Consider the following 57,149-nt stretch of genomic DNA (forward strand, 5'->3'; position numbering starts at 1 on the left):
ACAGTAAGTATTGCCGTACTCTTTTGCCTCACCTGCAGTGATCTTGGGAGTGGACATATGAAGAGGAACGCGGTGCTGGTGGTCGCCACCGCCCTGGCCTGCGCCGCCGGGACGGTCGCCGTGGCCGCCCCTGCGCACGCCGCCGCCTGGAAGGACATCCCGGGCGCGGCGCTGAACTACAACGGCTCCCTCGACCGGGTCGACTTCGGCGCCAAGAACGCCGGATGGGCCGTCGGCGCGGCCGGCAACCTCTTCGGCCCGCAGGCCAAGATCGCGCGCTGGAACGGCTCGTCCTGGGTCGCCGACACCAGCCCGGCCGCGTTCACGCCGACCGACGTCGCCGTCGCCGGCGCCGACAAGGCGTGGATCATCGGCTACAGCCTCTTCGGCACCACGAGCCTGCACTGGAACGGCACCAAGTGGAACCAGGTGGCCTACCCCCTGGTGGGCTTCCCGACCGCCGTCTCCGCCGCTCCCGACGGCACCGCCTACTCCATCGCCGGCATCGACGCCGCCGCCGGCGGTCCCAGCGCCATCCTCCGCTGGACCGGCAGCGGCTGGGTCGACCCCCAGGTCCCGCTGCCCCCGTCGTCCTCGATCACGGCCGTGGACGTCCGCTCCAAGAACGACGTGTGGCTGGCCGGCACCACGTCGTCCGCCGGGACCTCCGTGACCGGGCTGGTCATGCACTGGAACGGGACGTCCTGGAAGCGGATCGACGTCCCGGGCAACATGGGCGTCCCCGCCTACCAGGGCACGCTGCACCGGATCGTCGTGAACTCGCCGACGAACGTCTACGTGCTGCGCGTCCGGCAGAACGCCCAGATCACGAACGCGATCCTGCGCTACGACGGCACGTCCTGGAAGACGATCAACACCCCGCTGAACGCCGCGGGCATCGGGCTGTCGTCCGACGGCGGCGACGGCGTCGTCATGCTCCCCATCACCACCGGGGACAAGTCGCAGTACATGCACTACAACGGCACGTCCTGGACGACGCTCAACGGCCCGGCCCGCTCCGGCACCGTCCAGGCCACCGACGCCGACCCCCGGCCCGGCACCACGGCCATCGTGAGCGTCGGCACCGCCTCCACGCCCGACAAGAAGAGCCCCTTCATCGAGTACTTCAGCTGACCACTTCGTTGACTTGCGGCGTGTTGTTGCTATCCGGCTTGCGATAACAACAACACGCCGCAAGTCAACGGGGTGTCGTCTCGGGGCGGGGCCTCAGCTGAGGACTGGGAAGTTGCTGCGGAAGACGCCGCGCGGGTCGCGGGTGCGCTTCAGTTCGCGCAGCCGGGCGAGCACGCCGGGTGTGAAGGCGTTCGCCGCACGCTCGCCCGGGGCAAGGAGTGTGAACGGCTTGCGGCCGGTCGTGTACGGGACGAGGGCGTCCGCCAGCTCCCGCCCGCGGTCTCCGACGGACGTCCCGCCGTCCTCGCCGGGGACGCCGAACATGTAGAGCGCGAACGGCTCGTCCAAGTGCCCGGCGGGAGTGCCGGACGGCCGCGCCAGGGCCCCGCCGAGATGCCGTAGCTGGACGGTGAGCAGCGGGTCGACCGGACGTTCCAGCAGCGCGTCGGCCACCTCGTCGGCCAGGTCCGTGAGCAGTTCCGCGCGGGACAGCCCCGGCCCGGGGTCGGTCGGCTCGGCGGTGATCGTGCCCAGCTCGGCCACCGGCAGCGCGGCGCGCGAGTCCGAGATCCTGCCGCCGACCTTGTCGAGGGGGCGGAGCAGCGCCTCGGCGGCGCCGCCGGCGCCGAGAAAAGTGCAGTCGACCGCCACCATCGGGGCCGCACCCGGATACTGCAGGAGTTCGTACCAGGTGGTCAGCTCGTCCGGCGCTCCGCCGGTGACCTCGCGGTAGGCGTCCAGGACGGCCGCCGCCCGCTCGGCCGGCCACAGCATCCGGCCGCCGTAGAGGCGCGGCGCGGGGTGCAGGTCGAACTCGACGGCGGTGACGATCGCGAAGTCGCCGCCACCGCCGCGCAGCGCCCAGAACAGGTCCGGGTCGGTTCCGGACGTCACCCGCGAGCGGGCGCCGTCCGCGTCCACGACGTCGAACGCGCGGACGCTTCCGGACGCCCACCCGTGCTTGCGGCCGAACCAGCTCAGCCCGCCGCCCAGCGTGTAGCCGGTGACCGTGACCACCGGGCTGCTGCCCGCGAGTCCGGTCAGGCCGTGCGGGCCGGCCTCCGCGAGGACGCGCCCCCAGGCGACGCCGGCGCCGGCCCGGGCGATCCGCTCGGCCGGGCGGACCTCCAGCTCGTCCAGCCGGGCGGTGCGCAGCAGGATCACCTCGCCGGTGTTGCCGCTCGCGCCGTGGCCGCTCGGCTGGGTCGCGACGGTCAGCCCGGCGAGCCGGGCATGCCGGACGAGGGCCGCCACGTCGTCGGCGTCGGCCGCCTCGACCACGGCGCGGACGGGCTGGTCCACCGCGAGGTTCCAGGGCCGCCGCGCCGTCTCGAACCCGTCGTCGCCCGCAGCGAGCACCCGGCCCCTGAGCACGCCGCGCAGTTCGTCCCCGATGTTCATGTTCTCTCCCCTTCGCTGCCGATGCGTCCACGGTGCTCCCCGCCGGCTGGGATCGGGCTGTGGTCGAGTTGGGGTGCCCGTAAGCTGGGGACTCAGCCGATTCGGGAGGGTGGATGGCGGCGGAACCGTCGTTCCGGCTGTTCGGCCCCCTGGAGGTCGCGGACGGGACGGGCCGCGCGCTCGACCCCGGCACCCGCAAGCAGCGCGCGCTGATCGCGATGCTGGCGCTGGAACCCGGCCGCGTCGTGTCGCTGGACCGGCTGATCGACGAGCTGTGGGCCGGTGAGCCGCCCGCCCGCGCCACCCGGACCCTGCAGGCGTACATCGCGCACCTCCGCAAGGCCCTGGAACCCGGCCGCGCACCGCGCACGCCCCCGGCGGTCCTGCTCACCCGCGAGCCCGGGTACCTGCTCGCCGTCCGGCCCGGGCGGATCGACCTGTGGCGGTTCACGGCCGGGGCGGAGGAGGGTCGCGCCGCCCTCGCCCGCGGGGCGCACGCGAAGGCCGTCGCGCACCTGGACGAGGCCCTCGGGCTGTGGCGCGGCGATCCGCTGGGGGAGTTCGCCGACCAGGAGTTCGCCCAGCCCGCGCTCGCCCGGCTCCACCAGGTGCGCATGACCGCCCTGGAGGACAGGTTCGACGCGAGGCTGGCCCTCGGCGAGGCCGCGTCCCTGATACCGGGCCTTGAGGCGCTCGTCGAGGACGGGCCTTACCGCGAACGCGCGTGGTCGCTGCTCGTCCTCGCCCTCTACCGCGCCGGGCGCCAGGCCGACGCCGTGGCGGCGCTGCGCCGCGTCCGGGCGCGCCTGTCGGACGACCTCGGCCTGCAGCCCGGCCCGGAATTGCAGGAGCTGGAACGGTCGGTGTTCGGCCAGTCGTCCAGCCTCCGCCCTCCACCGCGGAAGGCGTCGCGTGCAGCCGTGACCGCCCCGGCGGAACCGCGCGGCGACGACCTGGTCGCGCGGTCGGCGCAGCTGGCGCTGGTCGAAGGGCTCCTCGGCGAGGTGCGGCGCGGCCGGGGCGGGGTGGTCCTGGTGACGGGGGAGGCCGGGATCGGCAAGAGCCGGCTCGTCCGGGCGGCCGCCGAACTGGCCGCGGCCCGCGGTTTCCGGACCGCGTGGGGGAGCTGCGCGGACGGCACCGCCCCCGCCTTCTGGGCGTGGCGGCAGATCGTCCGGGATGCCGGGCACGAGTCCGGCCTGCTCTCGATGGAGTCCCTCCCTCCGCGGCACGACCCCGATACCGCGCTGTTCGCCCTGTACGAGCAGGTCCTGGACGTCCTGACGAGCGACGAGACCCCGCTGGCGATCGTCCTGGACGATCTGCACTGGGCGGACGTGTCGTCACTGCGCCTGCTCACCTTCATCGCGGACGCGGCCGCCCGGCACCGGCTGCTCGTCCTCGCCACCTGCCGTCCCGAACCCGGCGACGAACCCGGCGCCCTCCGCGACACCCTGGCCGCGCTGTCGCGGCTGGCAGAACGCGTCGAGCTGGAACCGTTCACCGCCGACGACGTGGCGTCCTACCTGCGGGCGAAAGGGGTCGGCGAGGAGCCCGGCCTCGCCGACGCCCTGCTCGCCAGGACGGGCGGCAACCCCTTCTACCTCGGCGAGGTCCTCCGGCTGCGCGGCAGCGAGGGGACCGTGCCGAGCGGCGCGCAGGACGTCATCGAACGCCGCGTCGCCCGGCTGCCCGAGGAGACGCGTGCGCTGCTGCGCGCCGCCGCGGTCGCCGGGCGCGATGTCGGCATCGACCTCCTGGAGGCGGTCACGGACACCACGCCGGAGCAGGTCATGTCCGCGATGGAGCCCGCCATCGCGACCGGCCTCATCGTCGAACCGCCCGCCGGTGCCGAGTACCGGTTCGCGCACGCCCTCGTCCGGGAGGCGCTGTATGCGCGCCTGGGCCGGCTGGAACGATCCCGGCTGCACCTGCGGGTCGGGGAGGCGCTCGAACCCGTCCTCCCCGAGGCGGAGTCGGCGACGCTCGCGCACCACTTCGCGCACGCGGCCAGGCTCGGCGGCGCGGACAAGGCGGTCAAGCACGCCTCCCGCGCGGCCAGGCACGCGACGGGCCAGCTCGCGCACACCGAGGCCGTCGACCTCTGGACGCTGGCGCTGTCCGTCCTCCCGCCCGGCGCGGACGCCGAACGGGCCCGCATCCTCACCGAGCTGGGGCAGGCGCGCCGCGCCGTCGGGCGCCCGGAGGAGGCCCGCCGCGACTGGGCGGAGGCCGTCCGGATCGCGCGGGGGATCGGCGACCGGGAGGCGCTGGTCCCCGCGGTCGCCGCCATCGGCGGCCCGTCGCTGTGGAACTGGCGCCCGTACGGCGTCGTCGACGGCGAGATGGTCGCGATCATCGAGGAGCTGCTGGCCGGCCCGCTCCCCGACGCCGACAGGGCGGCGCTGCTCGGCGCCCTCGCCCTCGAACTCCACTACGGCCCGCGCAGCGCGGAGGGCGAACGCCACGCCGCCGACGCCGTCGAACTGGCGAGGAAGACCGGCGACGTCCCGCTCCTCGCCCGCACCTTGAACAACTACCTGCTCGCGGCCTTCCGCCCCGGCCGCAACGCCGTGCGGCGAGCGGCGGCGCAGGAACTGGCGGACCTGCCCGGCCTCCCGGTCAGCGGCCAGGTGATGGCGCGCGTCTTCCTGATGTCGTGCCTGCTGCGCGACGGGGACCTGCCCGGCTGGGACCGCGAGCTGGCGCGCTGCGAGAGCCTGCTGGGCACCAACCCCAGCCCGGAGCTGGAGTCGATGGTCCGCGTCGCGCAGACCGCCCGCAGCACCCTGGACGGCCGGTGGGACGAGGCGGAGGAGCTCCTCGCCCACGACATGCGGTTCGGCTCGGCGCTCTGGGGCGGCCGCTTCCGGCGCCTGGTCACCACGTTCACCTGCCGCCGCGCGCAGGGCCGCGTGCCGGAGCTGCTGGACGAGCTGGTGGCCGCGGCGGGAGAGCCGGACCTCGTCCCGCTGCGTCCGGTCGCCGTCCTCGCGGCCGTCGAGGCGGACCGCCCCGGGCTGGCCCGCGAGCTGATCGGCTGCTGGGGATATGAGATGCCCGATAACTGGGTTAGTGACTTCCTTATCCCCGTATGGGGGTTGGTCGCCGCCCGCCTGGGCACTCCGGACCCTCGTGATCTCTATCGCCGCCTCGCTCCGTACGCGGACACGTTCGTCGTCGCCGGCATGGGCACCGCCTGCTGGGGCTCGACCGAGTACGTCCTGGCGGAACTGGCCCGCCGCCTGGGAGACCACGACGCCGCCCGAGCGCACGCACACCGTGGTGATGTAGCGCACAAGGTGACTTAGCGCACAAAACGAGCGACTTCCGCCACCCGACGGCGCGGAGCACGGGACACCCGTAGGCTCGTCCACCGAATCGACACCCGGGGGGAGGCTCATGGACATCATCAGCCGGGCGGAATGGGGCGCCCGGGCACCCCGATCTCGCAGCACGGTGAGCTGGTCCCAGCGGACCGAGTTCATCGTGCACTACTCCGAAGGCCCCACGAACCAGTCCATCCGCAGCATCCAGGACTTCCACATGGACGGCCGCGGCTGGGCGGACGTCGGCTACAACTTCCTGGTCGACATCACCGGGCGCATCTACGAGGGGCGCGGCTGGCTGGTCGTCGGGGCGCACGCCCCGGACCACAACACGTCCGGCATCGGCGTCTGCATGATCGGCCGCGACGGCGACTCCACCCCCGCGGCGAAGCGCGCCATCCGGTGGCTCTACGACGAGGCGGTCCGCCGGACGGGCCGGAACCTGGCCGAGCTCGGGCACCGCGACGTCTTCGCGACGAGCTGTCCCGGCGACGAGCTGTACGCCTGGGTGCGGGCCGGGATGCCCGCGGACATCGAGGAGGAGGACGACGACATGCCGGAGTACGTCTCCGTCGGTATGGACACCGCGCAGGATTTCCCCCCGAACACGTGGGTCACCGTCAACTGGGGACGGGAGCACTCCGACCGCGACCACCACCACTGGGACCGCGGCGGGCCGTCCTTCATCGTCGGCCCCGCCCGCTACGGCCTCACCGCCAACGTCCGGATCGACGGGCTCGCCCCCGGCACCGAGCTGCAGGCCCGCGCGATCGAGCAGGCCGAGTCGGGCGGCGACGTCGACCCCGGCCCGATCGCCGAGTACGTCGCGAGCAACGGCTCGACCTTCGTCCACTACAACCTCGCCGCGGACACCGTCGGCAACGGGTACCGGGTCCGGTTCCAGGTCATCCACTACGGCACCGAGACCGCCCGCATCTCCTCGGGCTCGGCCAAGGCGTTCGCCTGGCCCACGTGACGAGTCGCACACCCCGGTGGCTGTCCGAACGGTCAGATCTGACCGTTCGGACAGCTAACGTGGTCCCATGGCCCGATCGCCCACCGGTCTGCGGGAACGGCTCCTGACCTCGGCCCTCCGGCTGTTCGTCCGCCGCGGCTACCGCGGCACCTCGCTCGCCGACATCGCCGCCGACGTCGGCTGCTCGAAGGCCTCCCTGCTGTACCACTTCAGCACCAAGGAGGCGATCCTCGCCGAGCTGCTGCTGCCGATCGGCCGGGAGGCGGCGGCGCTGGACGCCCGGCTGGCCCCGCTGGACGACCGGGACGTCGCCGAGGCCGCGGTCGCCGGGTTCGTCGACCTCACCCTGCGGTTCCGCCGCGAGATGAAGCTCCTGTTCGACAACCTCGCCGACGCCACCTCGCTGCCCGACCTCGGCATCGAGAACTTAGACGGCATCGACGACCGGTTCGTCGAGGCGATGGCGGGCCGCTCCGCCGAGCCCGCCGACCGGGTCGCCGCGCACGTGGCGCTGGGCGGCGTCTTCGCGGCCGGCGCGGCGGCCGAGCGCCTGCCGTTCGACGACGCGATCCTGCGCGAATCGATGATCGGCAGCGCGCTGCGGGCCCTGGGGCGCGCTTCCGCCTGACCCGTTCCACGCCCCGCCGCACTCGCGGCCGTTCCGCGCCGCTCCCGCACAGCTCCTCTGGCCGCACTCGATCCCGCCCCACTCGATCCCGGCCGTACAGACCCCGGAAGGAAAGCTCCCCGATGGCGACCCTGCTCTACAGGCTGGGCCGATGGTGCTTCGGGCGCCGCGGCCTGGTCGTCCTCGTCTGGCTCGTCCTGCTCGGCGTCCTGGGCGGGGCCGCGGCCGCGTTCAGCGGCCCGACCTCCAACGAGTTCCGCATGCCCGGCACCGAGTCGCAGCGGGCGATGGACGCCCTGGAGACGCGGTTCCCCGCGGCGACCGGGGCGACCGGCACGGTCGCGATCGCGGCCCCGGAGAAGCAGAAGCTGACACCGGACCAGGTGGCGCCCATCGTGCGGCAGGCCGGTTCCGTGCCCGGCGTGACCGCGGCCGTCGACCCCTTCCAGGCCGGGTCGGTCTCGCCCGACGGCCGGTACGCCCTCGTCGAGGTCGTGTTCGACGGCGAGATCGCCGACATCACCGAGAGCCAGCGCGCCGCGTTCGTGGAGATCGCCGAGGACGACCACGGCGCCCTGCGCGTCGAGGCCGGGGGCGAGGTCGTCCAGGAGCAGCACGGCGCCAGCGCCACCGAGGCCATCGGCGTCGCCGTCGCCGCCATCGTGCTGATCATCACCTTCGGCTCGCTGGTGGCCGCCGGGATGACGCTGGTCAACGCCCTGGTCGGCGTCGGCGTCGGGATGGCCGCGCTGTACGCGCTGACCGGGGTCGTCAGCATGAACAACGCCACGCCGATGCTGGGGCTGATGCTGGGCCTGGCCGTCGGCATCGACTACTCGCTGTTCATCACGTCCCGCTACCGGCAGAACCTGCTGGACGGGCTGGACGCGCGGGAGGCGGCCGGGCGCGCCATCGGCACCGCCGGGTCCGCCGTGGTGTTCGCCGGGGCCACCGTGGTCATCGCCCTCGCCGGGCTGTCGGTCGTCGGCATCCCGTTCCTGACCGCCATGGGCCTCGCCGCCGCCGCCACGGTCGCGGTCGCGGTGCTCGTCGCCCTGACCCTGCTGCCCGCCGTGCTGGCCTTCACCGGTACCAGGATCCTCTCCCGGAAGCAGCGGGCGGCCGGGCGCTCCGCCAAGGAGGGCTTCGGCTTCCGCTGGGGACGCGTCCTCACCCGCCTGCGCCTCCCCGTCCTGCTGGCCGGGGTGCTCGCCCTGGGCGCGCTGGCCCTGCCCGTCCAGGACATGCGGCTCGCGCTGCCCGACGCGGGCACGGCGGCCGAGGACTCCCCGCAGCGGCAGGCGTACGACCTGACCAGCGAAGGGTTCGGCCCCGGTTTCAACGGGCGCCTCATCACCGTGGTCACCGGCGACGACCCCGGCGCCGCCGAGACCGCCGCGCAGCGGACGGCCCAGCTGATCGACGGGGTGGACGGCGTGCAGACCGTCGCGCCGCCGCGGTTCAACGAGGCGGGCACGACCGCGCTGGTCGCCGTGATCCCCGAGAGCGGACCCAGCGACGCGGCCACCGAGGAGACCGTGCACGACATCCGCGACAAGGTCGCCGGGGTCGAGGGCGCGCACATCGCGCTCACCGGCACGACCGCGCTCGGGATCGACATCTCCGAGAAGCTCGCCGACGCCCTGCCGGTCTACCTGCTCCTCGTGGTGGGCCTGTCGATCCTGCTGCTGATGCTGGTCTTCCGCTCCATCCTCGTGCCGGTCAAGGCGGCGGCCGGGTTCCTGCTGACGGTCGGCGCGACGTTCGGCCTCACGACCGCCGTCTTCCAGCAGGGGCACCTGGCGTCCCTGGTCGGGGTCGACTCACCGGGCCCGCTGATCAGCTTCCTGCCCATCATCCTGATCGGCATCCTGTTCGGCCTCGCCATGGACTACGAGGTCTTCCTGGTCTCCAAGATGCGCGAGGACTTCGTGCACGGCGACCCGCCGCGCCAGGCCACCATCAACGGGCTCGGCCAGAACGCCCGCGTGGTCACCGCCGCCGCCTTCATCATGTGCTCGGTGTTCGCGGGGTTCGTCCTCACCCCCGACCCGATCATCAAGTCCATCGGGTTCGCGCTGGCGGTCGGCGTGTTCATCGACGCCTTCATCGTCCGCATGACGCTCGTCCCGGCCGTGATGTCGCTGTTCGGGCGCGCCGCCTGGTGGCTGCCCCGATGGCTGGACCGCGCGCTCCCCAACCTGGACATCGAAGGAGAGAACCTCCGGCAGGCCCTGGACGAGACCGCCGTGGACCAGAAGGAGCACGCCACCGTCCGGCGCTAGAACGGCCGGCTCCGGCCGCTGGTCAGTCCCAGCGGCTGGAGCGCTGGCGCTTGACGGCGGAGCGGCGCTTCTTGTTCTCCAGCCGGCGTTCGTTGATGCCGCGCGGGACCTTCTTGGGGATGCGCCTCTTCGGCGGCGGGGCCGTCGCGTCGGCCAGCAGGGCGGCCAGCCGGGCGCGGGCCGCGTCGCGGTTGCGGAGCTGGGAGCGGTACTCCTCGGCGCGGACGGTCAGCACGCCGCGGACCAGCCGGCCGCCGAGGCGGTCCAGGGCGCGGGCCCGCAGGTGCTCCGGGAGGGACGGGGAGTTCGCGACGTCGAACGAGAGTTCGGCGGCGGTGGCGCTCGTGTTGACGTGCTGCCCGCCCGGCCCCGAGGAACGGGAGAAGCGCCAGTTCAGCTCGGACTCCGGGATGGAGACCGAGCCGCTGACCTGAATTTCGCCGGACATGCGTCCATTGTCGCAGGCCGCAGGTGATCTTGTCGTCCGAGTTTCACCCCGCATGACGACAACTGCAAGTACTTACTTACAATGATCGGTATGACCGAAGGCGAAGGACTGTTCCGAGACGGCGATCTCATCCGTGTCATCGGCCGCGAGGGGGTGCTCATCGCGGCGGGCGGTGCCGCGTCGCTGCTGCAGACCGCCCATCCCAAGGTCGGGCAGGGCGTCTACGACCACAGCTACACGGCGGACGACCCGTCCCGAAGGCTCCGCAACACCATGGGCTGGGTCTACACCGTGCAGTTCGGCACGCGGGAGGAGGCCGAAGCGCTCAGCGCCCTGGTCCGGAAGGGGCACGAGGCCGTCACCGGTCCCGACTACGAGGCGAACGACCCGGAGCTGCAGGTGTGGGTCGCGGCCACGCTGTTCGCCGTGGCCGCCCAGTTCTACCAGCTGCTCTTCCGGCGGACGCTGAGCCGGGCGGAGCTCGAGGAGTTCTACCGGCAGAGCAAGGTCTACGCGACGATCCTGGGCTGCCCCGAGGAGCGGATGCCGGGGACGTACACCGAGTTCCGCGAGTACTACGCGAACATGCTCCACACCCTGGAGGTCAACGACACGTCCCGCGCCGTCGCGGAGCAGGTGCTGCATCCGAAGCTGCCGGGCGGCCCGCTGGGCGCGCCGGGGCTCGCTGCGGTCCGGCTGCTCACCGCGGGGCTGATGCCGGCGCCGATCCGCGAGCAGTACGGGTGGAAGTGGAACGCCGGCCGGGAGTTCCGGTTCCGGCTCCTGATCAAGGCGCTGCAGGTGGTGTACCCGCGGCTGCCGCTGCGCGTCCGGACGATCCCGCGGGACGTCTACCTGACCTCGACGCGGCAGATGCTGGCCAAGACGAGGCGGCGGCCCGCCATCTCGATCAGCACGAACGGATACGGCAAGGACGCGGCCGCGTGACCCACAGGGTAGCCACGCGGCCGCTCTCCCTTACTCGGTCCCTCCCCACCCGGCCCGGTCGGAAGGGACCTCCTGGCCCGGTGTCGCCGTCCGTCCGCCCGCTCCCCCCAGAGCCTGGCCGAACGGCGTCCCGGGTCAGACCGGGGGTACCGGATCACCTTGCAGACTGCAGCGCCAGGCTGTAGCCCGCCTGGAACGAACCTGAAAGTGTCCTGAAAGCCGCAGTCGGCGGAACCCTCGACCGGAGGACGTGCGGCGCGCCGTCTCCCCGGCCGCGGGGGCCGTCGAAGCTGGCCAGGGCGCGGACTCCCGTTCCCTGTCGAGACCGGGGCGCGCCCTGTACGGGTACCTAAGCGCACTTACCTGAAAGTTGCCTGAATGCCGACACCGGGCCGCTAAGGCGTCAGTCCTCGTCGAGCGGCAGGACGACCCGGAACGTGGCGCCCTCGCCCGGGGCGGAGTCGGCCTCCACCAGTCCCTCGTGGGCCGCGACGAGCGCGGCGACGATGGCGAGGCCGAGGCCCGCTCCGCCGCCCTCCCGCGACCGGGCCTCGTCCGCCCGGTAGAACCGCTCGAAGACGCGTTCCGAATGCTCAGGGGCCAGGCCGGGGCCCTCGTCGGCGACCTCGACGACCGCCGCCGGGGCGTCGCGCAGCGTGCCCGGCCTGAGGCGGACCTCGACCGTCGTGCCCTCCGGGGTGTGCACGATCGCGTTGGTCAGCAGGTTCCCGAGCACCTGGCGCAGCCGCGGCTCGTCCCCGAGCACCTGGTACGCGAGACCTCCCTCGACCGTGAGATCGATCGTGCGGTCGGGTGCGAGAACTCTCGCCTCCTGGACAGAGTCGGCGGCGACGGCGAGCAGGTCCACCGGACGCCGCTCGATCGGGCGCTGCCGGTCCAGCCGGGCGAGCAGCAGCAGGTCCTCCACGAGGAGGCCCATCCGGGACGCGGTCTGCTCGATCCGGCCGATCAGCCTGTCCAGCTCGCCGGGGCTGCGGGCGGCGCCCTGCCGGTAGAACTCGGCGAACCCGCGGATCGCCGTCAGGGGGGTGCGCAGCTCGTGGCTGGCGTCCGCGACGAACCGCCGCATCCGCTCCTCCGAGCGCAGCGCCGTCCGCTCCGACCGCCGCGCCGCCGCCTCCGACTCGGCGCGGGCGCGGAAGGCCGTCTCGATCTGCGTGAGCATCGCGTTCAGCGACTGGCCGAGCCGCCCCATCTCGGTGCGCGGATCGGTCTGCGGGACGCGGCGGGCCAGGTCCCCGGCGGCGATCGCGCCCGCGGTCTCCTCGATCTCGGCGAGGGGGCGCAGGCTCGCCCGGACCAACCAGACCCCGAGGCCGACCAGGCCGACCAGCACCAGCAGCCCCACGATCGCGTCGATCACCACGAGCCGGCGGACGGTCCGGTCGACCTCCTCCAGGCTGAACGCGAGGACGAGGACCGCCCCGTCGCCGTCCGGGATCGGCTCGGCCAGGATCCGCCACGACGAGCCGGAACCGCCGGTCCCCGAGACGGTGAACGGCTCGTCGAGCCGCCCGGACAGGTCCTCCGGCAGACGCGGATGGCCGGACTCGCTCCACGCCGGGTTCTGCCCGACCGTGCGGCCGTCGTTGACGCGGATCTGGCCGTAGACCTCGCTCGGAATCCGGTAGGTGAACCGGGTCCGTCCCTCCTCCAGCTCCGGCAGGTGCTGGGCGACCTGGGCCATGGTCCGGCCGACGGAACCGCGCAGCTGGTCGTCGGCCCGCCCGACCAGGTACTGCCGCAGCACCGACGCGCTCGCCGCGGCCATCACCGTCATCCCGACGGTGGCGATGACGAGCATCCCCGCGACCAGCTTGACGCGGAGCGACGTCCGACCCCACAGGCGTTCCAGCCCGTTCCGCGGCCACTGGGACCGGTTGTCGCGACCCGGGCCTTCCGGGGACGACGGAGGAGCACCGGCGTCGGCCGCCGGAACCCGCGCGGGCATCAGCCCGGTCTCGTCGGCTCGCGCAGGACGTAGCCCACACCGCGCAGCGTGTGGATGAGCCGCGGCTCGGCGTTGTCGACCTTGCGCCGCAGCGCCGAGACGTACGATTCGACGATCCCGGCGTCGCCGCGGAAGTCGTAGTTCCAGACGTGGTCGAGGATCTGCGCCTTCGACACGACGCGGCCCGCGTTGGCCATGAAGTACCGCAGCAGCTTGAACTCGGTCGGCGACAGCTGGATCGCGCGCCCGCCGCGCCACACCTCGTGGCTGTCCTCGTCGAGCTCGACGTCCGCGAACACCATGCGCGGCGTCGGTTCGGCCACCCCGCCGCGGAACCGCCGCAGGACGGCGCGGATGCGGGCGATGACCTCCTCCAGGCTGAACGGCTTGGTGACGTAGTCGTCCCCGCCGATCGTCAGGCCCTTGACGCGGTCCTGGACGGCGTCCCGGGCGGTCAGGAAGAGGACCGGGGTGTGGTCGCCGCCGGACCGCAGCCTCCGCGCCACGTCGAACCCGTCTATGTCGGGCAGCATCACGTCGAGGACGATCAGGTCCGGCCGGTGCCGCCGCGCCGACTGGACGGCGTCGGCCCCGTTGGTGGCGGTGACCACGTCGAACCCGGTGAAGCGCAGGCTGCCGGCGAGCAGTTCCAGGATGTTCGGCTCGTCCTCGACGACGAGGAGCGTCGCCTCGGCCTTGCCGCCGCCGTTCGCCGTTCGATCAACCAATGGCACAGTCCTCCTCCACATCACCGCGAAGGCTCCCACCCGAACCTGAACGTCCCCTGAAAGCCCGCAGAGGATCCGGTGAGTGGTTCGTCCCCATCGTGCCCCGGGTGAAGCCGGTGCCGTCCCGCCTATCGGCGCAGGTCGCGGATGGCCCGCATCGCCTCGCGGCGCACGTCGCCGGACAGGACGTCGATGTAGAGGCCGCCGTCCAGATGCCCGCACTCGTGCTGGAGGCAGCGGGCGAAGTAGCCGGTGCCCTCGACGCGGGCGGGCCTGCCCTTCACGTCCACGCCCTCGACGGCGGCGTACGCGTGGCGCGGCGTGTCGAACCGCATGCCCGGGACGGAAAGGCAGCCCTCCGGCTCGACCAGCAGCTCGCCGCCGGTGGCCACGAGCCTCGGGTTGACGACGTGCCCGACGTGCCGGCGGCCCTTGTCGTCCTCGCAGTCGTACACGAAGACCCGCAGGCCGACCCCCACCTGGTTGGCCGCGACCCCGGCGCCGTCCTCCTCGTACATGGTGGCGAACATGTCGTCGACGAGGCGCTCCAGCGCGGTGTCGAACGTGCGGACGGGGTCGCACTCGGTGCGCAGGACCGGGTCTCCGAGGAGCCGGATCGGGCGGGTGGTGCCGCGGCGCGCGTGGGTCCTCTTGCTCACCCCGCGATCTTAGGACGCAGCGGTGCGCCCGGCCGGTGAGGGCCGGACGCACCGCGAGATCGCCTGACGTTTCCGAGCGGGCCGTGCGAGGCGTTGCCGGCCGTTACAGCTCGATGGGGCCGCGGGACTGCTGCTGCGGCAGGGGGCCGCCGGGCTCGTCGGCGGGCCGGGCGGGCTTGGGCTGCGGCGCGGGCGCGTCGCCGTCCCGCGCGGCCGCCGGCTCGGGCTTCTTCATCGACGGCGCCGACGGCGGACCCTGCTGGGCGGGCGCCGGGGGCGGCGGGGCCTGGGCCGGCTTGGGCGCGGGCGGGATCGGCTTCGGACCGGCCGCGGGCTGCGTGCCGGAGGAGGACCCCTGCGCGGGCTGCGCGGGCGCGGCCTGCGGGGCCGCGGGCTGGGCCGGTGCGGGCGGTGCCTGCGGCGGCTGGGCCTGCGCGGGCTGCTGCTTGCGGGGCGCGCTCTGCCGGACGGCGTCCTCGACCATCTTCTCCAGCGGGCCCGCCTCGTTCTCGGCGGTCAGCAGCCGGTGCAGCGTCTCGCTGATCTCGGTGAGGCGCTGCAGGGCCTGGGTGTGGTTCTTGGTGAGCGAGGTCAGGCGCTGCGTCGCACCCTCGTTGATCACGCTCGCGCGGCGCTCGGACGCGGTGAGGGTGCGCTCGGCCTCCAGCCGCGCGCTGCTCACCGTCTGCTCGGCCTCCTGCTTGGCGCCCGACAGGATGCTCTCGGACTCCTTCTTGGCGGAGGCCAGCACGGACTCGGCCTTGTCCTGCGCCTGCGTGAGGTTCTTCTCGGCGTGCGCGCGGGCGTCGTCGATGATGCGCTTGGACTCCTGCTCGGCGTCCTTGCGGATCTCCGATCCCTTGGCCTCCGCCTGGGCCACCTTGTCCTGGGCCTCGTCCTCGGCGAGGTTGATGATCTGGCGGAGCCGGTCGCTCAGGTCGTCGCCGGTGGGCTTGCGCGCCTCCCGCAGCTCGGCCATCTCGCGCCGGATGCGCTCGACGTCGTCCTGGGCCCGGGCGAGCCGCGCCTCCAGCTCGCGGTGCTTCTGCTGGGCGCGGGCGATGTAGTCGTCGACCTGGCGGCGGTTGTAGCCGCGCATGACGATCTCGAAGGACTCTTCTTGGAGGAGATTCGGCAGGATTTCGGCTTCGTTGCTCATGGTGCCTTGGGGGGTCGTTGGCGGGGCCATCACCCCGTCAGGGTCGGTCGCGATAACATCCTCACCCGCCTGTCAGCGGGTCCGCATGTGGAAACGTACGAATGACTCTCGTCCGGTCCACCCCATTCGCGCAACCGGAACGCGCTTCTCGCTGCCGTTTCTTCACCTGGATAGGCCCGACAAACTATCCAATCCGCCCAAACTTCGCGCGCCGGGGGTGCCGTCCGGTACCGGACGGGCCGCCGCCTAGCATCGGCCGCATGAGCTACGTGGGATCGTTGGGTGAGGAGCGGCCGGAGATCGACCCCGAGGCGTGGGTCGCGCCCGGCGCGGTCGTCGTCGGCCGGGTGACGCTGGGCCGCGCGTCGAGCGTCTGGTACGGCTCGGTGCTGCGCGGCGACGACGCGGAGATCATCGTCGGCGAAGAGTGCAACATCCAGGACCTCAGCTGCATGCACGCCGACCCGGGGGTGCCCGCCGTCCTGGAGGACCGGGTCAGCCTCGGCCACAAGGCGATGGTGCACGGCGCCCACGTGGAGACCGGCTCGCTGATCGGGATCGGCGCGATCGTCCTGAACGGCGCCCGGATCGGCTCCGGGACGCTGATCGCGGCGGGCGCGCTCGTGCCGCCCGGCAAGAAGATCCCCTCCGGCGTGCTCGTCGCCGGGACGCCGGGCCGGATCGTCCGGGAGCTGACCGACGACGACCGGCTCGTCCTGCGGCACACCCCGGAGGTGTACGTCGCGAAGGCCCGGCGGCACCGCACCGCCGAGTGGCAGTGACCGCCGAACGCGGGTGACCGCCGGATCCGGCCGGTCGTCCGGTTCAGATTGCTGCCGCGCCGACCTGCGGTCATGCGGCGAATGAGCCGGTGCGGGGCGCCCCGGCGGGCTCCGGCTGACTACGATGACGATCGTGGTGTGGGGACCGGGCTATGGCAGTGCTCCGCCGCCCAGCCCCCAGATGGGGCAGGATCCGTTCGCGGAGGCAGAGCGGGACACGAGGGCGATGGTGGCCGCCGTGTGGTGGCCGTCGGCGCCTCCTCAGCAACGCCATCACGCGATCGGCGGGCGCATGCTCGCCCTGCCCGACGGCACCTGGTGGCTGTTCGGCGCGTGGGCCCGCTGGTACCGGCTGCACCCCTCCGACGGGCAGTGGTACCTGTGCCCGCCGCCGCGCACGCCCGCCGTCCGGATGGCGGCCCGGCCCGCTCAGCAGGCCCCCGGCCAGGTGCCCAACCTGCCGCCGCACGTCGTCCCGGCCGGGCCCGACTTCTCCTACGACCCGCCGGGCGGCCTGACGTTCGTCGGGCACGGCTTCGCGACCGAGGTGTCCTCGCGCGTCCGCTCGACCGTCGAGTCGGCGGCGGCGCTGCCCGCGCCCGAGTACCCGCACTGGTGGCCGGAGTTCGCCAGTGGCGCCCCCTCCACCGTGGTCGCCGCCTGGGGCGTGATGCTGTGGTGCGCGTCCGCGCCGGTGTTCGACTCGCGGCTCGACCCGCAGATGCTCGACCTCTGGAAGCCGTACCGGGCCAAGCCCCTCCCGGAGGTGGACGGCCCACGCTGGCTCACCCCGCCCGCCCTGGAGACGCTGGTCGGGCTCTACGCGGAGCGCCTTCGGGCGAGCCGGGTGGACGCCGCGGTCGTCGTCCTGCGGACGATGTGGGCCGTCGCCAGCGCGCTGCGCGACGACGTCCGGTACCAGGCCCGCGCGGACGCGCTGCTCGCGATCCTCGGCACCACGCTCGCCAACCCGACCGTCGACTACGGGGCGCTGCCTTACGGTGACCAGGCGATCGTCCAGCAGTGGCTCACCCGCTGCCCGCCGAACCTGGTTCCCGCGCTGCGGAACGAGAGCTCGCCGGGGGACAACTTCCGGCACGCCTTCTACACGCTCAGCGAGCTGGTAGCCGACCTCTCCGGCGATCCCGTCGACCCCGCCTACATCGAGCCCCGCCTCGTCGCCGCCGCGCTGCTCGCCGCCGACCTGGACGTCGTCCGCAAGGACATGGTGGGCAACATCGTCCCCTGGCTGGACCCTGAGATCCGCTACACGGTGCAGGCGGTGTCGGAGCAGAAGGGCCATCCGCTCCGCCGGCTGTGGCCGCAGGACATGCGCCTCCCCGAACCGCTGCGCTCGGCGGCCGGCTCCGGCTCGGGCGCGGAGTCGCTGCTGGCGGCGATGTACGAGGTCGACCTGGCCTGGTGCCGGCTCGGCGGGATGCCCGCCCGGCCCCGCGGCTTCCCGGTCCCGACCGCGATCATCGCGGGGATCATCGGCCGCGGACGGGCCCGCGCGACGGCCGTCACCCCGACCGTGACGCCGCCGCCCAACCCGGCGCCCTCGCCCATGGTCGGCATGCAGAGCCAGCCCGGGGTCGCGCCCGGTGCGTCCCCGCAGCCGCACGGGGCGCCGTCCGAGCCCGACCGCCCGTTCGTCCAGCCGCCCGCGCAGCCCGGCCGGGAGGACGCGCCCGGTGCCGCCGCGCCGCCGTACGAGCCGCCGTCCCCTCCGTCGCCGCCGGGACCGGGGCAGGGGCAGGAGGCCGCGTTCGCCGCGTCCGCGCCGCCTCCGCCCGCCGGGGAGGACGGCGACGACCAGAACGCCGCGCCGCCCTACACAGAACTGGGTTTCCAGCGTCCGGCCCCCATGCAGCGCCCCGCACCGATGCAGAGCCCCGCACCGATGCAGAGCCCTGCCCCGATGCAGAGCCCTGCTCCGCCTCCGGTCCCGGCGCAGGAGCAGCAGCCCGCCTCGTCCCCGCAGCCCGCCGCCGGATACTCCCCTCCGGAGGAGCAGGACCAGGACGAGAACCCCATGCCGCCGTACACGCAACTCGGTTACCAGCCGGCCGGTGCCGCTCCTCCGCAGCAGGCGCCTCCTCCCCAGCAGGCTCCGCCGAGCCCGGTCCCGCCTGTTCCGCAGCCGGAGCCGGAGCCGCCCGTCCGCCAGCAGGTCCAGCCCGCGGCGCCCACGGCGTTCGACCCGTACTCCACGCGTGTCGAAGACGATGTGCCGCAGGGCCCGCCCGCCTCGCCCATGCGGCAGCCGCCTCCCGCTCAGGGGCCGCCCGGCACGCGCATCCTGGGCCCCGGCGACCTGGAGGACGACCTGCCGGAGGACACGCCCGTGGATCATCCGGCCCCACCCGGAGCCGCGCCGCCGGGCACGAAGATCATGTCCAAGACGATGGTCGGCGACTTCGACTTCCTGGACGACACGCCCTCGCCCGAACAGCCCGTCCACGAGATCCCGCCCCCGAGCGACCGCAGCACGCGCCGCGTCCTGGAGCGGTTCGGGTTCGGGTTCGTCTACGGCGATCACGACGCGGCCCCGCTCCTGGGCGACCTGCGGGCGCAGGCCCAGGAGTGGAACGCGCCCGCGGGCTCGGCCATCGAGGAGACCCGGGTGGACGGCGCGCCCAGCTCCATCGGCTCCGGGCTGCCGGGCGCGCTCCTGGTCGGCGGCCCGCACTCGGGGCAGCGCCGGCTGGCCAGGATGATCGCGCTGACGCTGGCGAACGCGGGCCTCGGCGACGGATCGATCCGCGCGCACGACGCCGAGGACGTCCGGGACGCCCCCGCCGAGCGCATCGGGCAGCTCCTGTCCCAGCCGGGGCCGGTGATCCTGTTCGAGCGGCTGGACGCGGCGATCAACGACGCGCCCGACCCGGCGGCGGTCGTCGGCGCGGTCCGCCGGGCCCGCCGCGACCCGGTGAACACGACGCCGGTGATCGCGACCTGCGAGCCGCACGCCTACCGGCGCCTCCTGCAGGAGCACCCGAAGCTCGTGCAGGCGTTCCGCGTCCACCGGCTGCCCGACTTCAGCGACCTCGACAACCGGATGACGCTGCTGCACCTGCTGGCCGACGAGCGGCGCGTCACCATCGGCGCGTCGGCGCTGGAGGTCGTCCGCGAGGACCTGAACCGGCTCCGCGGGCCGGGCGACCTGGTCAACGCGCGCCTGGTCGAGACGTACCTGGACCAGGCGGCGCAGCGGAACATGGAGCGCGCGGGCGCGTCCCACGACCGGCTCGTGCTGACCCCCGACGACCTCGCGGGCGTCGCCGAGGGCATCGAGCCGGCGCTGCGCCCGCCCGGCGACATCGGCGGCTACCTGCGGCAGCTCGACCAGCTCACCGGGCTGGAGGACGTCAAGGCCGCCGTGCACGAGCTGGCCGAGGAGGCGAGGCTCGCAGCGGACCGGGCCAGGTACGGGGTCGCCGGCGGCGAGACGCGGCACCTGATCTTCGTGGGGCCGTCCGGCACCGGCAAGACGACCGTGGCGGGCCTGGTCGGCGGCATCTACGCGGCGCTCGGGCTGCTCGGCTCCGGCCACGTGGTCGCCTGCCGACCCGTCCACCTGGCCGGACGGGACCGGATCGACACCGAGCGCCGGGTGGGGAGCATGGTCGAGCAGGCGCTCGGCGGGGTGCTGCTGATCCAGGAGGCGTACCGCCTCGACCGCAGCCCGGCCGTGGTGGACGAGCTGCTCCGCCGCATGAACCCGGGCGGCGGCCAAGGGCAGGGGATGGGCCGCTTCCTGGTGGTCTGCTCCAGCCCGGCGGCGGAGATGGAGGGCTTCCTCGCCGGCAATCCCGCCTTCCGCGCCGAGTTCGGCCGGATCCTGGAGTTCACCGGGATGGGCGACCGCGACATGGTCCGGCTCTTCCAGAGCTACGCCGAACGCGACCTCTACATGCTGGACGAGGAGCTGCGCGTCGAGCTGCTCAGCCGGTTCGAGCGGCTGCGCGACGACCCCCAGTTCGCCTACGCCCGCACCGTCCGGGCCCTGTTCGAGCAGACGGTGGCGCGGCAGGCCGCCCGGCTCGCGGGCGCCGACGTCAACGCCGCGACCGTGGCCCGGCTGACGGCCCGCGACCTGCCCGAGACGCCGCTGGAGCAGATGCTCGGGGACTTCCGCCCCGGAGGCTGAACCGCTCGTCCGCCCGTTCCGCCCGTCGGACGGAGGTATCAGACCGACACCGCCCGGGAAGGCTAGGAGGACGGCCGGCGCCGGCCCGGGGCGTTCCCCAGAGGGACCCGTGACCGGCCATCCGGAGGGCTGTGGGGGTCCCCCGGATTGACAGGGTCGGGGTGGCCCTCGAATGGCCCGCATGGGTCATGTGCCCGACAGGGCCGGACGCGTAGCCTCGACTTGGGTGTGGGGAACGAACGGAGGTGGACGCGGTGCGCCAGAACCTTGATTTGCGCGTCCACGACCGTGTTGCGCTGGACGAGATCGAACTCTATGCCGAGATGCTCAGCGCGGTGGCGGCGGCGGAACGGCCGCTCACCGTCGCGGAGATCGACATGGTGCTCGGGGTACGGTCCGACGAAGCCGGTCGTCGCGAGCTGACGCCACAGGACTAGGCGGCCCGGGGAGCATTCCCCCGGCCACCGAGCCGTTACGCGCAGTGCACCGGGGACGCCGATACGGCGTCCCCGGTTCGTCTTTTTGGCCCTACCGCGACGGGTGTCCCGGACGGAACGTTGTAATGAATCTCACGCATGAGGCATCTGACCGGCCGGGCAGCCCCCTCCGCGGGCGCCAGATGGCGCGACGCCTTGCAGATAGGGACCTGCACACTGGGTAGGTACCTGGTGATCTACGGCAATCTCGTAGGTGAGAGGATGGTGGGCACCAGCCAAAGCTGGGGCAAAGGTTCTTTTTACGGCTGGTTGCGCCTACGATCCTCTGCGGACTGTTCCGGCACTTCAGGAGAATGACGTGCGCTTGCGTCTCACGCCGCGTGAGGACAGCTTCTACGACATGTTCGCCGATTCGGCGAACAACCTGGTCACCGGCGCCAGGTTGCTCGTAGAGCTCATCAGCGACGGCGCCGACCGGCCGGCCATCGCCGAGAAGATGCGCGCCTGCGAGCACGCGGGCGACGAATGCACCCACGCGATCATGCGTCGGCTCAACGAAAGCTTCATCACCCCCTTCGACCGCGAGGACATCTACCGGCTGGCCTCGACGATCGACGACGTGATGGACGAGATGGAAGAGGCAGCCGATCTCGTCGTCCTCTACAAGATCGACGAGTTCCCCAAGGGCGTCGTCGCGATGGTGGAGGTGCTGGAGCGCGCCGCCGAGCTGACCGCCGAGGCGATGCCGCGGCTGCGCTCGATGAAGGAGCTCAACGAGTACTGGATCGAGATCAACCGGCTCGAGAACCAGGGCGACCAGGTCTACCGCAAGCTGCTCGCGCAGCTGTTCAACGGCGACTACGACACCCTGACCGTGCTGAAGCTGAAGCAGGTCATCGACCGGCTCGAGGACGCCGCCGACGCGTTCGAGCACGTCGCCAACACGGTCGAGACGATCTCGGTCAAGGAATCATGAGCGTCCGGGACGAACCACCCGGATCCCCGCGCCCTGCCGGCTCCACCGAAGGCGGGATGGTGGGCGCGGTCCTCACCAAGGAGGACCCGCCGGGGGCCGATCCGACGCTCGCCGAGCAGGTCCGCCGCGGCCCGGCCAGGTTCTGGCCGTTCCTGCTGGTGGGCATCCTGGCGGTGGTCGTCTCCGGGGCGCTCGGCCTGCGGCAGGACGCGCAGACCGCCGTCCTCATCCTGGTCGTCGTCATCGCCCTGGTCTTCGACTACACCAACGGGTTCCACGACGCCGCCAACGCCATCGCGACATCGGTGTCCACCCGGGCGCTGACACCCCGGGCCGCGCTGATCATGGCGGCCGTGATGAACCTCATCGGCGCGCTCCTCGGCGTCGAGGTCGCCAAGACCGTCAGCGAGGTCATCACCCCGCCCACCGGACTGCACGGCCTCACGGTGGTCGCCGCCGGCGTGCTCGGCGCGATCACCTGGAACATGATCACGTGGTACTTCGGGCTGCCCTCGTCGTCCTCGCACGCCCTGATCGGCGGCGTGGTCGGGGCCGGCGTCGCGTCGGCGTCCGCGGTGAGCTGGAGCACCGTCGTGGAGAAGGTCGCCATCCCGATGGTGATCTCGCCCATCGCCGGGTTCGGCCTCGCCTACATGGTGATGGTCGCCATCCTGTGGATCTTCCGCCGCGCCAACCCCGGGCGCGTAGGCCGCCGGTTCCGCATCGCGCAGTCGCTGTCGGCGGCGTCGATGGCGCTGGGGCACGGCCTCCAGGACGCGCAGAAGACGATGGGCATCATCGTCCTCGCCCTTGTGACCACCGGCCACGCCACCGGCGAGACCGTCCCCCTGTGGGTCATCCTCGCCTGTGCGACCGCCCTGGCCCTCGGCACCTACGCCGGCGGCTGGCGGATCATGCGGACGCTGGGCCGCAGGGTCATCGAACTCGATCCCCCGAAGGGGTTCGCCGCGGAATCGACGGCCTCCCTGATCCTGTACGCGACCGCGTACATCTGGCACGCTCCAATCTCCACCACGCACACGATCACGTCCTGCATCATGGGCGTCGGCGCCACCAAGCGCCTCTCCGCCGTCCGCTGGGGCGTCGCGGGCAACATCATCACCGCCTGGGTCCTCACCATGCCCATGGCGGCGGCAGTGGCGGCCCTCGTGTACTTCGTGGTGCACCTGTTCGGCGCGTAGCTAGCCCAGGGGGGCGACCACCTGGAACCCCCGGTCCGCACGGCGCACCGCTTCCCGATCCGCTCCGCGTCTCGTGAAACGGCGCCCCGTGCGGCGGGTCGTGCGACCTCCGGTCGCAGCACGACCTCCGGCCGCACGACCCGTGGGGTCGGCTGGGGTCGTCTCCACGGGGGTGTCGGTTCGAAACGTGAAACGGCCCGCCGTCTGGGGGACGGCGGGCCGTTGTCTGTGGTTTTACTGGCCGGAGATTCTGTTCAGGGGTGGTGGGGAGAGGGTGCCCTGGGCCTGGAAATAGGCCACGAAGGCGTCCAGGTCTATCGGGCCCAGGACCTGGTCGGTTCCCTCGGTGAAGACGGTGAAGCCGTCGCCGCCGCCCAGGAGGAAGTTGTTCGCCGCGACCTTGTAGGTGGCGGCCGGGTCGATCGGGGCCCCCCCGATGGTGATGGCGGAGACGCGGTCGCCGACCGGGTTCGCGCGGGTGATGGTGAAGTTCAGGTTGGCCGAGGGCTGGAGGATCTTCTCGCCCGCGTCGGTCCACTGCTGTTCGAGGAGCGCGTCGAGCTGCGCGCCGGTGAGCGAGACGACGCCCATCACGTTGCTGAACGGCTGCACGGCGAACGCCTCGCCGTAGGTGACGACGCCGTCGCCTTCCGCGCCGCTCGCCGCGTAGGTGAGGTCGGTGCGCACGCCTCCCGGGTTCATCAGGGCGACCTGCGCGCCGAGGTCCTGCATCGAGGCGAGCTGGGCGTCGGCGATGAGGTCGCCGAGCGCGGTCTCGCCGGAGGGGGACGGCGCGCGGGTGATGTCGGCGGTGATGTTGCCGATGGGCCGGTTCGCGATGTCGGCGACGCGGTCCTTCCAGGTCTGGACGAACCGCTCGGTCTTCGGGTCCGGCGGCACGTCGCGGGTCACGACGTGGTTGTCGCCGCGCAGCGAGGACCGGACGATGTCACCGGTGCGCCGGTTCACCTTGAGGTTCACCTCGGTGATCACCCGGCCGAAGGAGGAGCCGGACGAGAACAGCCGCGGCTGGCCCTTCGGGTCCTGGACCGAGCAGACGTACTGCTGGTGGGTGTGCCCGGACAGCACCACGTCGATCTCCGGGTCGGCCTCCTCGGCGATGCGCGACCCCGCGCCGGGGACGACACCGCACGCGTCGGGCCGCTGGCCCGCGTTCACCTGGTCGCCCTCGTGGACGAGCAGGACCATCGCGCGGACGTTGCGGCGCTTCAGCTCGCGGGCGGCGCGGTTCGCGGCCTCGACCTCGTCCTGGAACTCCAGGCCCTTGATGCCCTCCGCGGTGACGATGCTCGGCGTGGTCTTGGTGACGACGCCGATGAAGCCGACGCGGACGCCGTTGACGTGGCGGATCGTCCACGGCTTCAGGAGGGGGCGCTTCCAGTGGCCCTGCTTCTTCAGCACGTTGGCGGAGAGGTAGTCGAACTTCGCGCCGCGCCACTTGCCCTCGGGGGAGCAGCCGTCCTCGGGGTGGCACCCGCCGTGCTGGATGCGCAGCAGCTCCCGGTAGCCCTCGTCGAACTCGTGGTTCCCGACCGCGGACGCGGTGACGCCGATGTCGCCGAGGAACTGCACCGAGGGCTCGTCGTGGTACGCGGCGGAGATCAGCGGCGTGGCCCCGATGAGGTCGCCCTGGGCGACGGTGAGGGTGTGGCGGTCCCGCAGCCGCTTCATGTGGGCGGCGACGTAGGCGGCGCCGCCGGCGTCCACGGTCTCGCCGTTCTCGTTGATGGCGCGCCCTGAGCTGCCGGAGGGCGGTTCCAGGTTGCCGTGGAAGTCGTTCAGGGCCAGTAGTTTCACAGAGGCTGTTGCCGGGGGGCTTGGGGGGTCGCCCCCCCGGAAGTGAGAAGACGCTGTAGGTGCGGGCCGTGCGGCGGCGGGTTGCGCGGTCAGCGCGATGACCGTCAGCCCGGCCGCGGCGCACGCCAGGATGGTGCGTCGTCGAGTCATGCAGCGGACGGTAAGCGCGTCCGGCATACGGTTCCCGGCGGCCCGGTGACGTTTCTGTGACAACTTGATCAGGCTCGCGGTTAGGGTGTTGGTCGTGAGTGAGCTGCGAGCACGCGGGACGCTTGGGGACGCTGAGATCACCGAGGCGCTGGAGCTGGCCGGGGCGGCGGCGGAGGCCGACGGCGTCGGGCCGCTGTCGGAGCACTCGCTGCTCGCGCTGCGCGGCGGCCGCACCGGGATGGCGATCTCCGACGGCGGGATCGTCGCGTACGCGCATCTCGACCCGGCGGCCGACGGGGAGCCCGCGGCCGGGGAGCTCGTCGTCCATCCGGAGCACCGGCGCCGCGGCCACGGCCGGGCGCTGCTGCGGGCGCTGCGCGCCGAGGCGGGCGGCCCCCTCCGCGTCTGGGCGCACGGCGACCTGCCCGCCGCCGCCGCGCTGGCCGCCGCCGAGGGCATGACCCGCGTCCGGGTGCTCCTCCAGATGCGGCGCCCGGCGGCCGATCCGCTGCCGGAGCCCCGGGTCGCCCCAGGGGTCACCATTCGCACGTTCAAGCCGGGCGCGGACGAGCGGGCGTGGCTCGACGTCAACTCCCGCGCCTTCGCCGACCACCCCGAACAGGGCGCGTGGACGATCGAGGACGTCCACGACCGCGAGGGTGAGAGCTGGTTCGACCCGGCGGGCTTCTTCCTCGCCGAGCGGGACGGCCGCCTCGCCGGCTTCCACTGGACCAAGACCCACCCGGGCGGCATCGGCGAGGTCTACGTCGTCGGCGTCGACCCCGACGCGCAGGGCCTCGGGCTGGGGCGCGCCCTCACGCTGGTGGGGCTGCGTCATCTGCGCGACTCCGGTGTCGAACAGATCATGCTCTACGTGGACGAATCCAACACCGCAGCCGTCCGGCTCTACGAGTCGCTGGGCTTCACCCGCTACGCCGTGGACGTCATGTACAGCACTGCGTCCTGACCGAGCGCTCGTTGCCCCGCGGTCAGGTCTCCGTTTCCGCATGACCTCGAATCGACCTGGACTTTAACGGCCTGAGCTGCGCTGTTAACCCGGCGTACACGGCAAATCGGGGCATTCTTCGCGGGTCTGGTCATCCTCGTTCATCCTCCGTTCACCTGGATCAGGGCGGCTGGTCACCTCGCCTGCTTAGCGTCAAATCCGACGGCGAACCCCGGCGCTGGCGAGCGGGCCAGGACCGGGCCGGGGGACCCGCTGACGAACTAAGAGGAGACCCTCCGGTGAAGAACCGTTCCCGACTTGCCGCTCTGGGCGGCGTGGTCGTCGCGGGGGCGCTGGCCCTCACCGCCTGCGGAAGCGACGCCAACACCACGACGAGCCCGGGCAGCGCCCCCTCCGGCACCATCGACTGCGCGAAGGGCAGCATCAACGCGGCCGGGTCGAGCGCGCAGAAGAACGCCATCGAGGAGTGGACGAAGCTCTACGCGGCCGAATGCGCCGGCGCCAACCTCAACTACAACCCGAGCGGGTCGGGGGCGGGCATCCAGGCGTTCACCAGCGGCCAGGTCGCCTTCGCCGGCTCGGACTCGGCGCTCGACGAGGAAGAAGCGGGTACGGCGCGGCAGCGCTGCCAGGGCAGCCCGGCGCTGAACCTGCCGATGGTCGTCGGCCCCGTCGCCGTGGTCTACAACGTCCCGGGCGTGGACGGGCTGAAGCTGTCGCCCGAGACGATCGCGAAGATCTTCTCCGGCAAGGTCAAGACCTGGAACGATCCCGCGATCGCCGGGGAGAACGAGGGCGCGCAGCTCCCCTCGTCGGAGATCAAGCCGGTCTACCGGTCGGACGAGTCGGGCACCACCGACAACTTCACCGAGTACCTGAACAAGACCGTCCCGGACGTCTGGACGTGGGAGTCCGCCAAGAAGTGGCCGAACTCCACCGGCCAGGGCGCCGCGAAGTCCGACGGCGTCACCAGCCAGGTGAAGAGCACCGAGGGCGCCATCTCCTACGTGGAGATGTCGTACGCGACGAACAACAAGCTGCAGACCGCGCACGTGAAGAACGGCGCCGGCGAGTTCACCGAGCTGTCGCCGGACAGCGCGTCCAAGGCCGTCGCCGGGGCGAAGGTCACCGGCACCGGCAACGACGTCGCGCTGGAGATCGACTACACGACCAAGGAGCCGGGCGCCTACCCGATCGTCCTGGTCACGTACGAGATCGCGTGTGAGAAGGGACTGCCGGCCGAGCAGGCCGAGTTCGTCAAGTCCTTCCTGGCCTACACCTCCAGCGCGGACGGCCAGAAGATCCTCACCGAGCACGGCTACGCGCCCATCCCGCAGAGCGTGCTGACGAAGGTCCAGGCGTCCGTGAAGGCCCTGTCCTGACACCGGACGACACCACCCGCAGCCCCGCCGCCGGCGGCCCCAGGAAGGGGTCCCGCGGCGGGGCCGCCCCGGGTTCCGCGGACGTGATCGAAGGAGGCACCCCCATGACCACCGAGACCGGCGTCGAGGCCCGCGCCGGAACCCGGGCAGGCGCCGCCGGCACCGCCATGAGCACCGGCCGCGCCGGCGACCGGATCTTCGCGGGCGCGGCCCGCGGCTCGGGCATCACCGTGCTGGTGATCGTCGCCGCGATCGCGGCCTTCCTCGTCTGGAAGGCGATCCCCGCGCTGCGGGAGAACGAGGCGGGCTTCCTCACCACCGAGGAGTGGAACCCGAACGCGCAGCCGCCGCGGTTCGGCATCGCGCAGCTCGCGTTCGGGACGGCGCTGTCCTCGCTGCTGGCGATGCTCATGGCGACGCCCGTCGCGATCGGCATCGCGCTGTTCATCTCGTTCTACTCGCCGCGGCGCCTGGCGTCCGGGCTCGGCTACATCGTCGACCTGCTCGCGGCCGTCCCCAGCATCGTGTACGGGCTGTGGGGGCTGATCTTCCTGGCCCAGCACATGGACAAGGTCAGCGGGTTCCTCAACGCCGCGCTCGGCTGGTTCCCGCTGTTCGGCGGCGACAGCCCCGGCAAGAACTCGATCTTCACGGGCTCGGTGGTGCTGGCCATCATGATCCTGCCGATCATCTCGTCCATCTCACGCGAGGTGTTCCTGCAGGTCCCGCGGCCCAACATCGAGGCCGCGCTGGCGCTCGGCGCCACCCGCTGGGAGATGATCCGGCTGTCGGTGCTGCCGTACGGCCGGTCCGGCATGATCGGCGCCTCGATGCTCGGCCTCGGCCGCGCGATGGGCGAGACGATCGCGGTCGCGATGGTGCTGACCTTCGTGCCGGGGATCAACTGGCACATCCTGGAGAACGGCGGCTCGACCTTCGCGGCGAACATCGCCAACAGCTTCGCCGAGGCCACCGAGACCGGCCGCGGCGCCCTCATCGCCTCGGGCCTCGTCCTCTTCGTCATCACCCTGCTGGTCAACATGGCGGCCCGCGCCGTCGTCGCACGGCGGAAGGAGTTCGTGTGACCACCTTCTCCACCACCGGCGAGGGCGCGAGCCTGACGTCGGTCTCGCTCGGCCGGAAGGTCAAGGACCGGAGCATCCAGGGCCTGGTCTACCTGGCGTTCGCGCTGGCGGTCGTCCCGCTGGTGGCGGTGCTGTGGACGGTCGTCGTCAACGGCCTCGAACGCCTCGACCCCACGTTCTTCCAGTTCTCGATGAACGCGGTCAGCGGCAGCGACCCGGGCGGCGGCGCCTACCACGCCATCGTCGGCACCCTGCAGCAGGTCGCGATCTGCAGCGCGATCGCCGTCCCGCTGTCCATCCTGACCGCCATCTACCTGGTGGAGTACGCCGGCGGCGGCCGGCTCGGCAAGATCATCAGCTTCACCGTGGACGTCATGATGGGCATCCCGTCGATCGTGGCGGGCCTGTTCGTCCTCGCGCTGTGGCTGCTGACGCTCGGGTTCGACTACTCCGGGCTCGCCGGGGCGCTGTCCCTGACGATCCTGATGATCCCGACCGTGACGCGGGCCGCCGAGGAGATGCTCAAGCTCGTCCCCAACGACCTGCGCGAGGCGTCCTACGCGCTCGGCGTGCCGCGCTGGCGGACGGTCTGCTTCGTCGTCCTGCCGACCGCGCTCACCGGGATGGTGACCGGCGTGATGCTGGCCGTCGCCCGCGTGATGGGGGAGACCGCGCCGCTGCTGCTGACGATCTTCTTCACCAAGGCGATCAACAACGACCCGTTCAACGGCCCGCAGGCGTCGCTGCCCACGTTCATCTGGGAGCAGGCCGCCGACCCCAACCAGAACTCGATCGACCGCGCCTGGACCGGCGCGCTCGTCCTGATCGGGATCATCATGCTGCTCAACCTGGTCGCCCGGCTGGTCGCCCGGCGCACCGCGGCCAAGAGCCGCTGACCGCCCGCCCCGACCTGAAGAGAGAGGACCACCGACCCCATGGCCAAGCGGATCGACATCTCCGGGCTGCACGCCTTCTACGGCGCGGTCCACGCCATCGAGGACATCTCGATGACGATCGAGCCGCGCTCGGTGACGGCGTTCATCGGGCCGTCCGGCTGCGGCAAGTCCACGTTCCTGCGCACGCTCAACCGGATGCACGAGGTCATCCCGGGCGCCCGCGTCGAGGGCAAGGTCATGCTGGACGACGAGGACCTCTACGACGCGTCCGTCGACCCGGTCGCCGTCCGCCGCCTCGTCGGCATGGTGTTCCAGCGCCCCAACCCCTTCCCCACGATGTCCATCTACGACAACGTGGCCGCGGGCCTGAAGCTGAACGGGGTGCGCCGCAAGAGCCAGCTGGACGACATCGTCGAGGAGTCGCTCAAGGGCGCCAACCTGTGGAACGAGGTCAAGGACCGCCTGGGCAAGCCCGGCGCCGGCCTGTCCGGCGGCCAGCAGCAGCGCCTCTGCATCGCCCGTGCCATCGCCGTCCAGCCCCAGGTCCTCCTGATGGACGAGCCGTGCTCCGCGCTCGACCCCATCTCCACCCTCGCAATCGAGGACCTCATCGACAAGCTGAAGGCGCAGTACACGATCGTCATCGTCACGCACAACATGCAGCAGGCCGCCCGGGTCAGCGACCGCACCGCCTTCTTCAACATCGCCGGAACCGGCAAGCCGGGCAAGCTCATCGAGATCGACGACACCAGCAAGATCTTCACGAACCCGGACCAGAAAGCCACCGAGGACTACATCACCGGACGATTTGGTTAGCAGTTCCCTCGGCGTCGGGCCCTGGGGGTCCTCCTTCAACGGAAACTGCGCGCGATCGCTGCATCGCTCCGTCTCGCCCTGGGGCTCGCTGTGCGATCAGGTTCTGACGGGGGTCTTCTCTTCGGCGTCGCCGCCGGGGCGGTGGTCGGGGACGAAGCGGTAGCCGACGTTACGGACCGTTCCGATGAGGGACTCGTACTCGGCGCCGAGCTTGGCGCGCAGCCGCCGGACGTGCACGTCCACGGTGCGGGTGCCGCCGAAGTAGTCGTAGCCCCAGACCTCCTGGAGGAGCTGGGCGCGGGTGAAGACGCGGCCCGGGTGCTGGGCGAGGTACTTCAGCAGCTCGAACTCTTTGAAGGTCAGGTCGAGGATCCGGCCGCGGAGGCGGGCGGTGTAGGTGGCCTCGTCGATCGTGAGGTCGCCGCTGCGGATCTCGCCGGGGACCTCCTCGGCCTCGCCGGCGGCGGCGCGGCCCACGGCTAGCCGCAGCCGGGCCTCGACCTCGGCGGGGCCGGCGGACTGGAGCAGCACGTCGTCCAGGCCCCATTCCGGGCTGAGGGCGGCGAGACCGCCCTCGGTGACGATGGCGAGGAGCGGGCAGTCGAGCCCGGTGGTCCGCAGCAGCCGGCACAGGCTCTTGGCCTGGACGAGGTCGCGGCGCGCGTCCACCAGGACGATGTCCGCGGGTGGAGCGTCGATCAGGGCGGACGCCTCGGCGGGCGCCACGCGCACGGAGTGCAGAAGAAGCCCGAGCGCGGGCAGGACCTCGTCAGAGGGTTCCAGCGCGTTGGTCAGCAAGAGCAAGCCGCTCAAATGCCGCCTCCCGTCCACAAACACGTAGGATCCAGGCGGCTCACCCTCAAGCCCCGGCACGGCCGACGGCTCGAGGACGAGGCGGCCATGAGAGGTATTCGGATGAACTCCATGGCCTCGTTGCCCGGATCCCTCACCCCCGAGCATAACGGAGTGTGCCCGGCAGCCAAGGGGGTGGCCGGGTCGGGACGGTAACCCACCGGAAATGAGAGATTGGGGACATGGCCAAGGGGACGATGCGGTACTGGGCGGCCGCGAAGGCCGCCGCGGGCACGCACGAGGAGCCGTACGACGCCGGCACGCTGGCCGCCGCGCTCACCGCCGCGACCTCGCGGGACGGGCGCGGGGACGAGTTCCGGCGGGTCGTCGCGCGCAGTTCGTTCCTCATCGACGGTGACCCGGTCGGGAGCCGGCCGCACGAGTCGGTGGAGCTGCCCGAGGGCGGCGTTGTGGAGGTTCTGCCGCCTTTCGCCGGTGGTTGATATCACAATGGGATGATTTTCCGAACTTTCAGGTCATCCGCCGGTGTGACGCGCTGTGCGGTATCCGCGCATATGGTGTGGCGACCGTATGTCGCTGGTTGAAGGAGATACATGCGGAAAGTACTCGTGGTGCTGCTGCTCCTTGCGGTCGTGGGAGTCGTGGCCGCGGACAGGATCGGCGTGCGGATCGCGGAGGACCGGATCGCCCAGGAGGTCGCGGCGCAGACCGACCTGACGCGGCAGCCGGACGTCACGATCCACGGCATCCCCTTCCTCACCCAGGTCGTCGGCGGCGAGTACGACCACATCGAGATCGCCATCGGCGACTGGACGGAGCAGGGCGTGACCGTCACCGACGTCCGGGTCGACATGCGGGGCGTGGCCGCGCCGCTGTCGGAGGTCGCCGGCGGCAACACCGCGAACGTCACCGCGCGGACGGCGACCGTGTCCGCCGTCGTCCCGTACTCGCTGATCCAGAAGAACGCGCCGCGCGAGGTCAAGCGGCTCGCCCCGCAGGGCGACAACCTCGCGGTCGACCTCGAGGGCAGCCTGCTCGGCTTCCGGCTGGCCGGCAGCGGCGTCGTCGAGCTCAAGCCGACCGCCCGCGGCATCGCGGTCAGCCCGGTGTCGGTCAAGTCGGACGGCGGGCCGCAGATCCCGCTGGCGGCGCTGAAGCGCCAGCTCACCTGGACCGTGCAGGTCCCCGCGCTGCCCCTCGGCGCCAAGATCAGCGAGGTCCGGGCGACGGAGGGCGGGGTCCGCGTCGGCGCCACGGCCCAGAACGTCAAGCTGAACGACCTCCAGCAGGTGCAGAAATGATCCGGGGCGCGTGAACCGGCATGGCCGGGCGTACGTGTCAGTGGTGTGGGTCCCACCGCGGATGAGGGGTTGCTGCGCGCCCTGTACAGCGAGCACGGAGGTCCGCTCTTCGGGTACGTCCTCCGGCTGACCGGTGGGGACAGAACGCAGGCCGAAGACGTCGTGCAGGAGACGCTGCTGCGCGCCTGGAAGCACCCCGAGGCGCTAGCGGGACGTCCCGTCCGGCCGTGGCTGTTCACGGTCGCGCGGAACCTGGTGGTGGACGCGCATCGCGCCAAGCGCGCGCGGCCCCCGGAGACGTGGATCGACGAGCAGCTCGTGATGACCGCGTCCGGCTCCGACGACATCGACCGGGCGCTGGAGTCCTGGACGGTCGCCGAGGCGCTGGCCGGGCTGAGCCCGCCGCACCGGGCGGTCCTGGTGGAGACCTACTACCGGGGCCGGTCGGTCGCCGAGACCGCGAAGACGCTGGGCATCCCGCCCGGCACGGTGAAGTCCCGCACCTATTACGCACTGCGGGCGCTCAAACTCGCATTGGAGGAGCGGGGGATGGCGCCGTGAACGGCTGCTCGGAAGTGCGCAACGCGCTCGGGTCGTACGTGCTCGGCGCGCTCGACTCGGGCGAGCGCTCCCAGGTGGAGGCCCATCTGGCGGACTGCCCCGCCTGCCGGGACGAGCTCGCCGGGCTGGCCGGCCTGCCCGCGATGCTCGGGCGGGTCGAGGAGTCGCAGCTCGACCAGCTCGCCGGGCCGCCGCCCGAACTGCTGGACGGCCTGCTGACCCGCGCGGCCGAACGGCGGCGCCGGCCCTGGCCGCGGGGCCGGCGCGCCGCCCGCTGGGCCCCGCTCGCCGCCGCGGCGTGCCTGCTGCTGGCCGTCGGCGCCCTGTTCGGCGGCTTCCTGCTGCCGTTCGGCGCGGAGGAGACCGCGGCGCCGCCCTCCTCGTCCGCCCCGCCGTCCCCGGCGCCGTCCGCCTCCGGCGGCGACGTCGAGCGGATCGCCGCCGAGAACCCCGCGACCAACATCAAGGGATACGTGCTGCTGCGGAGGAAGCAGTGGGGCACCGAGGTCGAGCTGCACCTGGCGGGCGTCCCGAAGGGGTCGCACTGCCGGATGCTCGTGATCGCGCGGGACGGCCGGCGGGACGCGCTCGGGAGCTGGTACGTCCCGTACGACGAGGGCTACGGCGAGTACCGCGGCTCCACGATGTTCCCGCGGGGGCAGCTGTTCTCGTTCGAGATCGTCGGCCTGGACGGGCAGCCGCTCCTCACGATCCCCACCTGACGCTCCCCCTTGACGACGCGGCGATCGGAGCCCGCGGAAGAACCGGGCGTCCGAAGCGGTTGTCGCTGACGATGACGGGTCTATGGGTAGCGGCGACGGTGCTGGTCGCCACCATGGTGTTCGGGCTGCTGTGGCGGCGCCGTTCCGGCGTGCTGCGCCCGCGCCGGGGAAGCGGAGACGAGGTGGACGACATCATCCGGCCGGACGACCTGGGAGCCGAGCTCGGCGAGAAGGCGACCCTGCTGCAGTTCTCCAGCGCCTTCTGCGCCCCGTGCCGGGCCACCCGCCGCGTCCTGGGAGAGGTCGCCGGGATGGTGGACGGAGTCGCCCACGTGGAACTCGACGCCGAGTCGCACCTGGACCTCGTCCGCCGCCTCAACGTCGTCCGGACCCCGACGGTCTTCGTCCTGGACGACACGGGCCGCATCATCCGCCGCGCCACCGGCGCCCCCCGCAAGCCCGACGTCATCGCGGTCCTGGGCACGGCCGTGCGGCGACTGGACTGAGGAGCGGCGGGAGTGAGGGACGGACGACCAGAGCGACGAGGGAAGTCGCCGCACGAGGCGGCCGTGCCCGCCGAGCGTAGCGAGGCCAGCAAGCAGGGGGAGGTCATCCCTTGAGCGCCGCTTGGATGACCTGCGGTTAGACGAACATCACTGTCTCGGAGCGCGAGACGGAGGTGACAGTACGTGGATTGTCGGATTACTATCTCGGGTGTGCGTGACTTGACAGAGCAGATGCTCACGAAGCGCCGCGCGGTCGACTTCTGCCGCCTGGCCGCTTCGCTCTGTCGTACGGCCTGAGGCATTCGAGCCCATCCGCCGCCCCCGAGCCCTTCCACTTCCAGCTCGTACGCACGCTTCCACTCCGCCAGGAGCACCCCGATGCAGGTTGACCCGCGTGGGCCCCGCTTCGGCGCGGCCGTCACGACGATCGTCCTGGTCGTGGTGCTGGCGACCGGAAGCTGGGCGCTGCTCGCCGCGCAGGCCGTCGTGTTCGCCGTCGCGACCCTCTTCGGTCTCCGGTACGCCCCGTACGGACTGGCGTTCAAGGCGCTGATACGGCCCCGGCTCGCCCCGCCCAGGGAACTGGAGGACGCCGCCGCACCCCGCTTCGCGCAGGGGGTAGGAATGGCGTTCGCCCTGGTGGGAACGGTCGGATACGTGACGGGCGCCACCTGGCTCGGCATCGGTGCCACCGCCCTCGCGCTGGCGGCGGCGTTCCTGAACGCGGCGTTCGGGTTCTGCCTCGGCTGCGAGATCCACCCGCTACTGCGACGTATCACTGCGAAATTTCGTTCCGAAAGGGAGGTTCCGGCATGAGCCGCTCAGACGTCCTGGTGGACACCGACTGGGTTGAGTCCAACCTGGACGCACCCGGTCTGGTTCTCGTCGAGGTCGACGAGGACGTTTCCGCCTACGACAAGGGCCACATCCGTGGCGCCGTGAAGATCGACTGGAAGACCGAACTGCAGGACCCGGTCCGCCGCGACTTCATCGACAAGACCGGGTTCGAGCAGCTGCTGTCCGCCAAGGGCATCGCCAACGACGACACGGTGATCCTGTACGGCGGCAACAACAACTGGTTCGCCGCCTACGCGTACTGGTACTTCAAGCTGTACGGCCACGACAAGGTGAAGCTGCTCGACGGCGGCCGCAAGAAGTGGGAGCTGGAGTCCCGCGAGCTGGTGACCGACGTCCCGTCGCGTCCCGCGACCGACTACAAGGCCGAGGACCAGGACCTGTCGATCCGCGCCTACCGCGACGAGGTCGTGGACGCGATCGGCAAGAAGAACCTGATCGACGTCCGGTCCCCGGACGAGTTCAGCGGCAAGCTGCTCGCCCCGGCGCACCTGCCGCAGGAGCAGTCGCAGCGGGCCGGGCACGTCCCGACCGCGCGCAGCATCCCGTGGTCGAAGGCGGCCAACGACGACGGCACGTTCAAGTCCGACGAGGAGCTCCGGAAGCTCTACACCGAGGCCGGCGTGGACCTGAGCAAGGACACCATCGCCTACTGCCGCATCGGCGAGCGCTCCTCGCACACCTGGTTCGCGCTGCGCGAGCTGCTCGGGCTGGAGAATGTGAAGAACTACGACGGTTCCTGGACCGAGTACGGCTCGCTCATCGGCGTCCCGATCGAGCTCGGCGCCCCCAAGTAACCAGCGGCCGAGTAACCAGCGGCCGAGCAACCAGCGGCCGAGCAACCAGCGGCCGAGCAACCAGCGGCCGAGCAACCAGCGGCCGAGCAACCACCGGCCGAGCAACCACCGGCCCCGCCACCCGGCGGCAGAGATCTTCCGTGCCCACGGAGATGGAGGAGCAATGACCCAGGGCTGCGCAGCGCCCGAGCAGACGGCGCATCTTCCGGCGACCGTCGACCTCACCAACGAGGCCGTCATCCAGGGCACCGTCACCCGTGACGGCGCCCCGGTGTGCAGTGCCTACGCCCGCCTGCTCGACTCGACCGGCGAGTTCACCGCCGAGGTGGTCACCGGCGACGAGGGCGTGTTCCGGTTCTTCGCCGCCGACGGCGACTGGACCGTGCGCGTCCTGGCGGCCGGCGGCGTGAGCGTCGACAACACCGTCACGGCCCGGACCGGCGAGGTCGCCGGCCTGGAGGTCGCGATCTGACCCGGCCTCCGGGCCGCTTCGGGACCCCGCCGTTCGCAGCACGCGGACGGCGGGGTCCGTCGTTTCCGGGACATAGGGGGAAAGCACCTCCAGGTGCGGCGGGTCGGTACGATCAGCGCGATGTTAGGACTGTCCCGGCGGTCGCCGCTGCTGCTCCCGTGGGCCATGCTGAAGCTCGCGGGCCGCTTCGTCCTCCCGCTCGCCCTGTGGTTCACGGTCGGCGAGCTGCTGCGCCACGGCGTGATGTACGGCGGGTACCGGCTCGGCTCGATGAAGGGCACGGCCGCGACGATCGCGCCGATCGCCACCATCGGCCTGCTGGTGGTGATCACGCTGGCGGTCACGGTGCTGATGGTGCACAGCGTCCGCGAGGGCCTGGACGTCGTGCACGCCCGCGAGTCCGACGGCGAGCTGACGCCGTGGGCGGTCGGCAACGAGGAGTCGGTCGTCGGCGCGATGGGCCGCGCCGCCCTCCCGTTCGTGATCTTCTACCTGGCGTGGGGCAGGCAGGCCGAGGACGCCCGGGAGTTCGCCGGGCAGGCCGCGAGCCGCGGCCTCAGCGAGGGCGGCCTCCAGGGGCAGCTCGAGGCCATGGAGCTGCTGCTGTCGCTGGAAAAGCACGTCGGGCTCGCGATCGGCCTCACCGCGGGGCTCTTCGTGATGAAGGTGGCGGCGGAATGGCGGCTGGAGGAGCGGCTCCCGCGCTCCGTCGGCGCGCTCGTCGCCTTCCTGGAGGTCCAGTTCGCGCTGTTCGGCATCTTCACCGTCGACCACCTGCGCCGCACGGTGACCGAGTGGCTCACCGCGCGGCAGGCGTGGGCGTGGGTCACGGACGCCGCCGGCCCCGTCCTCGGCCTGTGGCCGCCGTTCAAGGACGCGGTGCTCGGCGCGCTGATCCTGCTGGTGATCGCGGGCGTGATCCTCGGCCTGGACGCCGGGGACGAGCGGGTCGTGCTCGGCCGCGGCCGGGCGGCGCGGCGGCTGGCGCGGGCCGGCGGGATCGAGCGGGTGAACAGCGCCCGGGAGATCCTCACCCGCGGCTTCCGGGAGATGTGGCTGCCCGCCTGGTTCGGGCTGCGGCTCGTCCGCCGGTCCGGGATGATGCCGTTCGCCACGTTCTGCGTGCTGTTCGCCGGCCTGGACGTGGGCGAGGAGGCCACCCGCCGCCTCGCCTACGAGGTGATCGGCCCGCACGAGGTGACGTGGTGGATCCAGGTGCTGCCGTTCGTCGGGTTCGCGGCGGGGCTGGTCTTCGAGATCCTGCGCGTCTGCCTGCTGGCGGCGGCGTTCAACCTGGTCATGGCGAGGGTCACCGCTCGAAACGCAGCGAAAGCAGCGGGTCCCCCGCCTTCCGCGACGCCTTCGGCGCCTGTATCTCCAGCTTCAGCGCGTCCGCCTTCGCGCGGGGCACCGTCCCCTTGACGGTGATCAGGGACGAGACGCCCGGCTGCGGCCGCCGGGCGCCGACGACCGTGCCGTCGGCGGACCAGTGGCGGCCCTCGCCGTCGACGAACCGGTAGCCGAGGCCGTACCCCCCGACCAGCTTCGCGGCCGCGGCGTCGTCCGGGCGGACGCCGACCGTGAACCGCAGCTCCGTCACGTCGCCCTGCGGCGCACCGCTCGCCAGCGGCTGAGCGGTCTCCCGCTTCAGCGCCATCCACCGCGCGCCGAGGAACTCGCCGACCGTCTCGGGCTGCACGCTGACGACCTTCTCCGGCGGCTTCAGGTTCTTCTCGACGTTGTTCTTCTCGTCCACCCATTGCACGGCGAGGAGCCCGGAGACGGCGCAGAGCAGCGCGACCGCCTGGATGATCCGCCTCTCCAGGGGACGCAGCTTGGGCTCCCGCGCCGCGGCCGGCTCGGGCGGGATCGGGGGGAACAGGTCGGGCGAAGTATCCGCGACCGTCATGGGGTGCCCGCCTTGAGGTCGTATCCCTGGGCGGCGCCCTGGACCAGCTCGTTCGCCCGTTCACGGGTGATTCCGAGGTCGATGTCCGCCTCCGCGGACAGCTGCGGCAGCAGCCCGCCCGGCCCGACGACGAGGTGCGCCCCCTCCAGGCGCTGCTTCGGCAGCTCGAACACGTACGCCGCGGACGTCCAGATCAAGGGCTGGAACGTCGGCTGGGCCCCGGCGGACGTAGCGCCCGGCCGGGGACCTTCCCGATAGACGTAGCCGCCGGGGGTCTCCAGTTGCGCCGTCCTCAGCTCCAGGGGCTCGCGATGGCTCGTCGCCGTGAACCGGACGACGAGGTAGATCCCCTCGGTTCCGACCGGTGGCGGGTCGCCGAGCGAGAGGCTCGGTGCGAGTGACCGCGCCGCCTCCACCTTCTCCACCCGCACGCTGAAGTCGCGGTTGCGGACCTCTTCGCCGACCTTGCCGCCGTCCCGGATCGGGTCCAGCTCCGTGGCCCTGAGCTCCGGTATGAGCGAGTGCAGCCACATCGCTCCGGCGAGCAGGACCGCCCCGCCGAGCCCGGCACCGCCTTTAAGGAGCACCTGCCGCACGTTCATGAGCCGCTCACGGTCGCTCTCGGGGAGGGCGGCGTCCCCTGCGGAGGCCGGGGCGCCACGCTCATGGGCGCCACCGCCAGGGTGAGGCGCCCGACGAGGGCGCCGCCCTCACGCTGGACGATCCAGTTGAAGTCCTCGTCGGTGAAGCCGTGCTCGTACTTCCATGCCCGCAGGCCCACGGTGAGCTTCTCGGGGGAGTCCGCCGGGCCCATCTTCCACATGGCGGACGCCTCGACCGGCAGCCCCGGCTGCACGACGTCCGTATCGGCGCCCCCGGCGACGCCCTCGACCCGCTCGGGCTGCACCCATTTACCGGTCCTCGTCAGCGCGACCACGCCATCGCCGAGGCCGCCGATGCCGAGCGGCTCGGTCTCCTTGCCCTTGTTCTCCACGCTCATCCGGACGATGAGAAAGCGTTCCTGCGCGTCCCCGAAGCCCTCCTTGACCAGCCCGATCCGCGCGTCCCGGACGGTCACCGTGAACAGGCCGAGGTTCAGCGCCGTCCCGGCCGTCTTCACCGGCTGCGTCGGCTTCTCCTTGAGCCCGCCCGTCACCCACAGGACCGGGACGAGGACGGCCAGCACCCCAAGCGCACACGCGGGCACCAGCCAGCGCCGCGCCGACCCGCGCCGTCCCCCGCCGATCCCTTCGGGAGGAGGAACCGGTTCATTCGAGTGCACCCGCCAGATGGTAAACCCTGCCCGCCCTCCCGCGGCGGAGAGCGCGCGGCGACGGGGACGGCTCCCTCCACTCGGCGCGGATCGATTACAGTCGTTGGGTTCGCAAACGGCAGGAGAGACGAGGCATGCGCGGAGGGCGACTCGCAGCGGGGACCGGCGGCCTGGCCCTGACGTCCGTTCTGGTGTTCGCTCCGGCGGTGGCCGCCGCCCCGGTGGCCCCGGCGGACCGCCCGCTGGCGGCGCCGACCCCCAGCAAGAAGCCGGAACGGCGGACACCGCCACCGCCCAAGCCGGAGTGCAACAAACCGGCCGGGCAGCCCGCGTCGGCCATCACCGTGGAGCCGTGGGCGCAGCGGCGGCTGGACTTCGAGCAGGCGTGGCCGATCACCCGGGGCAAGGGCGTGACCGTCGCGGTCGTCGACAGCGGCATCGACACCGGCCACCCGCAGCTCCGGAACAAGGTCGCGGCGAGTTTCGACGCGACGAAGACCACGGCCGACGACTGCATCGGGCACGGCACGCAGGTCGCCGGGATCATCGCGGCGAGCGACATGCGCGCCGAGAACATCCCGTTCGTAGGGGTCGCACCGCAGGTCAGGCTACTGAACGCCAAGTGGTCCAGCGGGCAGAGCACGAACGACAACACGATGCTGCCCAAGGCCATCACCTGGGCCGCCGACCAGGGCGCCAAGGTGATCAACGTGTCGGCGGACGCCCCGGACACACCGGCGCTGCGCCTCGCGGTCCGGAAGGCGCAGCGGAAGGACGCCCTGATCGTCGCGTCGGCCGGCAACGTCGCCCAGGACCAGCGCGGCAAGGAGAGCGCGTCCTATCCGGCGAGCTACAAGGGCGTGCTGTCCGTCGCCGCGGTGGACGAGGCCGGGACCATCGCGAACTTCTCCAACCTCAAGACCCGGGTCGACGTGTCGGCCCCCGGGCAGAACGTCATCTCGACCCTCGGCGACGGGTACGTGGGCGGCCTGCAGGGCACGAGCTTCGGCGCCCCCTACGCGTCCGGCGTGGCCGCGCTGGTCCGCGCCCGGCATCCCAAGCTGACCTACCAGCAGGTCATCGACCGGATCCTGATCACCGCCGAGGGCGGTAACGGGCAGGGCAGCGGGCACGGCATGATCAGCCCGCTGCAGGCGGTGTCCGCGCTGGTCGATCCGGCCGCCAAGCCCGGCGCGGCCGGCACGCGGCCGATGGGCGGGGCCGTCCCCATCGCGAAGCCGGAGCCCGTCGACCACCGCACCCGCGGCATGGGTCTCGCCATCGCGGGCGGCGCCCTCGGGACCGCCGTCCTCGTCGCGTTCGGCGGCGCCGTCATCCCCCTCGGACGCAGCCGCGGCTGGCGGCCGGGACGCGCGACCGTCCCCGCCGAGGACCGGGACTGACGGCCGGGACTGACGGCCGGGACTGACGGCCGGGACTGACGGCCGGGACTGACGGCCGGGACTGACGGCCGGGACTGACGGCCGGGACTGACGGCCGGGACTGACGGCCGGGACTGACGGGCTGGGCGGCGGAGCGTCCGCGCGGGCGCTCCGCCGCCCGGCTCACTGCTCGTAGAAGGCGGTCTGGATGAGGCGCTTGCCGGCGCGGCGGTCGGCCTGGGTGCCGCGGCCGACCGGCAGCGGGCTCGGCCGGACGTCGAACAGGTTGCCCTCGTCCTTGTTGCCCGACATGATCAGCGCCGGGCTGGCCATGTCCTTCAGCCGCTGCAGGATCGGGTCGAACATGGCGCGTCCCGCCCCGCCCATCGTGCGCGAGATGATCAGGTGCATGCCGATGTCGCGGGCCTGCGGCAGCAGCTCGGCGAGCTGCGCGAGCGGGTTGCCGGACGGCGTCGCGACCAGGTCGTAGTCGTCCACGACCAGGAACAGCTCCGACCCGCTCCACCACGACCGGTTGCGCAGCTGGTCGGGGGTCAGGTCCGACGGCGGGAGCCGGTTCACCAGGGCGCCGTGGACGTCCTTCATCAGCCCGTTCGCGGCCGTCGACGACGCGGCGAACCCGATGACGTGGTCGCTCTCCGCCGAGTCGAGCAGGGCCCGGCGGTAGTCGAGCATGATGATCCGGGCATCGTCGGTGGTGTACCTGGCCTTGATCGACTCGACGATGAGCCGCAGCAGGTTGGACTTTCCGCACTCGTTGTCGCCGAGCACGACGAAGTGCGGGTCGTTCTCGAAGTCCAGCAGGACGGGCGACAGGGTGTCCTCGTCGATACCGATCGGGATGCGCTTGCCGGTCTCGGTGACGGCGGGCAGCTGCGTGTGCGGCAGCAGGTCCGGGAGCATCCGGACGGGCGGCGCGGGCGGCCGCCCCTGCCAGCCGGCCTTGATCGTCTCCACCATGTGCCGGACGCCGTCGGCGAGGTCGTCCGCGGTCGGCCGGCCGTCGATCCGCGGCAGCGCGCCGAGGAAGTGGAGGCCCTCGCGGGTGATCCCGCGGCCCGGACGCCCCTCGGGGACGTTCGCGGCGAGCTTGCGGTCCATCTCCGACTCGTACGGGTCGCCCAGCTTCAGCTCCAGCCGCGTCCCGAACAGGTCGCGGATCGTCAGCCGGAACTCCGACCACTTGTTCGTCGCGGCGATGACGTGGATGCCGTAGCCGAGGCCGCGCGCGGCCAGGTCGGTGATCGTCCCCTCGATCGCCTCGAACTCCTGCCGGACGGTCAGCCAGTTGTCGACGACGAGGAACACGTCGCCGAAGCCGTCCCCGGCGATCTGCCCCTCGGCCCGCATCCGCCGGTAGGTGCCGATCGAGTCGATGCCGCGCTCGGTGAAGAAGCGCTCCCGCGACTCCAGCAGCCCGGACACCTCGGCGACCGTGCGCCGGACGCGGTCGGGGTCCAGCCGGCTGGCGACCCCGCCGACGTGCGGCAGGTCCGCCAGCGGCGCGAGCGCGCCGCCGCCGAAGTCCAGGCAGTAGAACTGCACCTCCTGCGGCGTGTGCATGAGCGCCAGCGAGGTGATGACCGTCCGCAGCACGGTCGACTTGCCCGCCTGCGGGTTGCCGGCGATGCCGACGTGCCCGGCGGCGCCGGACAGGTCCAGCCACATCGGGTCGCGGCGCTGGTCGAACGGCTTGTCGACGATGCCCGCGAACGCGTGCAGCCGGCCCCGGCCGTCCCAGCCCGCGGTGGTGAAGCCGTACTCCGGCGTCTGCTGCAGCTGCGGCAGCACCTGGTCGAGGGTGGTCGGCTCCGACAGCGGCGGAAGCCAGATCGGGTGCGGCGGCGGCCCGTGCCCGGCGAGCTGCCGGACGACGAGGTCGAACAGGCTGATCTGCGGGCCCTGGTCCTCCCGGTCGCCCTGCCGCTGCTCCTGCTGCGACTCCTCCTGGATCTGCGGCCGGACGTACGCCGGGGTGAACGGCACGATCTGCGCGAGCTGCCGCGGTCCCTGCCGGGACTCCTGCGCGTCGCCCTCCTCCGGCTTGTACGCGCCGGAGACGTACGCGGCGCGGAACCGCGTCATCGTCTCGGTCCCGATCTTCAGGTAGCCGTTGCCGGGCGCCTGGGGCAGCTCATAGGCGTCGGGCACCCCGAGGACGACCCGCGACTCCGCCGAGGAGAACGTCCGGAGGCCGATCCGGTAGGACAGGTGCGTGTCCAGGCCGCGAAGCTTGCCCTCCTCCAGCCGCTGCGACGCGAGCAGCAGGTGGACGCCGAGCGAGCGGCCGAGCCGTCCGATCATCACGAACAGCTCGGCGAAGTCGGGCTTGGCGGAGAGCAGCTCGGAGAACTCGTCCAGCACGACGAACAGCGTCGGCATCGGCTTCAGCGCCGCGCCCTGCTCGCGGGCCTTCTCGTAGTCGCGCAGCGAGGCGTAGTTGCCGGCGGCGCGCAGCCACTCCTGCCGGCGCACCATCTCGCCGTGCAGCGCGTCGTACATGCGGTCGACGAGCGGCAGCTCGTCCTCCAGGTTCGTGATGATGGCCGACACGTGCTGGAGGCCGTCCATGCCGAGGAAGGTCGCGCCGCCCTTGAAGTCGACGAGGACGAAGTTCAGCACCTCCGACGAGTGCGTCATGGCCAGTCCGAGCACCAGCGTCCGCAGGAGCTCCGACTTACCGGAGCCGGTCGCGCCGATGCACAGCCCGTGCGGGCCGTAACCGCCCTGCGCGGCCTCCTTGATGTCGAGCTCGATCGGGCGGCCCTCGGAGTCCAGGCCGACCGGCACCCGCAGCCGGTTCCGCGGCGCCCGCGGCTGCCACGCCTGCCGGGGGTCGAGCCGGGCCGGGTCGGGGACGCCGAGCAGCGTCGTCAGCGTCGTGGCCGACGAGAGGGCGTCCATCTCCGGGTCCGCGGCGGTGCTGGCCCGCAGCGGGGCGAGCTGCCGGGCGAGCCCGTCGGCCTGGACGTAGCTGAACTGGTCGGGCCGGCCGAGGGAGTTCGGCACGTCCTTGCCGGTGCGGTCGCGGCGCAGCATCGCCATCTTGCCGGGCGCGACCCGCAGCCGCAACATGGTGCTGTCGGGGGTCGGCGCGACATGGCCGGTGAGGTCGATGACGCACACGCCCTCGATGCCGTCCGAGCCGATCTGCGAGTCGGGCGTGACGGCTCCGCCGTCCATGACCACCACGTGGTACGGCAGGTCGCTCTGCTGCAGGCCGGGGGTGAACCGCGCCCGGTCCTTCAGCTCGTTCCCGAGCAGCCGCTCCAGGTCGGAGAGGGTGCCGGTCATCAGGCGGACGGGGCCCGCCGCGTCGGTCAGCGTCGGGTGCATCGCGTGCGGCAGCCACTTGACCCAGTCCCAGTGGGGCATGGCCTCGGGCGACGCGCACACGCTGACCCGCATGTCGTCGGGGGAGTGGAACGCGGTGAGCTGCGCCAGCATGGACCGGACCATCGAGCGAGCCGCGTCCAGGTCGCCCATCGGCAGGATGCGCGCGAACGACGGCAGCGACACCGACACCGGCAGGTTCGGCACCGTCGAGTGCGCCCGGACGAAGCGGCGCAGCGCCCCCGCCGTCATCGGCTCCAGGTCCTCCACCGGGCGGGTCTCCGGCGGGATCAGCTGCACGGCGAGCTTCTGCGGCCCGGCGCCGATCCGCACGTTCCCGAAGTCGGCGTCGGACGGGCGGCGCTCCCAGATCCGGGCGCTCATCACCAGCGACCACAGCGAGTCCGGGGCGGGGCTGTTCCACTCCAGCGACTCGCGCTGCTGATCGGCCGCGCGGCGCACCTTGCGGCGCGCCTGGCCGAGGTAGCGGAAGTAGTCTCGGCGGGCCCCGTTCAGCTTGAACTTGCGCTCGCCGGAGCCGCGGCCGAGCTGCCCGACCATCATGGCGCCCATCGCCAGCGCCATGCCACCGCTGCCGATCATCATGATCGGGCTCCGGGTGCCGCCGCCGAGGAGCATCAGGCCCATCATGAGCGGCATCACGGCCATGGGCATGTACATGAGCACGTTCTGCAGGCCGCCGCTCTGCGTCTCCGGGATCTCCGGCGGGGACTCCAGCAGCAGTTCCCCTTTGGGGGCCGGCGGCGGTTTGCGGCGCTCCTTGCGCCTGACGAGGATCGTGCTCACCTCGGCGTCCCTCCGGGAGCTCGCCCGGGGCGGCCGAAAAATACAGGGGGGACGGCCGGCCCGCGGGATACTTGTCGATGCTTGAGGTTGCTTTAACGTAGCCCGGCGTCACATCCTAAGCTGCGCGCCGATCGGACTCGCCGCCGATTCGACCTGGAGGACGGGAGCTCCCGTGAATTCGCCCGCCACAACCGAGCTGTGCAGGGTCACCGTAGTCGCCCCGAGGCGACGGATCGATGTGAGCCTGCCCGCGGACGTGCCGCTCGCGCACATGCTGCCCACCCTCCTGCGCGCCGCGGGAGAGGATCTGGCGGACGCCGGGCTCGCCCACTCCGGATGGGTCCTGCAGCGCCTGGACTCCGAGCCGTTCGACGCGGGCCAGACGATGAGCGCGCTCGGCGTGCGCGACGGGGAGATCCTGTACTTCCGGCCGCGGATGGCGCAGCTTCCGGAGATGTCGTTCGACGACGTCGCCGACGTGATCGCGTCCGGGATCAGGGAGCGGCGGGATCGCTGGCGGCCCACCACGACGCGTTCGTTCGGCCTCGGCGCGGGCGGCGTCGCGCTGTTCGTCGGCGCGGTCGTGATCGCGCTGTCCGGTCCGCCGTGGCTCGTGCCGGCCATCGCCGCCGGGCTGCTCGCGCTGCTCGTCCTCATCGTGGCGACGGTGCTGTCGCGGGCGATCGCCGATTCGGGCGCGGGCGTCATCCTGGGCTACGCGGCGCTTCCGTACGCGTTCCTCGCCGGGCTGGCGGCGCCCGCCCGCGACGACCTGGAGCTGCTCGACCTCGGCGCGCCGCACCTGCTCGCCGCCTTCGGGGTGACCGCGCTCGCCGCGATCATCGCCGCGTTCGCCGTCGCGGAGGGGCTCCCGGTCTTCCTCGGCATCGCGTTCGCCGCGCTGGTGGGCACGATCGGGTCCGGCGTCGGGTTCTTCTTCGACGACCTGCCCGCCGCGGGCATCGCCGCCGTCTCCGCGGTCGTCGTGATGATGTTCTTCGCGGCCGTCCCGTCGCTGTCGTTCAAGCTGGCGCGGATGCCCCTGCCCCCGGTGCCGAGCAGCGCCGAGGACCTGCGCCGCGACACCGAGACGGTGGACGGCCGCGAGGTGCTCGCCCGGACCGCCGCCGCGGACCGGTTCTCCACCGGGCTGATCGCCGCGATCGCGCTCGTCGCGGCCGGGGCGATGCTGTTCCTCTTCGGCACCGGCGGATGGGCCGGTCCCACGATGACCGCGGTGATGTCGCTGTCGCTGCTGCTGCGCGCCCGGATCTTCCGCGGCATCGCGCAGCGCTCGTGGATGCTCGTGATCGGCCTGTTCGGGCTGGTGCTGACGACGATCGGGCTGGCGGTGCACGGCAGCCAGGTGGTCGCGCTCGCCGCCGCGCTCGTCCCGCTGCTGGTGCTCACCGGCATCGTCATCGCGGTGACGCTGTGGCTGCCGGGCCACCGGCCCACGCCGGTCTGGGGCCGGTGGGGCGACATCCTCGACATGATCGTGATGATCTCGCTGATCCCGCTCGCGCTGGCGGTGCTCGACGTCTACTCCCGCGTGCGCGGGCTGGCGGGGTGACGCGCGATGCAGAGCAGGCGGGATCTCTACCAGGCGCACCGCCTGATGACGCAACGGGTCGGGCTCGCCCTCCTGCAGGGCGAGCCCGACGTCGCCGAGTCGCCGATGCGGCGGCTGTCGGTGGGCGCGTTCGCCGGCGTGATGGTCGGTCTCCTGGTCGTCGCGGTCTTCGGCATCTGGGGGCTGCTGTCCCCGGGCGGCGCCAAGGGCCTCGACAAGCCCGGCAAGCTGATCATCGAGAAGGAGACCGGCACCAAGTACATCTACGACGCCAACAGCCGGAAGATGTTCCCGGTGGCGAACTACGCGTCGGCGCTGCTGGCCCTCGACTCCGACAGCGCGCCCGAGCGGCGGACCGTGTCGCGCAAGTCGCTGGCCGGGTTCGAGCGCGGCGCGATGATCGGCATTCCGGGCGCGCCGGACTCGCTTCCCGACGACAAGCAGCTCATCCGCGGGCCCTGGTCGGTGTGCACCCGGGAGGCGGCCGGGGCCACCGGCCTGAAGCGGCAGGTCACCGCGCTCGCCGCGGGACGGGAGGTCGGCGGTCGCCGGCTGAGCGACGGTGAGGCCGTCGTCGTGCAGAGCGGCGGCACGCCGTGGGTGGTCTGGGCTGACCATCGCATGCAGCTGACCGTCCCGGCCGACCAGGTGCAGGCGCTGACCGGCGGGCCGGCCGCCGTCGAGGTCCCGGCGACGTGGCTGAACGCGCTGCCCGCCGCGGGGAACTTCGGTTCGCCGAACGTCCCCGGGCGGGGCAAGACGGTGCCCGGCCCGCGGGGCGGGCAGGCCAAGGTCGGCCAGGTCTTCAAGGCCGAGACCGGCGCCGGCGGGCAGGCGCTCTGGTACGTGATGCTCGCCGACGGGCTCTCGCAGATCAACCACACGCAGGCGCAGCTGCTGCTGCGCGACGTCAGGACGGCCGACGCCTACCCGGGCGAGCAGGTCACCCCGCTGCCGACCGATGTTCCGTCGGCGCAGCAGCTGGCGTCGGCGACCCGGCTGCTGGACAACAATCTGCCGCCGACGCTACCCAAGTTCGTCGCGTGGGACACCGGGTCGCCGCTCTGCGCGGTGTTCCCGGTCGGTTCGTCGACGGCGCGGCTCACCGTCGGCGGGTCCCTGCCGGCTCCGGCCACCGGCGCCCTCGGCTCCGGCACCGCCGGCGCGTCCGGCACGATCGACCAGATGGTGCTGCCGCCCGGCGGGGCGGCGCTGATGAGCCTCGTGCCCGCGGGCGGCGAGACCAGTACCGTCGCCGGCGGCGGCTCCGGGTCGTTGTCCCTGGTCAACGACCAGGGCGTCCGGTTCGCGCTGCCGTCGGCCGAGGTCGCGAAGAAACTCGGCTACGACGCGGGGAAGGCCGCGCCCGTCCCGTCGAGCGTCATCCATCTGATCCCGCAGGGGCCGGCGCTCGACCCGGCGCTCGCACGCAGGCCGATCGCCACGTCCCGAGGATAATAAACGTGATGTACATCACAGGAACCTGGAGATCATCAAGTGCGTCGACTTAAATGGCGACAAAGACCTATGATCTCTGAATCTCGTGCCGTCAGGAGGGCTCCCGGGCCTCGCAGGCATTCGGCGGAGGGCTCCCCGTCTCCTGAAGCGCGCGACCAAGAACCCCAACGGAGGTGACGCTGTGGGTGACCAGTCCGCAGTTGACAGAGCAGCCATGCAGCAGGCCGCGACGCGGATCGAGGACTCCGCGGGCATCGTCAAGGGCCTGCAGACCAAGCTCGACGGGCATAAGGGCCAGCTGATGTCTGGATGGGCCGGCAACGCCGCGGTGTCGTTCGACCGGGTCTTCAACGAGTTCCAGACCGAGATGACCAAGGTCCGGACCGCTCTCGAGGGCATGCACCAGAAGCTGGTGCAGACCAAGATCACTTACGAGACGACGGAACAGGAGCAGCAGGACGCGGTCAACAAGATCAACCAGCTGCTCAACGGCTCCACCTGATCTGACCCGTCCCGCCATCCCTCCGACGGAAGGACCCCATCGTGGGCGACAGCTACACCAGAGCGAATTTCGGCCAGATGCAGCAGGCCCAGGCGGACTTCACGCTCGCCTACCGCGCACTGGTCGACGAACTCGACGATCTTGAGAAGAACCTCGAGAACAGCCTCGGCCAGTGGGAGGGCAGCGCGCGGTCCGCCTACTGGGACGCCAAGCGCCAGTGGGACGCCGCCGCCGCCCACATCGGCCAGATCCTCAACCAGCTGGGCGTCACCATCGGCGACGCCCACAGCAACTACAGCGGTGCGGAGCGGGCGAACCTCAACATCTGGTCGGGCTGACACACGGTCCACCGGCTCCCGGCTGCGTCGTGCGTGTCCGCCGAGGGCCGCACGACGTAGTTGTGACGGGGGAAGAAGTGATTCACCGGGAGGGTGAACGGTGAGCGATTACCATCTGACCGACGAGGAACTCGCGCGGATCGAGCACCAGCGGTACGTGGGCCAGGGCGAGTACACCGAGAGCGGGCCCACGCCCGAGTACGAGTCCGTCACGGGGATGACCCGTGAGGAGTGGGACAACCTCACGGAGTCGCGGCAGCGGGAGCTGTACTTCGAGTACAGCGCGGGCGCCGACGCGGGCAAGTGGGACGACGCGAACAACGCGCTTCCGCGCAGCCAGACGCCCGAGCGCGGCGAGTGGAACGTGAAGGCCGAGGACGGCTACGAGGCGGACCCGGCCGAACTCCGGCAGCTCGCCAGGGACATGAAGTACAAGCTGGACATCTGGAAGCGCAAGCTCGACGCGGTCGGCACCACTTCGGTCACTCAGGCCGACCTCGCGAACATCCAGGGCTCCGAACAGTTCGTCGGGGTCGTGAACGCGAGCAAGGCCGGATTCCAGGAGTACATCGGGGCCGTCGAGAGCGCCTACCGGGGCGTGATCAGCAAGCTCTACGCCACGGCGGACCAGTACGACACCGCCCACGGCAACACGCAGTCACGGGTGAACGGCGTCGATCCCACCGGCACTCCGGACCTCACCTGATCGCCGCCCCGGAACGGAGGACCGATGGGTAAGAACACCGAGCAATACCCGATCAGGGACGGGATGGCGTTCGGCAGTCACAACGCCTCCGGCATGAGCCATGAAGACGTCAAGAACAAGCTCAAGGAGCTGAAGCCGGAGAAGGTCGGCGACGCCTCGACCGCGTACAAGGAGGCGGCCGAGGCCCTCGCCGAGATGACCGAGGAGCTGAAGAACAACTTCTCCAAGCGGATCGTCCAGCACTGGAAGGGCGAGTCCGCGCAGAAGGCGCTCGACCAGCTCGGTCAGGTCTACGCCACCGCCGGGACCCTCTCCGACGACAGCCACCGGAACGCCTCGCTCTACGCCTGGTACAAGCACGACATCCTCGACTGGTACAAGACCCAGGGTCAGACGATGACCGACGGCTGGGTCCACACCGGCGGGGACGACGACAACGCCCGCGAGCTGATGAACAACTTCATCGGCCGCATGAAAGAGGCGTTCGAGGGCCACCCGCTCAAGATCGAGAAGGACCTGCCGTCCGGTTACGGTGGTGGCGGAGATGACCCGCCCGGCGGCCCTGGCCCCGGTCCGGGAGGCCCCGGTCCGTTCGGCGGTGGCGGCGGAGGCGGCGGGAAGTTCGGCGGCGCCGGCTCCGGGTTCCCGTCCTCCGACTCCGCCTCACCGTTCGCCCCCGGCGCGGGAAGCGGCTCAAGCCCGTGGAACCCGGGCGGCGGTGGCCCGTTCGACCCGGGCTCCGGCGGACCCCACCTGCCGGGTGGCGGTGGCGTTCCCGGCGGCGGCATACCGGGTGGCGGCGGATCCCTCAGCGGGGCCCCCAGCTCTGACCTGTCGAGCTTCCCCGGCGGCGGCGGTGGCGGCGGCGGACTGCCCGGCGGCATGCCCGGCGGTGGCGGCGGCTTCGGCGCCGACCCGGGCGGCTTCGGCGGCGGTGCGGGCGCGGGCTCGGGCGGCGTCGGTCCGGGCGGTGTCGGCGGCGGCGGCATGGGCGCGGCCGGACGCGGTGCCGCCGGTATGCGCGGCGGCATGCCCATGGGCGGCATGCCGATGGCCCCCGGCCAGGGCGGCAAGGGCGGCGAGGAGCGCGAGCGCGAGACCTGGCTGTCCGAGGACGAGGACGTCTGGGGCGGCGACGACGACACCGCGCCCCCGGTGATCGGCTGAACCTGCGGTGGACGCGAGACGTACGGGCGGTCGGAGGCTCCGGTCTCCGGCCGCCCGGACGTGCGCGAAGGACTAGGGAGTGCGACAGATGCGGTGGCTGATTCGGACGGCGGCGTCGACGATGGCGATCGGGCTGGCCATCGCCCCGCTCGTACCCGCGCACGCGGCGCCCGCCCCTTCACCCCAGCAGTGGTGGTTCAACTCCTGGAGCATCCAGAAGGAAGTCTGGCCCGTCACCAAGGGCAAGGGCGTGACGGTCGCCGTCATCGACACCGGGGTCAACGCCCAGCTGCCGGACCTGAAGCCCGCCGTGCTCCCCGGCGGCGACCTGACCGGCAAGGGCGGTGACGGCCGCAATGACTACGACACCCGCCAGGACGGCCACGGCACCGGCATGGCGAGCCTGATCGCCTCGCAGGGCACCAGGACGGGGTTCGTCGGGATCGCCCCGGAGGCCAAGATCCTGCCGATCGCCGCACCCTCGCTGAGCGGCCCGGTTACCAGCAAGGCCGTTCGCTTCGCCGCCGACAACGGCGCGAAGGTGATCAACATCTCGCAGGGCAGCCCGTCCGCCGACATCTACCCGAACCAGTGCCCGCCGCAGCTCCTCGAAGCGATCAAGTACGCGGCGAGCAAGGACGTCGTGATCGTCGCCGGTGCGGGCAACTCCGGCGACTTCGACAACAAGGCCGCCTACCCGGCGTCGTGCCCGGGCGTCCTTGCCGTCGGGGCCTTCGCCCGCGACGGGAAGCCCTGGAAGTCGACGCAGCGGCAGGACTACGTCACGGTGGCCGCGCCGGGCCAGGACGTCGGCTTCATCAGCAAGACCGGCCACGTCTTCACCGCCGGTGAGGGGACCAGCCAGGCGTCCGCGCTGACCGCCGGCGCCGCCGCCCTGCTGCGCAGCCGCTACCCGGACGAGTCGGCCCGGGAGATCGTGCAGCGCCTCACCGCGACCGCGAAGGACTTCGGCCCCAAGGGCAAGGACGACATGCTGGGGTACGGCGTCATCAGCATCCCGCGCGCCCTCAAGCAGGACGTCCCGGAGAACGCGCCCAACCCGGTGTACGCGCGGCTCGACAAGGTCGCCGGCGGCGCGGGCGGTGCCGGTGCGACCAAGCCGGCCGCCGCGGACGAGGACGACTCCGGCGGCTTCCCCGTGCTGATCGTGGGCGGTGCCGTGGTGCTCCTGCTCGTCCTGGGCGGCGGCGCGTTCCTGCTCCTGCGACGCCGCGGCGGGTCCGGAGGGCCCACCGGTCCCGCGGGCCCCATGTCGTCCCCGCCGCAGCAGTTCGGTGCGCCGCAGCAGTTCGGGCCTCCGCCGGGGCCGCAGCAGTCCCCGTACCAGTCCGGCCCGCAGGCGCAGCCCCCGGCCGCGCCTCCGGCAGGTCCGCCGTCCGGAGGCCCGCCGAACCCGCCTCCCGGCCGCTGACGGCCGGATCCGGCGCACCTCCGCCGCATCCGGCGGAGGCGGGCTCGCGCTCCGGCCTCGCGCAGGGCTAGCGGCTCAGGCAGTCCGCGCAGTTCGAGAGCGCGTCCACGACGCCCTTCGCGATCGTTTCGGCGCCCGCCCGTGCGGCCTCCTCGTCCAGGGCCTTCGACGCGTCGGCCTTGGGAGAACCGTCCTTGCCGAGCCGCGACGTCGTCCCCCGGTACCGGACCGTGATGACGGCGTTGCGAAGGCGGACGGTCGCCGTCACGGTGCCGGCCTCTCCCAGCGGCCCCTTGAGCGTCGTGTAGCCGACGAACGCCTGATCGCCCATCTCGATCACGATGGGGGCCTCGGCGTGCAGCGAGCCGCCCGCCGCCTTCGAGGTGCCGTCCAGTGCCCGGGCGCCGTTCCACGCCGCGTCGTACTCGGCCTCCGCCTGCTTCACCCCGTCCAGGTGGAGCCGCACCGCGACGTTCAGGCGATGGAATGTCAGCGTCTCGGCGCCCGCCGTTCCCTGCTGCGGCTCCGTCCACTCGCACGCCGCGTACCGCTCGGTCGCCGACGGGCCGGTCTCGCTGGGAACGGGAGGGGAGGAGTTGGGCACGTGCTGCTCCAGCGCCGTCCACGGGACGAGGGTGCACGGCTCCGGTGTCGAGGTGAACGTCGCCGACCCGGACTCGCCGTCGCCGGTCGAGGCCCAGACGGCCCCGGACAGGGCGACCACCGCGAGGGCGCCGGCGGCCACCGGCCACGGCCTCCGCGCCGTCCACCGCCACCGGGGCTCCGCGGCCGGTCGGGCCTGTGCGAACGGCACGGCGGCGGGTTCCGGCGAGTCGGCGGGCGTGTCCCCGGTGGGCCGCTGCGACCCGTCGAGCTGCTGGTCCGGAGGTTCGAACTCCGGGCGTGACTCCGGCACCGTACGGGCCCCGCCGCCTACTGGTCGCCGGACGGCTGCTGCTTCTCCCGCAGCCAGTCCGGGACGTTCTCCGCTCCACGGGGGTGGAGCCGCAGTTCTTCGGCGTAGGCGTCCGGTGGCGGCGGGGACGCCCACTTGGGCTCGTTCTCCCGGTCGTACTCGACCTGGTAGGAGAAGGGGTACGTCAACCGGAACTTGGCGGAGAACCAGGTGCCGAGCCCGTCGGCGTACATTCCGGAACGGAGCCGGGCGAAGAGCTCGCCGAGGGCGGGCGGGGGCGTCCACAGGCTGGGGAGGCCCGGCCCGGAGACCTTGCGGACCTGCCCGAGGGTCTCGCCGTGGGAGCCGACCGACCGGTGGACCACCACGCACTCCTGCCACGCGGCCGGGAGGGAGTGGACCAGCACCAGCGTCATCTCTTCGAGGAACCGGTTCTGCTCGGCGGGATCCAGCTGCTCGGTCACTGTGCCTCCTGCAGCCTGTCGCGCAGCCAGCCGGGGACGTGCTCGTCGTCGCGCGGGAACGCGGCCAGGTCAGCGGACCATTCGCCGGCCGTGAGCGCCGGCTCCCACAGCGGGTCGTAGTCGTTGTTGAAGCTGGTGTAGTACGTGCCGGGCGGGTCCATCATCAGGCGCATGCTCAGCCAGGTGCCCTCACCGGGCCGGTACATCATCGACCGCAGCTCACCGAGCATGCCGATGACGTCGCGTGGCAGCTCCATCTGCGGTGACGTGCCGTCCCGCAGGACGACCGTGAGCGCGACGTCGGAGACGCCGACGGTCATGAGGGCCTTCATGTCGATGCGCTTCCAGCCGGCCGGTGCCGCCTGGGCCAGCAGCGTCGCGACTCCCTTGGTGAGCTCGTCGTAGCGCTGCGGGTCGTAGGGCGTCGGCCCGCGGCCTGGCGCGTCGGTCATGGCTGTCCCTCCTGTTCCGCGAGTCTAGTGTCCGCCCCGGTCGCCGGTGATCTCCACCAGGTGGCCGGACGCGACGAGGTCGGCGATCGGGTCGACGATGTAGAACCCCGTCCCGGTGTCGGGCGGGGGAGGGTCGCTGCCGAGGGGGCCGGGGGCGAAGAGGCCGGTGTGGCCGCGGACGGGCTTCGCCACCCGGTAGCGGTGGTACGCGTAGTCCTCCGGCGATCCCCACAGGCCGCGTCGCAAGAACGGGGTGTCGACGGTGTAGACGAAGCGGCCGTCCGGATCGCCGTAGGCGTCCACCTCCATACCGGCCTCCAGCACTTCGCCGGGCGGTTCCGGCGCGGCCTGCGCCGCCGGGGCCGGCACGGGGAGCACCCTCTCCGCGAGCATCATGAACACGGTGTGGACGGAGACGTACCCGCCCTCTTCGGGGGCGGGCCCGGGAAAGCAGACGAAGGGACCGGCCGGGCGGTTGTTCAGCGGGTCGAGGGCGATGTACCGCCCGGTGCCGCGGGGACGGGGCGAGCACGCCGTCCGCACGTTCAGCTCCCGGCCGTCGTCACTGAGCAGCCACGCCTGCTCGCCCTTCCGCGGATAGCGCTGCAGGCGGATGATCAGCGCCGTCCTCAGGACCGTGCTGTTGACCTCCATCCCGGCGTCGGCCATGACGCCGGCCATCGCGTGCGCGACCGCCCGGCGCGGTTCCGCGTACGGGAACACGTCACCGCCGGGCCCGACCGCCAGCCAGGCGCCGCCGTGGTGCGCGACCGTCCAGCGGCCTTCCCCCGGAGCGCCGACCCGGAACCCGTCGGCGCCCGGCACGAAGTCCGCCAGCTTGACGCGGGCGCGCATGAACAGCCGTTCCATGCCCGCCGGGAGCAGCGCGACCAGGTCGCTCTCCCGCTGCGGCACGGGCCTGAAGTCCTGCGCCGCGCGGTCCAGGGCCAGGAGCGGGCGCATCCATTCGGGGATCGTGTCGTCCCGGCGGGGGAAGCGCCGGAGTTCGGCGGCGCAGTCGGCGGGGGTGAGCTCGTCCGTCCAGGCGAACTCGGCGGCGGGGCGGGCGGACACGCTCCAGTCGGTGACGCCGTCCCGCTTCCAGAGGTCGTAGGTGAACGCGGCCCACGCCCCGTGCACCGGGTCGGCGGTGATCTCCCGGTGGCGGCGCAGCAGGTCCGGGACGCCCGTGCGGGGGATGCGCCGGCCGGCGGCGTGGATGCCGCCGGGGTGCCGCCTGCCCTCCTCGGAGCCGGTCAGCCAGATGGACTCGTGGCCGCCGATCGAGCGGTACGTCAGCTCGGCGTTCCGCCAGGCGCCGGGCAGCAGTGCCGTGACCTCGTCGATCAGCCGCCGGAGCAGCGCGGTTTCGGGGTCGGTCGGCTCGGGGTCGTTCGGTTCGGGTCGGTTCGTCATGGTCGCTCGGTGGTCTCGCTCAGCGTCCCGGCGGCGAGCAGTGCGGCGATCGTGTCGACCAGGTAGTAGCCGCGTCCCTCCCGGCCGGTCCGCTCGACGTCGATCGTCGCCTGCTCGAAGGGGAACGACGGATAGCCGCGCAGCGGCTTCCGGACCCGGTAGCGGCGGTGACGGTGGTGTTCGGGCTCGCCCCACAGCCCGCGCCGGTTGAACGGCGTCCCGGGCTCGAACAGGAACACCTCGCCGTCGTCGCCGTGGCCGTCGAGGACCGTGTCCACCGGCAGGTCGACCGGCCGGGCCTCGCCGGGATCGTCCGGAGGCTCGGGGAGCCCGGCGAAGGCCGCCATGGAGAGGACCGTGCGGACGTCCACGAACGGGCCCTCGGACGGCGGGGGGCCGGGCCGGGTGACGAAGTATCCGGCGCGTGCGGTGACGGCTTCGAGGGCGATGCAGGAGGTCCCGGCCGGCCGCGCCGCGTTCGCGGACTCGTCCCGGACCCGCTGCCCGGTATCGGTGAGGCCCCAGACACCGGTGGGAGGGTCGAGGCGGATCAGGCCCGCGAGCTCCAGAATCCCGCTGTGCACGCTCACGCCTTCCTCGGCCAGGAGCCCGGCGACGGCGTGCGCCGTGGCCTCCCTCGCCGTCGCGTGATCCGTCGCCTCGTCCGCCCCGGCGGAACCGCCGGGCCGGTGCACCGCCCGCCAGCCGTCCTCGCCGCGCAGGACCGACCGGCATCCTTCGTCCACGGTCCCGACCAGGAAGCGGGCGGCGCCGTCCCGGGTCAGATCGCGCAGGATGTGACGGGCGCGGGCGAACATGACGGGGCTCTCGGGCGCGAGGAGGGCGACGTGCTCCCGCTCGGCCCGCGGGCGGGTGGTCTCTTGTGGGGGCGGCATCTCAGGTGGCGTCCGCCCGCCGGTTGATGGTGGCCACGGCCTCGCGGCGCGCGTCCTCGTCCACCTCCGGGACCTCGAATCCGTTCCCGCGGGCGAAGCCGGCCAGGTCGGGCTCGGGGGGGACGCCGTGGACGCGCAGGTAGTAGGCGACGGCGCCGGGCCAGATCCAAGTGCCGTCGGTGTGGTACGTCATCGGCACCTCGGCGCGGCGCCCCGGGTCGAGGACGTCGGTGTCGTGACCGCGGGCCGCCAGGACGATCGGGGCGCGCTCCAGGTACCGCAGCAGCCGCTCCCGCTCCTCGCCGGGGACGGGCTGACGCCGCACGACCGGTGCCCCCGACGCGTCCACGGAGTCGAAGAGCCGGGCCACCCGCATCTCCGCGGGAGTCGGTTGCGGCGTCGGGGTAAGCCCCCGCTCCCGCAGCGACGCGTCGAACAGCGGGCTCGTCCGCGTGCTCAGCGAACGGATCAGCGCCTCCTCCTCCGGGGTCGGCCGGCGGCCGCTCTCCTGAGCCGTCTCCTCCAGCCCCCGCATCGTCTCGTAGAGGGCGCTGACCGTTCCTTCGCCCAGTCCCTTCCGGGCCCGGTACATCTCCACGGCCGCGACGAACTCCTCGAAGGAGAGCTCGTCGATGTCGGCGTCGCGGTTGAAGTCCAGCTCGCCGATGTAGCGCATGGCGCGCACGAACGCCCCGGTGCGGGGGTCGGCGGCCAGGCAGTCCAGCCCGCCGCCCGGCGTCTCCAGG

At 72.3% G+C, this 57,149-nt stretch carries 52 protein-coding genes (1 of these 52 only partly in view); 34 read left to right on the top strand and 18 right to left on the bottom strand.

The window, feature by feature from the left end; translation table 11 throughout:
• Positions 1-57 precede the first annotated feature (57 nt).
• Complete coding sequence (locus tag IEZ03_RS20590) at positions 58-1,134, top strand: hypothetical protein (protein WP_184880420.1); 1,077 nt, start codon at positions 58-60, stop codon at positions 1,132-1,134.
• Positions 1,135-1,227: 93 nt separating this feature from the next.
• Here IEZ03_RS20590 and IEZ03_RS20595 read toward each other — a convergent pair whose 3' ends face one another.
• Positions 1,228-2,535, bottom strand: a complete 1,308-nt coding sequence (locus IEZ03_RS20595; protein ID WP_184880422.1) for an FAD-binding oxidoreductase — start codon at positions 2,533-2,535, stop codon at positions 1,228-1,230.
• A gap of 113 nt (positions 2,536-2,648) precedes the next feature.
• Here IEZ03_RS20595 and IEZ03_RS20600 point away from each other — a divergent pair, with 113 nt between their 5' ends.
• From IEZ03_RS20600 to IEZ03_RS20615, 4 genes are all read left to right on the top strand, one after another.
• Positions 2,649-5,846, top strand: coding sequence for an ATP-binding protein (locus tag IEZ03_RS20600; protein ID WP_184880424.1), 3,198 nt, complete (start codon positions 2,649-2,651; stop codon positions 5,844-5,846).
• 91 nt (positions 5,847-5,937) lie between these two features.
• The gene (locus IEZ03_RS38720; protein WP_184880426.1) at positions 5,938-6,840 is read left to right on the top strand and encodes an N-acetylmuramoyl-L-alanine amidase; all 903 of its coding nucleotides are present in this window, start codon (positions 5,938-5,940) and stop codon (positions 6,838-6,840) included.
• A gap of 67 nt (positions 6,841-6,907) precedes the next feature.
• Positions 6,908-7,468 carry a TetR/AcrR family transcriptional regulator gene (locus tag IEZ03_RS20610; protein WP_184880428.1) on the top strand — a complete coding sequence of 187 codons (561 nt, stop codon included), beginning with the start codon at positions 6,908-6,910 and terminating at the stop codon, positions 7,466-7,468.
• Positions 7,469-7,590: 122 nt separating this feature from the next.
• Positions 7,591-9,753, top strand: a complete 2,163-nt coding sequence (locus IEZ03_RS20615) for an MMPL family transporter (protein ID WP_184880430.1) — start codon at positions 7,591-7,593, stop codon at positions 9,751-9,753.
• Between the two features lie 22 nt (positions 9,754-9,775).
• Here IEZ03_RS20615 and arfB read toward each other — a convergent pair whose 3' ends face one another.
• A complete protein-coding gene (gene arfB, locus IEZ03_RS20620; RefSeq protein ID WP_184880432.1) occupies positions 9,776-10,201 on the bottom strand; it encodes an alternative ribosome rescue aminoacyl-tRNA hydrolase ArfB in 426 nt (141 codons plus the stop codon).
• 90 nt (positions 10,202-10,291) lie between these two features.
• On the opposite strand from arfB, the gene IEZ03_RS20625 reads away from it, so the two are divergent.
• Entirely contained in the window at positions 10,292-11,149 is an 858-nt protein-coding gene (locus tag IEZ03_RS20625) for an oxygenase MpaB family protein (RefSeq protein WP_184880434.1), read from the top strand.
• A 403-nt stretch (positions 11,150-11,552) separates the two neighbouring features.
• On the opposite strand, the gene IEZ03_RS20630 is transcribed toward IEZ03_RS20625, so the two are convergent.
• From IEZ03_RS20630 to IEZ03_RS20645, 4 genes are all read right to left on the bottom strand, one after another.
• Positions 11,553-13,121 carry a sensor histidine kinase gene (locus tag IEZ03_RS20630; protein WP_184880436.1) on the bottom strand — a complete coding sequence of 523 codons (1,569 nt, stop codon included), beginning with the start codon at positions 13,119-13,121 and terminating at the stop codon, positions 11,553-11,555.
• Positions 13,121-13,849 carry a response regulator transcription factor gene (locus tag IEZ03_RS20635; RefSeq protein WP_131983829.1) on the bottom strand — a complete coding sequence of 243 codons (729 nt, stop codon included), beginning with the start codon at positions 13,847-13,849 and terminating at the stop codon, positions 13,121-13,123. Before IEZ03_RS20635 ends, IEZ03_RS20630 begins: the two co-directional genes overlap by 1 nt.
• 128 nt (positions 13,850-13,977) lie before the next feature.
• Positions 13,978-14,508 carry a peptide deformylase gene (gene def / locus IEZ03_RS20640; protein ID WP_184880440.1) on the bottom strand — a complete coding sequence of 177 codons (531 nt, stop codon included), beginning with the start codon at positions 14,506-14,508 and terminating at the stop codon, positions 13,978-13,980.
• Positions 14,509-14,611: 103 nt separating this feature from the next.
• Positions 14,612-15,667 (bottom strand): DivIVA domain-containing protein, encoded by a 1,056-nt coding sequence (locus IEZ03_RS20645; RefSeq protein WP_184880442.1) that lies wholly within the window; start codon positions 15,665-15,667, stop codon positions 14,612-14,614.
• Positions 15,668-15,927: 260 nt separating this feature from the next.
• Here IEZ03_RS20645 and IEZ03_RS20650 point away from each other — a divergent pair, with 260 nt between their 5' ends.
• From IEZ03_RS20650 to IEZ03_RS20670, 5 genes are all read left to right on the top strand, one after another.
• On the top strand, positions 15,928-16,449 hold the full coding sequence (locus tag IEZ03_RS20650; protein ID WP_184880444.1) for a gamma carbonic anhydrase family protein: 522 nt from the start codon (positions 15,928-15,930) through the stop codon (positions 16,447-16,449).
• Between the two features lie 133 nt (positions 16,450-16,582).
• Positions 16,583-20,602 carry an ATP-binding protein gene (locus IEZ03_RS20655; RefSeq protein WP_184880446.1) on the top strand — a complete coding sequence of 1,340 codons (4,020 nt, stop codon included), beginning with the start codon at positions 16,583-16,585 and terminating at the stop codon, positions 20,600-20,602.
• A gap of 245 nt (positions 20,603-20,847) precedes the next feature.
• The gene (locus tag IEZ03_RS20660; protein WP_021597037.1) at positions 20,848-21,039 is read left to right on the top strand and encodes a hypothetical protein; all 192 of its coding nucleotides are present in this window, start codon (positions 20,848-20,850) and stop codon (positions 21,037-21,039) included.
• Between the two features lie 358 nt (positions 21,040-21,397).
• Entirely contained in the window at positions 21,398-22,015 is a 618-nt protein-coding gene (locus tag IEZ03_RS20665) for a DUF47 domain-containing protein (RefSeq protein WP_184880448.1), read from the top strand.
• A 56-nt stretch (positions 22,016-22,071) separates the two neighbouring features.
• Entirely contained in the window at positions 22,072-23,217 is a 1,146-nt protein-coding gene (locus IEZ03_RS20670) for an inorganic phosphate transporter (protein ID WP_184890337.1), read from the top strand.
• A gap of 234 nt (positions 23,218-23,451) precedes the next feature.
• Here IEZ03_RS20670 and IEZ03_RS20675 read toward each other — a convergent pair whose 3' ends face one another.
• On the bottom strand, positions 23,452-25,035 hold the full coding sequence (locus IEZ03_RS20675; protein WP_229808432.1) for a bifunctional metallophosphatase/5'-nucleotidase: 1,584 nt from the start codon (positions 25,033-25,035) through the stop codon (positions 23,452-23,454).
• Between the two features lie 253 nt (positions 25,036-25,288).
• Between IEZ03_RS20675 and mshD the strand changes: the two genes are divergently transcribed.
• The 5 genes from mshD to pstB all read left to right on the top strand — a co-directional run bounded on the left by mshD (position 25,289) and on the right by pstB (position 30,331).
• Complete coding sequence (gene mshD / locus IEZ03_RS20680; RefSeq protein ID WP_221481067.1) at positions 25,289-26,152, top strand: mycothiol synthase; 864 nt, start codon at positions 25,289-25,291, stop codon at positions 26,150-26,152.
• 278 nt (positions 26,153-26,430) lie between these two features.
• Positions 26,431-27,534, top strand: coding sequence for a phosphate ABC transporter substrate-binding protein PstS (pstS, locus tag IEZ03_RS20685; protein ID WP_184880473.1), 1,104 nt, complete (start codon positions 26,431-26,433; stop codon positions 27,532-27,534).
• 104 nt (positions 27,535-27,638) lie between these two features.
• The gene (gene pstC / locus IEZ03_RS20690; protein ID WP_184880475.1) at positions 27,639-28,619 is read left to right on the top strand and encodes a phosphate ABC transporter permease subunit PstC; all 981 of its coding nucleotides are present in this window, start codon (positions 27,639-27,641) and stop codon (positions 28,617-28,619) included.
• On the top strand, positions 28,616-29,515 hold the full coding sequence (pstA, locus tag IEZ03_RS20695) for a phosphate ABC transporter permease PstA (RefSeq protein ID WP_184880476.1): 900 nt from the start codon (positions 28,616-28,618) through the stop codon (positions 29,513-29,515). Before pstC ends, pstA begins: the two co-directional genes overlap by 4 nt.
• A 39-nt stretch (positions 29,516-29,554) precedes the next feature.
• Positions 29,555-30,331: a phosphate ABC transporter ATP-binding protein PstB gene (pstB, locus tag IEZ03_RS20700; protein WP_184880478.1), complete on the top strand. Its 777-nt coding sequence runs from the start codon at positions 29,555-29,557 to the stop codon at positions 30,329-30,331.
• Positions 30,332-30,427: 96 nt separating this feature from the next.
• Here the strand turns inward: pstB and IEZ03_RS20705 are convergent, their stop codons facing one another.
• Complete coding sequence (locus tag IEZ03_RS20705) at positions 30,428-31,144, bottom strand: response regulator transcription factor (protein ID WP_184880480.1); 717 nt, start codon at positions 31,142-31,144, stop codon at positions 30,428-30,430.
• A gap of 221 nt (positions 31,145-31,365) precedes the next feature.
• On the opposite strand from IEZ03_RS20705, the gene IEZ03_RS20710 reads away from it, so the two are divergent.
• The 10 genes from IEZ03_RS20710 to IEZ03_RS20750 all read left to right on the top strand — a co-directional run bounded on the left by IEZ03_RS20710 (position 31,366) and on the right by IEZ03_RS20750 (position 37,780).
• The gene (locus IEZ03_RS20710; RefSeq protein WP_184880482.1) at positions 31,366-31,626 is read left to right on the top strand and encodes a MoaD/ThiS family protein; all 261 of its coding nucleotides are present in this window, start codon (positions 31,366-31,368) and stop codon (positions 31,624-31,626) included.
• A gap of 111 nt (positions 31,627-31,737) precedes the next feature.
• Positions 31,738-32,445 carry an LmeA family phospholipid-binding protein gene (locus tag IEZ03_RS20715; RefSeq protein ID WP_184880483.1) on the top strand — a complete coding sequence of 236 codons (708 nt, stop codon included), beginning with the start codon at positions 31,738-31,740 and terminating at the stop codon, positions 32,443-32,445.
• Positions 32,446-32,514: 69 nt separating this feature from the next.
• Complete coding sequence (locus IEZ03_RS20720) at positions 32,515-33,006, top strand: sigma-70 family RNA polymerase sigma factor (RefSeq protein WP_221480560.1); 492 nt, start codon at positions 32,515-32,517, stop codon at positions 33,004-33,006.
• Positions 33,003-33,728, top strand: a complete 726-nt coding sequence (locus IEZ03_RS20725; protein WP_184880485.1) for an anti-sigma factor family protein — start codon at positions 33,003-33,005, stop codon at positions 33,726-33,728. Before IEZ03_RS20720 ends, IEZ03_RS20725 begins: the two co-directional genes overlap by 4 nt.
• Positions 33,729-33,799: 71 nt before the next feature.
• A complete protein-coding gene (locus IEZ03_RS20730; RefSeq protein ID WP_184880487.1) occupies positions 33,800-34,234 on the top strand; it encodes a TlpA family protein disulfide reductase in 435 nt (144 codons plus the stop codon).
• Positions 34,235-34,465: 231 nt separating this feature from the next.
• Positions 34,466-34,531 carry a putative leader peptide gene (locus IEZ03_RS38870; RefSeq protein WP_373293669.1) on the top strand — a complete coding sequence of 22 codons (66 nt, stop codon included), beginning with the start codon at positions 34,466-34,468 and terminating at the stop codon, positions 34,529-34,531.
• A gap of 81 nt (positions 34,532-34,612) precedes the next feature.
• Positions 34,613-35,050 (top strand): DUF4395 domain-containing protein, encoded by a 438-nt coding sequence (locus IEZ03_RS20735; protein ID WP_184880489.1) that lies wholly within the window; start codon positions 34,613-34,615, stop codon positions 35,048-35,050.
• On the top strand, positions 35,047-35,886 hold the full coding sequence (locus tag IEZ03_RS20740; protein WP_184880491.1) for a sulfurtransferase: 840 nt from the start codon (positions 35,047-35,049) through the stop codon (positions 35,884-35,886). The genes IEZ03_RS20735 and IEZ03_RS20740 overlap by 4 nt, the downstream gene beginning before the upstream one ends.
• 163 nt (positions 35,887-36,049) lie before the next feature.
• On the top strand, positions 36,050-36,358 hold the full coding sequence (locus tag IEZ03_RS20745; protein WP_132046521.1) for a DUF1416 domain-containing protein: 309 nt from the start codon (positions 36,050-36,052) through the stop codon (positions 36,356-36,358).
• A gap of 120 nt (positions 36,359-36,478) precedes the next feature.
• Entirely contained in the window at positions 36,479-37,780 is a 1,302-nt protein-coding gene (locus IEZ03_RS20750) for a hypothetical protein (RefSeq protein ID WP_184880493.1), read from the top strand.
• Here IEZ03_RS20750 and IEZ03_RS20755 read toward each other — a convergent pair.
• The 3 genes from IEZ03_RS20755 to IEZ03_RS20765 are packed head-to-tail and all read right to left on the bottom strand — an operon-like array spanning position 37,668 to position 39,549.
• Positions 37,668-38,267: a hypothetical protein gene (locus IEZ03_RS20755; protein ID WP_184880495.1), complete on the bottom strand. Its 600-nt coding sequence runs from the start codon at positions 38,265-38,267 to the stop codon at positions 37,668-37,670. The two genes, IEZ03_RS20750 and IEZ03_RS20755, sit on opposite strands and share 113 nt — an antisense overlap.
• Entirely contained in the window at positions 38,264-38,869 is a 606-nt protein-coding gene (locus IEZ03_RS20760; RefSeq protein WP_184880497.1) for a hypothetical protein, read from the bottom strand. Before IEZ03_RS20760 ends, IEZ03_RS20755 begins: the two co-directional genes overlap by 4 nt.
• On the bottom strand, positions 38,866-39,549 hold the full coding sequence (locus IEZ03_RS20765; RefSeq protein ID WP_184880499.1) for a hypothetical protein: 684 nt from the start codon (positions 39,547-39,549) through the stop codon (positions 38,866-38,868). The genes IEZ03_RS20760 and IEZ03_RS20765 overlap by 4 nt, the downstream gene beginning before the upstream one ends.
• Positions 39,550-39,674: 125 nt before the next feature.
• Here IEZ03_RS20765 and IEZ03_RS20770 point away from each other — a divergent pair, with 125 nt between their 5' ends.
• Positions 39,675-40,943: a S8 family serine peptidase gene (locus IEZ03_RS20770; RefSeq protein ID WP_184880501.1), complete on the top strand. Its 1,269-nt coding sequence runs from the start codon at positions 39,675-39,677 to the stop codon at positions 40,941-40,943.
• Between the two features lie 162 nt (positions 40,944-41,105).
• Here IEZ03_RS20770 and eccCa read toward each other — a convergent pair whose 3' ends face one another.
• Positions 41,106-45,083, bottom strand: coding sequence for a type VII secretion protein EccCa (gene eccCa, locus IEZ03_RS20775; RefSeq protein WP_184880503.1), 3,978 nt, complete (start codon positions 45,081-45,083; stop codon positions 41,106-41,108).
• A gap of 172 nt (positions 45,084-45,255) precedes the next feature.
• Between eccCa and eccD the strand changes: the two genes are divergently transcribed.
• From eccD to mycP, 7 genes are all read left to right on the top strand, one after another.
• Positions 45,256-46,656 (top strand): type VII secretion integral membrane protein EccD, encoded by a 1,401-nt coding sequence (eccD, locus tag IEZ03_RS20780; protein WP_184880505.1) that lies wholly within the window; start codon positions 45,256-45,258, stop codon positions 46,654-46,656.
• A gap of 6 nt (positions 46,657-46,662) precedes the next feature.
• Positions 46,663-48,114, top strand: a complete 1,452-nt coding sequence (eccB, locus tag IEZ03_RS20785; protein WP_184880507.1) for a type VII secretion protein EccB — start codon at positions 46,663-46,665, stop codon at positions 48,112-48,114.
• Positions 48,115-48,295: 181 nt separating this feature from the next.
• Positions 48,296-48,616, top strand: coding sequence for a WXG100 family type VII secretion target (locus IEZ03_RS20790; protein ID WP_132046513.1), 321 nt, complete (start codon positions 48,296-48,298; stop codon positions 48,614-48,616).
• Between the two features lie 41 nt (positions 48,617-48,657).
• The gene (locus IEZ03_RS20795) at positions 48,658-48,954 is read left to right on the top strand and encodes a WXG100 family type VII secretion target (RefSeq protein ID WP_184880509.1); all 297 of its coding nucleotides are present in this window, start codon (positions 48,658-48,660) and stop codon (positions 48,952-48,954) included.
• Positions 48,955-49,054: 100 nt separating this feature from the next.
• Complete coding sequence (locus tag IEZ03_RS20800; RefSeq protein ID WP_184880511.1) at positions 49,055-49,660, top strand: hypothetical protein; 606 nt, start codon at positions 49,055-49,057, stop codon at positions 49,658-49,660.
• A gap of 24 nt (positions 49,661-49,684) precedes the next feature.
• Positions 49,685-50,827 (top strand): hypothetical protein, encoded by a 1,143-nt coding sequence (locus tag IEZ03_RS20805; RefSeq protein WP_184880513.1) that lies wholly within the window; start codon positions 49,685-49,687, stop codon positions 50,825-50,827.
• A gap of 88 nt (positions 50,828-50,915) precedes the next feature.
• A complete protein-coding gene (gene mycP / locus IEZ03_RS20810; protein WP_229808434.1) occupies positions 50,916-52,259 on the top strand; it encodes a type VII secretion-associated serine protease mycosin in 1,344 nt (447 codons plus the stop codon).
• 67 nt (positions 52,260-52,326) lie between these two features.
• Here the strand turns inward: mycP and IEZ03_RS20815 are convergent, their stop codons facing one another.
• The 6 genes in view from IEZ03_RS20815 to IEZ03_RS20840 are tightly spaced (at most 24 nt apart) and all read right to left on the bottom strand, a layout consistent with a single transcriptional unit that may run on beyond the window.
• On the bottom strand, positions 52,327-53,175 hold the full coding sequence (locus IEZ03_RS20815) for a hypothetical protein (RefSeq protein ID WP_184880515.1): 849 nt from the start codon (positions 53,173-53,175) through the stop codon (positions 52,327-52,329).
• 17 nt (positions 53,176-53,192) lie between these two features.
• A complete protein-coding gene (locus IEZ03_RS20820; RefSeq protein ID WP_184880517.1) occupies positions 53,193-53,639 on the bottom strand; it encodes a hypothetical protein in 447 nt (148 codons plus the stop codon).
• Complete coding sequence (locus IEZ03_RS20825; protein WP_184880519.1) at positions 53,636-54,091, bottom strand: hypothetical protein; 456 nt, start codon at positions 54,089-54,091, stop codon at positions 53,636-53,638. The genes IEZ03_RS20820 and IEZ03_RS20825 overlap by 4 nt, the downstream gene beginning before the upstream one ends.
• 24 nt (positions 54,092-54,115) lie before the next feature.
• On the bottom strand, positions 54,116-55,507 hold the full coding sequence (locus tag IEZ03_RS20830; RefSeq protein WP_184880521.1) for a TNT domain-containing protein: 1,392 nt from the start codon (positions 55,505-55,507) through the stop codon (positions 54,116-54,118).
• Positions 55,504-56,403, bottom strand: a complete 900-nt coding sequence (locus IEZ03_RS20835) for a glycohydrolase toxin TNT-related protein (protein WP_184880523.1) — start codon at positions 56,401-56,403, stop codon at positions 55,504-55,506. The genes IEZ03_RS20830 and IEZ03_RS20835 overlap by 4 nt, the downstream gene beginning before the upstream one ends.
• A 1-nt stretch (position 56,404) precedes the next feature.
• Positions 56,405-57,149: the 3' portion of a hypothetical protein gene (locus IEZ03_RS20840; protein WP_184880525.1), read on the bottom strand. 62 nt of this gene lie beyond the right edge of the window; only the last 745 of its 807 coding nucleotides appear in the window; its start codon lies beyond the right edge, outside the window; the stop codon is at positions 56,405-56,407.

It is taken from the genome of Actinomadura livida (assembly GCF_014648675.1).
GTDB lineage: Bacteria > Actinomycetota > Actinomycetes > Streptosporangiales > Streptosporangiaceae > Spirillospora > Spirillospora livida.

Bases quoted from the DNA above. Each gene is read 5' to 3' on its own strand.
- IEZ03_RS20600 (WP_184880424.1), top strand. From the start codon at position 2,649: ATGGCGGCGGAACCGTCGTTCCGGCTGTTCGGCCCCCTGGAGGTCGCG.
- eccB (WP_184880507.1), top strand. From the start codon at position 46,663: ATGCAGAGCAGGCGGGATCTCTACCAGGCGCACCGCCTGATGACGCAA.
- pstC (WP_184880475.1), top strand. From the start codon at position 27,639: ATGACCACCGAGACCGGCGTCGAGGCCCGCGCCGGAACCCGGGCAGGC.
- IEZ03_RS20590 (WP_184880420.1), top strand. From the start codon at position 58: ATGAAGAGGAACGCGGTGCTGGTGGTCGCCACCGCCCTGGCCTGCGCC.
- IEZ03_RS20630 (WP_184880436.1), bottom strand. From the start codon at position 13,121: ATGCCCGCGCGGGTTCCGGCGGCCGACGCCGGTGCTCCTCCGTCGTCC.
- IEZ03_RS20615 (WP_184880430.1), top strand. From the start codon at position 7,591: ATGGCGACCCTGCTCTACAGGCTGGGCCGATGGTGCTTCGGGCGCCGC.
- IEZ03_RS20825 (WP_184880519.1), bottom strand. From the start codon at position 54,091: ATGACCGACGCGCCAGGCCGCGGGCCGACGCCCTACGACCCGCAGCGC.
- IEZ03_RS20750 (WP_184880493.1), top strand. From the start codon at position 36,479: ATGTTAGGACTGTCCCGGCGGTCGCCGCTGCTGCTCCCGTGGGCCATG.
- IEZ03_RS20735 (WP_184880489.1), top strand. From the start codon at position 34,613: ATGCAGGTTGACCCGCGTGGGCCCCGCTTCGGCGCGGCCGTCACGACG.
- IEZ03_RS20770 (WP_184880501.1), top strand. From the start codon at position 39,675: ATGCGCGGAGGGCGACTCGCAGCGGGGACCGGCGGCCTGGCCCTGACG.
- IEZ03_RS20650 (WP_184880444.1), top strand. From the start codon at position 15,928: ATGAGCTACGTGGGATCGTTGGGTGAGGAGCGGCCGGAGATCGACCCC.
- IEZ03_RS20715 (WP_184880483.1), top strand. From the start codon at position 31,738: ATGCGGAAAGTACTCGTGGTGCTGCTGCTCCTTGCGGTCGTGGGAGTC.
- mycP (WP_229808434.1), top strand. From the start codon at position 50,916: ATGCGGTGGCTGATTCGGACGGCGGCGTCGACGATGGCGATCGGGCTG.
- IEZ03_RS20610 (WP_184880428.1), top strand. From the start codon at position 6,908: ATGGCCCGATCGCCCACCGGTCTGCGGGAACGGCTCCTGACCTCGGCC.
- IEZ03_RS20805 (WP_184880513.1), top strand. From the start codon at position 49,685: ATGGGTAAGAACACCGAGCAATACCCGATCAGGGACGGGATGGCGTTC.
- IEZ03_RS20740 (WP_184880491.1), top strand. From the start codon at position 35,047: ATGAGCCGCTCAGACGTCCTGGTGGACACCGACTGGGTTGAGTCCAAC.
- pstB (WP_184880478.1), top strand. From the start codon at position 29,555: ATGGCCAAGCGGATCGACATCTCCGGGCTGCACGCCTTCTACGGCGCG.
- IEZ03_RS20730 (WP_184880487.1), top strand. From the start codon at position 33,800: ATGACGGGTCTATGGGTAGCGGCGACGGTGCTGGTCGCCACCATGGTG.
- IEZ03_RS20835 (WP_184880523.1), bottom strand. From the start codon at position 56,403: ATGCCGCCCCCACAAGAGACCACCCGCCCGCGGGCCGAGCGGGAGCAC.
- IEZ03_RS20710 (WP_184880482.1), top strand. From the start codon at position 31,366: ATGGCCAAGGGGACGATGCGGTACTGGGCGGCCGCGAAGGCCGCCGCG.
- IEZ03_RS20760 (WP_184880497.1), bottom strand. From the start codon at position 38,869: ATGAACGTGCGGCAGGTGCTCCTTAAAGGCGGTGCCGGGCTCGGCGGG.
- IEZ03_RS20595 (WP_184880422.1), bottom strand. From the start codon at position 2,535: ATGAACATCGGGGACGAACTGCGCGGCGTGCTCAGGGGCCGGGTGCTC.
- IEZ03_RS20745 (WP_132046521.1), top strand. From the start codon at position 36,050: ATGACCCAGGGCTGCGCAGCGCCCGAGCAGACGGCGCATCTTCCGGCG.
- arfB (WP_184880432.1), bottom strand. From the start codon at position 10,201: ATGTCCGGCGAAATTCAGGTCAGCGGCTCGGTCTCCATCCCGGAGTCC.
- IEZ03_RS20830 (WP_184880521.1), bottom strand. From the start codon at position 55,507: ATGACGAACCGACCCGAACCGAACGACCCCGAGCCGACCGACCCCGAA.
- IEZ03_RS20670 (WP_184890337.1), top strand. From the start codon at position 22,072: ATGGTGGGCGCGGTCCTCACCAAGGAGGACCCGCCGGGGGCCGATCCG.
- IEZ03_RS20645 (WP_184880442.1), bottom strand. From the start codon at position 15,667: ATGAGCAACGAAGCCGAAATCCTGCCGAATCTCCTCCAAGAAGAGTCC.
- IEZ03_RS38720 (WP_184880426.1), top strand. From the start codon at position 5,938: ATGGACATCATCAGCCGGGCGGAATGGGGCGCCCGGGCACCCCGATCT.
- IEZ03_RS20755 (WP_184880495.1), bottom strand. From the start codon at position 38,267: ATGACGGTCGCGGATACTTCGCCCGACCTGTTCCCCCCGATCCCGCCC.
- IEZ03_RS20625 (WP_184880434.1), top strand. From the start codon at position 10,292: ATGACCGAAGGCGAAGGACTGTTCCGAGACGGCGATCTCATCCGTGTC.